Source organism: Glycomyces sp. NPDC049804, assembly GCF_040674615.1.
Taxonomy (GTDB): Bacteria; Actinomycetota; Actinomycetes; order Mycobacteriales; family Micromonosporaceae; genus Glycomyces; species Glycomyces niveus.
Window position 1 is genome coordinate 343982 of record NZ_JBFAMQ010000003.1, and the last position, 55283, is coordinate 399264.

54 protein-coding genes, 2 tRNA genes and 2 pseudogenes (1 of these 58 cut by a window edge) are annotated in these 55283 nt (G+C 68.6%); 31 read left to right on the forward strand and 27 right to left on the reverse strand.

The features are described 5' to 3' along the window. Positions 1-8: 8 nt before the first annotated feature. Entirely contained in the window at positions 9-1652 is a 1644-nt protein-coding gene (locus tag AB0K52_RS06310; protein WP_363526911.1) for a DUF885 domain-containing protein, read from the forward strand. A 54-nt stretch (positions 1653-1706) separates the two neighbouring features. Here the strand turns inward: AB0K52_RS06310 and AB0K52_RS06315 are convergent, their stop codons facing one another. Then, positions 1707-2588 (reverse strand): hypothetical protein, encoded by an 882-nt coding sequence (locus AB0K52_RS06315; protein ID WP_363526914.1) that lies wholly within the window; start codon positions 2586-2588, stop codon positions 1707-1709. Between the two features lie 142 nt (positions 2589-2730). Beyond that, positions 2731-3879: a lytic polysaccharide monooxygenase gene (locus AB0K52_RS06320; protein WP_363526917.1), complete on the reverse strand. Its 1149-nt coding sequence runs from the start codon at positions 3877-3879 to the stop codon at positions 2731-2733. Between the two features lie 189 nt (positions 3880-4068). On the opposite strand from AB0K52_RS06320, the gene AB0K52_RS06325 reads away from it, so the two are divergent. Continuing rightward, a complete protein-coding gene (locus AB0K52_RS06325) occupies positions 4069-4518 on the forward strand; it encodes a peroxiredoxin (RefSeq protein WP_363526919.1) in 450 nt (149 codons plus the stop codon). 192 nt (positions 4519-4710) lie between these two features. Here AB0K52_RS06325 and rdgB read toward each other — a convergent pair whose 3' ends face one another. Then, complete coding sequence (rdgB, locus tag AB0K52_RS06330; RefSeq protein ID WP_363526922.1) at positions 4711-5295, reverse strand: RdgB/HAM1 family non-canonical purine NTP pyrophosphatase; 585 nt, start codon at positions 5293-5295, stop codon at positions 4711-4713. After that, entirely contained in the window at positions 5292-6020 is a 729-nt protein-coding gene (gene rph / locus AB0K52_RS06335; protein ID WP_208496704.1) for a ribonuclease PH, read from the reverse strand. Before rph ends, rdgB begins: the two co-directional genes overlap by 4 nt. Before the next feature lie 89 nt (positions 6021-6109). Between rph and AB0K52_RS06340 the strand changes: the two genes are divergently transcribed. Next, a tRNA-Leu gene (locus tag AB0K52_RS06340) sits at positions 6110-6191 on the forward strand. Positions 6192-6235: 44 nt separating this feature from the next. On the opposite strand, the gene AB0K52_RS06345 is transcribed toward AB0K52_RS06340, so the two are convergent. Next, the gene (locus tag AB0K52_RS06345; protein WP_363526925.1) at positions 6236-6694 is read right to left on the reverse strand and encodes a hypothetical protein; all 459 of its coding nucleotides are present in this window, start codon (positions 6692-6694) and stop codon (positions 6236-6238) included. 258 nt (positions 6695-6952) lie between these two features. Here AB0K52_RS06345 and AB0K52_RS06350 point away from each other — a divergent pair, with 258 nt between their 5' ends. Then, positions 6953-8131, forward strand: coding sequence for a S8 family serine peptidase (locus tag AB0K52_RS06350; RefSeq protein WP_363526928.1), 1179 nt, complete (start codon positions 6953-6955; stop codon positions 8129-8131). 75 nt (positions 8132-8206) lie between these two features. Here the strand turns inward: AB0K52_RS06350 and AB0K52_RS06355 are convergent, their stop codons facing one another. Both AB0K52_RS06355 and AB0K52_RS06360 read right to left on the reverse strand, forming a co-directional pair. Further along, positions 8207-9778 carry a hypothetical protein gene (locus AB0K52_RS06355; RefSeq protein ID WP_363526930.1) on the reverse strand — a complete coding sequence of 524 codons (1572 nt, stop codon included), beginning with the start codon at positions 9776-9778 and terminating at the stop codon, positions 8207-8209. A gap of 82 nt (positions 9779-9860) precedes the next feature. Then, on the reverse strand, positions 9861-10475 hold the full coding sequence (locus AB0K52_RS06360; protein ID WP_363526933.1) for a hypothetical protein: 615 nt from the start codon (positions 10473-10475) through the stop codon (positions 9861-9863). A gap of 321 nt (positions 10476-10796) precedes the next feature. Here AB0K52_RS06360 and AB0K52_RS06365 point away from each other — a divergent pair, with 321 nt between their 5' ends. The 9 genes from AB0K52_RS06365 to AB0K52_RS06405 all read left to right on the forward strand — a co-directional run bounded on the left by AB0K52_RS06365 (position 10797) and on the right by AB0K52_RS06405 (position 16748). Then, a complete protein-coding gene (locus AB0K52_RS06365; RefSeq protein WP_363526936.1) occupies positions 10797-11150 on the forward strand; it encodes a hypothetical protein in 354 nt (117 codons plus the stop codon). Beyond that, positions 11143-11430: a hypothetical protein gene (locus AB0K52_RS06370; RefSeq protein ID WP_363526938.1), complete on the forward strand. Its 288-nt coding sequence runs from the start codon at positions 11143-11145 to the stop codon at positions 11428-11430. The genes AB0K52_RS06365 and AB0K52_RS06370 overlap by 8 nt, the downstream gene beginning before the upstream one ends. A 4-nt stretch (positions 11431-11434) precedes the next feature. Then, on the forward strand, positions 11435-11869 hold the full coding sequence (locus AB0K52_RS06375) for a hypothetical protein (RefSeq protein WP_363526941.1): 435 nt from the start codon (positions 11435-11437) through the stop codon (positions 11867-11869). After that, the gene (locus tag AB0K52_RS06380; RefSeq protein ID WP_363526944.1) at positions 11866-13635 is read left to right on the forward strand and encodes an alpha/beta hydrolase; all 1770 of its coding nucleotides are present in this window, start codon (positions 11866-11868) and stop codon (positions 13633-13635) included. Before AB0K52_RS06375 ends, AB0K52_RS06380 begins: the two co-directional genes overlap by 4 nt. Continuing rightward, positions 13632-14315, forward strand: coding sequence for a hypothetical protein (locus tag AB0K52_RS06385; protein ID WP_363526947.1), 684 nt, complete (start codon positions 13632-13634; stop codon positions 14313-14315). The genes AB0K52_RS06380 and AB0K52_RS06385 overlap by 4 nt, the downstream gene beginning before the upstream one ends. A 121-nt stretch (positions 14316-14436) precedes the next feature. Continuing rightward, positions 14437-14661: a hypothetical protein gene (locus AB0K52_RS06390; protein WP_363526950.1), complete on the forward strand. Its 225-nt coding sequence runs from the start codon at positions 14437-14439 to the stop codon at positions 14659-14661. A gap of 133 nt (positions 14662-14794) precedes the next feature. Further along, positions 14795-15187: a hypothetical protein gene (locus AB0K52_RS06395; RefSeq protein WP_363526953.1), complete on the forward strand. Its 393-nt coding sequence runs from the start codon at positions 14795-14797 to the stop codon at positions 15185-15187. Continuing rightward, positions 15180-16217, forward strand: a complete 1038-nt coding sequence (locus tag AB0K52_RS06400; RefSeq protein ID WP_363526956.1) for a hypothetical protein — start codon at positions 15180-15182, stop codon at positions 16215-16217. The genes AB0K52_RS06395 and AB0K52_RS06400 overlap by 8 nt, the downstream gene beginning before the upstream one ends. A gap of 153 nt (positions 16218-16370) precedes the next feature. Next, positions 16371-16748 carry an Lsr2 family protein gene (locus tag AB0K52_RS06405; RefSeq protein WP_363526959.1) on the forward strand — a complete coding sequence of 126 codons (378 nt, stop codon included), beginning with the start codon at positions 16371-16373 and terminating at the stop codon, positions 16746-16748. Positions 16749-16757: 9 nt separating this feature from the next. Here AB0K52_RS06405 and AB0K52_RS06410 read toward each other — a convergent pair whose 3' ends face one another. Together AB0K52_RS06410 and AB0K52_RS06415 are read right to left on the reverse strand one after the other, a co-directional pair. Further along, positions 16758-16937, reverse strand: coding sequence for a DUF397 domain-containing protein (locus tag AB0K52_RS06410; RefSeq protein ID WP_363526962.1), 180 nt, complete (start codon positions 16935-16937; stop codon positions 16758-16760). Beyond that, positions 16924-17766: a helix-turn-helix transcriptional regulator gene (locus AB0K52_RS06415; protein ID WP_363526964.1), complete on the reverse strand. Its 843-nt coding sequence runs from the start codon at positions 17764-17766 to the stop codon at positions 16924-16926. Before AB0K52_RS06415 ends, AB0K52_RS06410 begins: the two co-directional genes overlap by 14 nt. Positions 17767-18021: 255 nt before the next feature. Between AB0K52_RS06415 and AB0K52_RS06420 the strand changes: the two genes are divergently transcribed. Together AB0K52_RS06420 and AB0K52_RS06425 are read left to right on the forward strand one after the other, a co-directional pair. After that, positions 18022-18333 (forward strand): hypothetical protein, encoded by a 312-nt coding sequence (locus AB0K52_RS06420; protein ID WP_363526969.1) that lies wholly within the window; start codon positions 18022-18024, stop codon positions 18331-18333. Beyond that, entirely contained in the window at positions 18330-18749 is a 420-nt protein-coding gene (locus AB0K52_RS06425; RefSeq protein ID WP_363526972.1) for a hypothetical protein, read from the forward strand. The genes AB0K52_RS06420 and AB0K52_RS06425 overlap by 4 nt, the downstream gene beginning before the upstream one ends. Positions 18750-18889: 140 nt before the next feature. Here AB0K52_RS06425 and AB0K52_RS06430 read toward each other — a convergent pair whose 3' ends face one another. The 4 genes from AB0K52_RS06430 to AB0K52_RS06445 are packed head-to-tail and all read right to left on the reverse strand — an operon-like array spanning position 18890 to position 22725. Further along, positions 18890-20290, reverse strand: coding sequence for a hypothetical protein (locus AB0K52_RS06430; RefSeq protein WP_363526975.1), 1401 nt, complete (start codon positions 20288-20290; stop codon positions 18890-18892). A gap of 4 nt (positions 20291-20294) precedes the next feature. Then, positions 20295-20873 carry a hypothetical protein gene (locus AB0K52_RS06435; RefSeq protein WP_363526978.1) on the reverse strand — a complete coding sequence of 193 codons (579 nt, stop codon included), beginning with the start codon at positions 20871-20873 and terminating at the stop codon, positions 20295-20297. Next, positions 20870-22024, reverse strand: a complete 1155-nt coding sequence (locus AB0K52_RS06440; RefSeq protein WP_363526981.1) for a 5'-methylthioadenosine/S-adenosylhomocysteine nucleosidase — start codon at positions 22022-22024, stop codon at positions 20870-20872. Before AB0K52_RS06440 ends, AB0K52_RS06435 begins: the two co-directional genes overlap by 4 nt. Next, positions 22021-22725 (reverse strand): NUDIX domain-containing protein, encoded by a 705-nt coding sequence (locus AB0K52_RS06445; protein WP_363527238.1) that lies wholly within the window; start codon positions 22723-22725, stop codon positions 22021-22023. The genes AB0K52_RS06440 and AB0K52_RS06445 overlap by 4 nt, the downstream gene beginning before the upstream one ends. 342 nt (positions 22726-23067) lie before the next feature. Here AB0K52_RS06445 and AB0K52_RS06450 point away from each other — a divergent pair, with 342 nt between their 5' ends. Then, positions 23068-23922 carry a DUF4062 domain-containing protein gene (locus tag AB0K52_RS06450; RefSeq protein ID WP_363526984.1) on the forward strand — a complete coding sequence of 285 codons (855 nt, stop codon included), beginning with the start codon at positions 23068-23070 and terminating at the stop codon, positions 23920-23922. An 89-nt stretch (positions 23923-24011) separates the two neighbouring features. Here AB0K52_RS06450 and AB0K52_RS06455 read toward each other — a convergent pair whose 3' ends face one another. Next, positions 24012-24176 (reverse strand): helix-turn-helix domain-containing protein, encoded by a 165-nt coding sequence (locus AB0K52_RS06455; protein WP_363526987.1) that lies wholly within the window; start codon positions 24174-24176, stop codon positions 24012-24014. 275 nt (positions 24177-24451) lie between these two features. On the opposite strand from AB0K52_RS06455, the gene AB0K52_RS06460 reads away from it, so the two are divergent. Continuing rightward, positions 24452-24592 carry a hypothetical protein gene (locus tag AB0K52_RS06460; RefSeq protein WP_363526990.1) on the forward strand — a complete coding sequence of 47 codons (141 nt, stop codon included), beginning with the start codon at positions 24452-24454 and terminating at the stop codon, positions 24590-24592. Positions 24593-24979: 387 nt separating this feature from the next. Here the strand turns inward: AB0K52_RS06460 and AB0K52_RS06465 are convergent, their stop codons facing one another. The 6 genes from AB0K52_RS06465 to AB0K52_RS06490 form a co-directional block, all read right to left on the reverse strand. Continuing rightward, positions 24980-26086 carry a sulfite oxidase gene (locus AB0K52_RS06465; protein WP_363526993.1) on the reverse strand — a complete coding sequence of 369 codons (1107 nt, stop codon included), beginning with the start codon at positions 26084-26086 and terminating at the stop codon, positions 24980-24982. 89 nt (positions 26087-26175) lie between these two features. Further along, positions 26176-28695, reverse strand: a complete 2520-nt coding sequence (locus AB0K52_RS06470; protein ID WP_363526995.1) for a glycoside hydrolase family 2 protein — start codon at positions 28693-28695, stop codon at positions 26176-26178. 39 nt (positions 28696-28734) lie between these two features. Continuing rightward, positions 28735-29661 (reverse strand): BadF/BadG/BcrA/BcrD ATPase family protein, encoded by a 927-nt coding sequence (locus AB0K52_RS06475; protein WP_363526998.1) that lies wholly within the window; start codon positions 29659-29661, stop codon positions 28735-28737. 31 nt (positions 29662-29692) lie between these two features. After that, on the reverse strand, positions 29693-30553 hold the full coding sequence (locus tag AB0K52_RS06480; protein ID WP_363527001.1) for a carbohydrate ABC transporter permease: 861 nt from the start codon (positions 30551-30553) through the stop codon (positions 29693-29695). Continuing rightward, positions 30550-31524, reverse strand: a complete 975-nt coding sequence (locus tag AB0K52_RS06485) for a sugar ABC transporter permease (RefSeq protein WP_363527004.1) — start codon at positions 31522-31524, stop codon at positions 30550-30552. Before AB0K52_RS06485 ends, AB0K52_RS06480 begins: the two co-directional genes overlap by 4 nt. Positions 31525-31538: 14 nt before the next feature. Then, positions 31539-32858: an ABC transporter substrate-binding protein gene (locus tag AB0K52_RS06490; RefSeq protein WP_363527007.1), complete on the reverse strand. Its 1320-nt coding sequence runs from the start codon at positions 32856-32858 to the stop codon at positions 31539-31541. A gap of 273 nt (positions 32859-33131) precedes the next feature. On the opposite strand from AB0K52_RS06490, the gene AB0K52_RS06495 reads away from it, so the two are divergent. Continuing rightward, complete coding sequence (locus AB0K52_RS06495) at positions 33132-34148, forward strand: LacI family DNA-binding transcriptional regulator (protein ID WP_363527009.1); 1017 nt, start codon at positions 33132-33134, stop codon at positions 34146-34148. A 40-nt stretch (positions 34149-34188) separates the two neighbouring features. On the opposite strand, the gene katG is transcribed toward AB0K52_RS06495, so the two are convergent. Beyond that, positions 34189-36399: a catalase/peroxidase HPI gene (gene katG, locus AB0K52_RS06500; protein ID WP_363527012.1), complete on the reverse strand. Its 2211-nt coding sequence runs from the start codon at positions 36397-36399 to the stop codon at positions 34189-34191. Positions 36400-36639: 240 nt separating this feature from the next. Between katG and AB0K52_RS06505 the strand changes: the two genes are divergently transcribed. Continuing rightward, positions 36640-36858 carry a hypothetical protein gene (locus tag AB0K52_RS06505; protein WP_363527015.1) on the forward strand — a complete coding sequence of 73 codons (219 nt, stop codon included), beginning with the start codon at positions 36640-36642 and terminating at the stop codon, positions 36856-36858. 89 nt (positions 36859-36947) lie between these two features. Then, positions 36948-37406, forward strand: a pseudogene (locus tag AB0K52_RS06510) (response regulator); the annotation flags it as partial. Between the two features lie 222 nt (positions 37407-37628). Here AB0K52_RS06510 and bcp read toward each other — a convergent pair. After that, entirely contained in the window at positions 37629-38102 is a 474-nt protein-coding gene (bcp, locus tag AB0K52_RS06515; protein ID WP_363527018.1) for a thioredoxin-dependent thiol peroxidase, read from the reverse strand. Between the two features lie 254 nt (positions 38103-38356). Here bcp and AB0K52_RS06520 point away from each other — a divergent pair, with 254 nt between their 5' ends. From AB0K52_RS06520 to AB0K52_RS06535, 4 genes are read left to right on the forward strand one after another with little or no spacing between them, the layout of a single operon-like run. Further along, positions 38357-39052, forward strand: coding sequence for an energy-coupling factor ABC transporter permease (locus AB0K52_RS06520; protein WP_363527241.1), 696 nt, complete (start codon positions 38357-38359; stop codon positions 39050-39052). Further along, complete coding sequence (locus tag AB0K52_RS06525; RefSeq protein ID WP_363527021.1) at positions 39049-39387, forward strand: PDGLE domain-containing protein; 339 nt, start codon at positions 39049-39051, stop codon at positions 39385-39387. The genes AB0K52_RS06520 and AB0K52_RS06525 overlap by 4 nt, the downstream gene beginning before the upstream one ends. Beyond that, positions 39384-40145, forward strand: coding sequence for a cobalt ECF transporter T component CbiQ (cbiQ, locus tag AB0K52_RS06530; protein WP_363527024.1), 762 nt, complete (start codon positions 39384-39386; stop codon positions 40143-40145). The genes AB0K52_RS06525 and cbiQ overlap by 4 nt, the downstream gene beginning before the upstream one ends. Next, a complete protein-coding gene (locus tag AB0K52_RS06535; RefSeq protein ID WP_363527027.1) occupies positions 40142-40894 on the forward strand; it encodes an ABC transporter ATP-binding protein in 753 nt (250 codons plus the stop codon). The genes cbiQ and AB0K52_RS06535 overlap by 4 nt, the downstream gene beginning before the upstream one ends. A 148-nt stretch (positions 40895-41042) precedes the next feature. Here AB0K52_RS06535 and AB0K52_RS06540 read toward each other — a convergent pair whose 3' ends face one another. Next, complete coding sequence (locus AB0K52_RS06540; RefSeq protein WP_363527030.1) at positions 41043-41780, reverse strand: thioredoxin domain-containing protein; 738 nt, start codon at positions 41778-41780, stop codon at positions 41043-41045. Positions 41781-41849: 69 nt separating this feature from the next. Here AB0K52_RS06540 and AB0K52_RS06545 point away from each other — a divergent pair, with 69 nt between their 5' ends. Then, the gene (locus tag AB0K52_RS06545; protein WP_363527033.1) at positions 41850-43511 is read left to right on the forward strand and encodes a copper resistance protein CopC; all 1662 of its coding nucleotides are present in this window, start codon (positions 41850-41852) and stop codon (positions 43509-43511) included. Positions 43512-43608: 97 nt separating this feature from the next. On the opposite strand, the gene AB0K52_RS06550 is transcribed toward AB0K52_RS06545, so the two are convergent. Continuing rightward, positions 43609-44466: a TatD family hydrolase gene (locus AB0K52_RS06550; protein ID WP_363527036.1), complete on the reverse strand. Its 858-nt coding sequence runs from the start codon at positions 44464-44466 to the stop codon at positions 43609-43611. Between the two features lie 493 nt (positions 44467-44959). Here AB0K52_RS06550 and AB0K52_RS06555 point away from each other — a divergent pair, with 493 nt between their 5' ends. Beyond that, complete coding sequence (locus AB0K52_RS06555; RefSeq protein ID WP_363527039.1) at positions 44960-46084, forward strand: hypothetical protein; 1125 nt, start codon at positions 44960-44962, stop codon at positions 46082-46084. Between the two features lie 47 nt (positions 46085-46131). Here AB0K52_RS06555 and metG read toward each other — a convergent pair whose 3' ends face one another. Continuing rightward, positions 46132-47931, reverse strand: a complete 1800-nt coding sequence (gene metG / locus AB0K52_RS06560) for a methionine--tRNA ligase (protein WP_363527042.1) — start codon at positions 47929-47931, stop codon at positions 46132-46134. 129 nt (positions 47932-48060) lie between these two features. On the opposite strand from metG, the gene AB0K52_RS06565 reads away from it, so the two are divergent. The 4 genes from AB0K52_RS06565 (at position 48061) to AB0K52_RS06580 (ending at position 52970) form a co-directional block, all read left to right on the forward strand. Next, on the forward strand, positions 48061-48810 hold the full coding sequence (locus AB0K52_RS06565) for a hypothetical protein (RefSeq protein ID WP_363527045.1): 750 nt from the start codon (positions 48061-48063) through the stop codon (positions 48808-48810). 236 nt (positions 48811-49046) lie between these two features. Next, complete coding sequence (locus AB0K52_RS06570; RefSeq protein WP_363527048.1) at positions 49047-51188, forward strand: transglycosylase domain-containing protein; 2142 nt, start codon at positions 49047-49049, stop codon at positions 51186-51188. Between the two features lie 64 nt (positions 51189-51252). Beyond that, entirely contained in the window at positions 51253-52818 is a 1566-nt protein-coding gene (locus tag AB0K52_RS06575) for a phospholipid carrier-dependent glycosyltransferase (protein WP_363527051.1), read from the forward strand. 76 nt (positions 52819-52894) lie between these two features. After that, a tRNA-Ala gene (locus AB0K52_RS06580) sits at positions 52895-52970 on the forward strand. A 613-nt stretch (positions 52971-53583) separates the two neighbouring features. Here AB0K52_RS06580 and AB0K52_RS06585 read toward each other — a convergent pair. Beyond that, a pseudogene (locus AB0K52_RS06585) lies at positions 53584-54396 on the reverse strand (recombinase family protein); the annotation flags it as partial. Between the two features lie 130 nt (positions 54397-54526). Here AB0K52_RS06585 and AB0K52_RS06590 point away from each other — a divergent pair. Further along, positions 54527-55081, forward strand: coding sequence for an HD domain-containing protein (locus AB0K52_RS06590; protein ID WP_363527244.1), 555 nt, complete (start codon positions 54527-54529; stop codon positions 55079-55081). Here the strand turns inward: AB0K52_RS06590 and AB0K52_RS06595 are convergent. After that, on the reverse strand, positions 55069-55283 hold the end of the coding sequence (locus tag AB0K52_RS06595; RefSeq protein ID WP_363527054.1) for an NUDIX domain-containing protein. The gene runs 256 nt beyond the window's last position; the window shows 215 of its 471 coding nt (coding positions 257-471); its start codon lies off the right edge, out of view — the gene reads right to left on this strand; its stop codon occupies positions 55069-55071. The genes AB0K52_RS06590 and AB0K52_RS06595 overlap by 13 nt on opposite strands.

Below are 55283 nucleotides of genomic sequence, written 5' to 3' on the forward strand. Positions count from 1 at the left end.
TGACGGCCATGACCTCACCGATATTCGCTCTCGCCGACGAGTACACCACCGCGTACGCCCGGCTCCACCCGATGTTCGCCGGGTCCGCCGGCATCAAAGGCGACTTCGGCGTCGCCACCGACTTCGGCCCGGACGCCGTCGCCGAGCGCGCGAAGCTCGACGCCGACACCCTCGCGAAGCTGAACGCCCTGGCGTCGACCGGCCCGGCCGACGACCTCGCCCGCCTCCACATGGCCGAGCGGCTCGAGGTGAGCGCCGCGCAGCACGAGGCCGGCGAGTGGCGCCGCGCCCTGCGCGTCCCCTACGGGATGCTCCAGGGCCTGGTGAGCTACGTCGACCTTGCCCCGCGCAGCACCGAGAACGACTGGCGGCTCAACGTCTCGCGGATGCGCGCCATCCCCGAGATGCTCGCGACCTGGCGCCAGACCCTGAACGCGGGTATCGAGGCGGGCACCACGGTCGCTCACCTCCAGGTCGCCGAGGGCGTCAAGCAGGCCCGGCGCAACGCCGAGTCGCGCGTCTTCGACAAGCACGTCGCCGCGTACGGCGACGGACCGCAGGCCCGCGACCTGCGCGAGGCCGCCGAGGCCGCGTACGGGGCGTTCGCCGCCGCCGCCGACTACCTCGAGCGTTCGTACGCCCCGCACGCCGTCGAGCGCGACGGCGTCGGCGAGGAGCGGTACCTCCTGGCGGCCCGCGCCACCCTCGGCGCGGTCCTCGACCCGCGCGACGCCTACGACTGGGCCTGGGACGAGCTGCACCGCATCGAGGAGGAGATGGCCGCCGAGGCCGGCGACATCCTGCCGGGCGCGGGCCTGGACGAGGTCATCGCCCACCTGGACGAGACCCAGGCCGTCGGCACCCACGAGGAGTACCTGGCCTGGCTCGTCGAGAAGCACCAGAGCGCGCTCGAAGCGCTCAACGGCGTCCACTTCGACATCGACCCGCGCCTGATGAACCTCGACGTGCAGGTCGTGCACGGTTCCTCCGCCGGTTCGGCCTACTACACCGGCCCCAGCGAGGACCTGTCCCGCCCGGGCCGCACCTGGTGGCCCGTCGCCGAGCGCGAGACCTTCCGCACCTGGGGGGAGCTGACCACGGTCTTCCACGAGGGCGTGCCCGGCCACCACCTCCAGATCGGCCAGACCAAGGTCACCGGCGACGCCCTCTCCCGCTTCGCCAAGGTCTTCGGCTCGGTCTCCGGCCACGCCGAGGGCTGGGCGCTGTACGCCGAGCGGCTCTCGGACGAGCTCGGCTGGTTCACCGACAAGGGCAGCCGCCTCGGCATGCTCAAGGGCTCGGCCCTGCGCGCCGCCCGCGTCGTGATCGACATCGGCTGGCACCTCGACCTGCCGCTGCCCGCCGCCGAGGCGAAGCGCCACGGCGAGCGCTGGAACTTCGAGGTCGCCCTCGAAGTGCTCAAGACCCGCGGCCGCATCGCCGAGCACCGCGCCTACCCGGAGATCGTCCGCTACGCGGGCTGGCCGGGCCAGGCCATCTGCTACAAGCTCGGCGAACGCGCCTGGGTCGCCGCCCGCGCCGAAGCGCAGGCCGCCGCCGGCGCCGACTTCGACCTGAAGGCCTGGCACACCAGGGCCCTCAACCTCGGCCCGATCGGCCTCGACAACCTCGCGTCCGTGCTGCGCGGCTGACGCGATAGGCAACGGCCCCAAGGCGAAAGCCTTGGGGCCGTTGCTCGTCTCGTGTCACTTCCAGCGTTCGGCCAGATCGGAGGCCGCCCGGTCGATGTCCTCGCCCAGCTGGTGCAGGTGCTGCTTCTCCAGGTCGGCGAGGCTCGTCGTGAGCCGGTCGGCCCGGTCCGCGCCCGGCAGCCGGGTCAGCCAGTTGCGGGCGATCACCGCCTGCCGGTACCGGTCGAGCAGGTGCTCGAGGTCGGCGACCCGCGAGACGATCTCCGCCGCGGTGGCCCCGAGCGCGGGCGCGGCCGCCTCGGCGAGGTAGTGCGCCTCCCGGGCCGCGATGCGCGTCTCGTCCCGCGCGAGCGCGAGATCGGTGGCGTAGCTGAGCTTCCCGTACGTGTCGAGCAGGTGGTTCTTGGACTGCGAGAGGAACCCCATGAGCGAGGAGGCGGGCTTGTCGCCGTCCCGCGTGAACTGCGCGTGCTCGGTGAACAGCCGTACCTCGCTGAGCAGGACCGCGACCCAGGTCTGCGAGGCGACCCCCTCGGCCCGCGCGTACGAGTCGTGCATCTCGTCCTCAAGGGCCTCATACCATTTCGGGTATTCGGGGGCCACGAGGCCGAGCTGGTCGAACCGGTCCGAGAAGTGGACGCGGAGCTTCTCCAGGTCCTCGGTGCGCTTCAACGCCTCGAGCAGGTGGTCGAGCTCCTGGCTGTGCGGCGGCGTCTTGGTGAACAGGTGCGAGTACCCGCGGATGACGGTGCGGAGCCGGTGGATGGTGACGCGCACGGCCCCGGCGGAGCCGGGCGCCTGCCGCTCGAAGGCCGCGATGGCGCGGTTGAGCGCGTCGACATGATCGGAGATGTAGGTGATGACGACGGTGCCGGCGCGTGTGGACGCCGTCATCGGCTCAGGCCCGGCGTCGGCCGGCGCTGCGGATGGTGACATGGCTCCTCCCCCCGGAAGACCTGCTGGATCAAGTATTCCAGGCGGTCTCCGGAGGGAGGAGTGGAAGCGGCGATATTTCGATGTTCGTTCAGGTTCCGGCCCCGCGGCCGTCACCGCCGCGAATCACCGTGCTGTCGCCTCGTCATGCCGGCATGCAGTCCATCGCCGGCATCGTCGACAGGCTGCCCGTGACGTTGAAGCCGAAGGTCGCCGTCCCGCCCGCCGCGACGGTGGCGTTCCAGCCGACCGGGCCGGCCATCTGCATGTCGCCCATGGTGCTGATCGTGGTGTTCCACGAGTCCCGGATGGCGACGCCGGAGTTCGCCGGCCACAGCCAGTGGACCATCCAGTTCCCCATGGTCGAGGTGCCGGTGTTCTTGACCGTGATGTTCACCGTCGCGCCGCCGGACCACGAGGAGACCGAGGCGGTGGCGGTGCAGGCGCCCGTCGGGTTCCCGGTCGGGGTCGACGTCGGCGTGGAGGTCGGCGTCGAGGTCGGGGTCTCGGTGGGCGGGTTGACCACGCCGCCGTCGTTGCCCGGCAGGTCGGCGCCGGGGCGGATGCCGGTGATCTCGCCGTTGCCGCCGTCGAACTCGACGTCGGAGCAGGCGTAGAAGTTCTCGCCCGAGTCCGAGCGGACCCAGTGCGTGAACACGATGTGGTAGCCGCTGCGCTGGGGCAGCGTCATGTTCGCGTAGTAGTAGTGGTCGTTGGTCCCGACCCCGCCGTTCGAGGGCGGGTTCGAGATGGTCTGGAACTTCTCGAGGTCGTCCCAGCCGATCGGCTGCGACGGGTCCCAGCCGGCCTTGGTGATGTAGAGGTCGAAGCGGCCGGGGTGGTGGGCCCAGTTGTTGTATCGCCATTCGACCGTGGCGCCGGCGGTCACGTGTGTGCGCGGCCAGTTGCCCGGGTCGTTGAACGGCTCGAAGTCGTACGGGCCCTTGCCGTTGCCGTCGCACAGGCGGCCGTCGGGGATGTAGCCGACGGTCTGTCCCGCGCCGTTGGAGTCGAGGTTCCCGAACCAGTTGTAGAACGGGGTCGGGCCGACTTCGTCGAACGCGGCCTGGCAGGCCTCGTTGTAGGGGTCGAGCGAGCCGTTCTGCGTGAGCGCGTCGAAGTAGCAGAAGTACTGGCGCGAGCCCGGGAAGACCGTGGCGCCGTGGGCTTCCGCCTCCTCCTGACTGAAGAGGCTCGTGAGGGTCAGGGCCGCGACGGCGGCCAGGACCATCGACATGACGGCGGCGATGCGGCGGCGTCTGCCGCCCAGCACCCCCGTGGCGGTGGTGGACATGGAATTACTCCTCTGACGTACATGGAGCGCTCCCAACCTGACTCGTACGGAGTCAAAGCGATCTTGTGGACTGCTGCAGACGATATCGTGATATTCGAGTGTATCTATATCGATTGCCGGAACGCAACGGTACCGGGCGCCCCGGCCGGGAACGATCCGATCCCGCAGGCCGCGGATACACTCGGCCTCATGGACACCGGAGACATCGCACCCGCATTCACCCTGGACGACGAGACCGGGAGGCCCCGCAGCCTCGAGGAGCTGCTCGAGGCCGGCCCGGTCGTGCTCTTCTTCTACCCGCAGGCGATGACGGCGGGCTGCACCGCCGAGGCCTGCCACTTCCGCGACCTCGCCGCCGACTTCGAGGCCGTCGGCGCCACCCCCGTCGGCATCTCCCACGACTCGGTCGACCGCCAGGCGGCCTTCGCCGCCAAGCACTCCTTCGGCTACCCGCTCCTCTCCGACCCCGAAGGCAAGGTCGCCGAGGCCTTCGACGTGCGCCGCAAACTCGGCATCGTCACCACCAAGCGCAAGACCTTCGTCATCGGCCAGGACCGGACCATCCTGGGCGCGTTCAAGAGCGAGCTCAACATGAACGCCCACGCCGACAAGGCCCTGGCACTCCTCAAGGCCCGGTAAGCGAAAGAGGCGGCCCGCAGGCCGCCTCAGTGCTAGATCTGCTTCGCGATCTCGCGACTGTGCTTCAGATGCCGCTCGCAAGCTCGCGACCGTGCTTCAGATTCCACTCGCAAGCTCGCGACGGTGCTTCAGATGCCGCTCGCAAGCTCGCGACGGTGCTTCAGATGCCGCTCGCAAGCTCGCGACCGTGCTTCAGATTCCACTCGCAAGCTCGCGGAATGCCTTCCCCCGGTGGGAGATCGCGTTCTTCTCCTCGGCCGAGAGCTCGGCGCTGGTCCGGTCGAACCCTTCCGGGGTGAACAGCGGGTCGTACCCGAACCCGTTGTCGCCCTTCGGTTCACGGCCGACCGTGCCGCGCATCTCGCCGTGGACGACGAGCTCGCGCCCGTCGGGCCACACGATCGCGGCGGCGCACACGAACTTCGCGCCGCGCAGGCCGTCGGGCACGTCCGCGAGCTGGTCGAGCAGCAGCGCGTTGTTCGCCGCGTCGTCCTTGGCGCTCCCCGCCCAGCGGGCCGAGAGCACGCCGGGCATCCCGTTGAGGGCGTCCACGGCGAGGCCGGAGTCGTCCGCGATGGTCGCGAGCCCGGTGTGCTTGACACCGTCACGGGCCTTGAGCAGCGCGTTCCCGGCGAAGGTCAGCTCGGTCTCGGGGGTCTCGGGGTAGTCGGCGACGGCGCCGAGGCCGACGAGCTCGACCTCGGGGGCGGCCGCGGCCAGGATCTGCCGCAGCTCCTCGATCTTCCCGGCGTTGCGGGTGGCGAGGAGGACCCTCATGAGGTCAGCAGGGTCCGGGCCTGCAGGCCGGCGAGCTCCTTGCAGCCCTTGACGGCCAGGTCCAGGAGGGTGTCGAGCTCGGCGCGGTTGAACACCGCCTCCTCGCCCGTGCCCTGGACCTCGACGAAGTCGCCCTCGCCGGTGCAGACCACGTTCATGTCGACCGACGCGGCCACGTCCTCCTCGTAAGGCAGGTCGAGCACCGGGACGCCGTTGACGACGCCGACGCTGATCGCGGCCACCGAGGTCGTGAGGATCTTGTCGGGCTTGCGGGCGATCTTCTGCTCCTTGAGCCAGTCCACGGCGTCGTGCAGGGCCACGTAAGCGCCGGTGATCGCGGCCGTGCGCGTCCCCCCGTCCGCTTGCAGCACATCGCAGTCGAGCGTGATCGTGTTCTCGCCGAGGGCCTTGAAGTCGATGCAGGCGCGCAGTGAGCGCCCGATGAGACGAGAGATCTCGTGCGTGCGGCCGCCGATCTTGCCGCGGATCGACTCGCGGTCGGAGCGAGAGTGCGTGGAGCGCGGCAGCATCGAGTACTCGGCGGTCACCCACCCCTCGCCGGACCCGCGCCGCCACCGCGGCACGCCGGGCGTCACCGTCGCGGTGCACAGCACCCGGGTGCGGCCGAATTCAACGAGCACCGATCCCTCGGGGTGGTCGGTCCAGGATCGGGTGAACTTCACGGGGCGCAGCTCATCGGCGGCGCGCTTGTCAGGTCGAGTCATCCCCACCAGACTACGGGACCCCCGGAGGGTGTGAAACACTAGTTGCTGCCCGCGGGCCGGACCCACCCGGCACGCGCTCCAGGCGCTCCGCGCGAGTGGCGAAATTGGCAGACGCGCAGGATTTAGGTTCCTGTGTCCTCGGACGTGGGGGTTCAAGTCCCCCCTCGCGCACGTTGGGTTCGGTCTCCGAACTCAGAGGTTTGTGAAAACCGTTTTCAGAAGCGGCAATTTTCTCCTGAAGATCGCCGCCATTGGCGTATGCGGGCCTGGGCCGGTTGATCAGCGGTGCTGCGGTCGCGGCGTATTCGGTGCCGGTCGTCGTGCCGGCTCGATAGTCGATCTCGAGGATTTCCCCGGCCGTTCGAGGCATAGGCGAATGGCAGACCTAGCTTGCCTGCGTACCGACGGGCTTGCTCGACACCGTCATTAGCGTCGACCTCGTACGCCTTGGCCTCCAGGATGCCGACAGGAAGGTCGGGAGTCGGCTCTAGCACATAGTCGGCCACAAGCGGTTTGTCCTGAATGTGGCGTTTTGGGGATGAAATCAAGCGGCCGTTGTTGATCCGGTATTGCGGGCGGATCTGGGCGTCGGTCCAGCCCGCGGCGCGAAGAGCAGGGAGGATATACAGCTCACAGGTCTCTGCTTCGCTCAGACCGCTTTGATGAGGTGCCATCTCATATGTTTACCGCATCAGGCCGACACGTGCCGCCCTCAAGAGAGCCTGAGGCATCCAGGAGGCTCGCAGTCTGCAGGATTGATGCCAGTTCGATATCGTTAGCCGCGAAACGTATCCGTGTGACCACTCCCCGAGCGAAAGGGTCTCCAGATGCCGCACCACCCCTCGCTGACACGTAGCTCCGTAGATAGTGCATGCCGTAATTCGACCGCCATAGGTCTGTGCGCCCTCGCCGCAGCAGGAGTGACACTGGCGTTGCCACAGGCAGCCGCGGCGCAGGAGGAGTGGGACCTGTATGCCGAAAACGCCTGGGCGATCGACCAGATCAAGGCCGAGGACGCCTGGGCGACTACGAAAGGTGAGGGAGTCACGGTCGCCGTGATCGACACAGGGATCGCCGAAGAGCACCCGTTCCTTGAGGACAAAGACATCCTCGATGGCAAGTCGTTCATGGGCAGCGAGGAGGTCAACGCCCGCGTGGACACAGATGGTCACGGTACTGGCGTCGCGGCCGCGATCCTTTACGCCGCTCCAGAGGCAACGATCCTGCCGGTCCGAGTGAACACGACGTCAGCGGATATCGGATTCAGCACCGGCGCTACGCAGAACGACTTCGACGGGATTCGCTGGGCGGCCGACAACGGGGCAGACGTCATCGTTATCCCGTGGATTGAGGTCTCTCCCGAGGGATATGAGGCGAGTCAGGGACTTGTCGAGATCGTGCAGTACGCGATCGACAAGGACATCGTGGTTATCGCTGGCGGCGGCAACGATCCCGAGCTCGCCAGTGTTCCAGCGCCAGCGGAGTTTCCCGGTGTTGTAGGGGTGAGTGGCACCGACAAGGACGGCAACGCCTGGTCGATGAGCACTACTGGTCCGGAAATCGCGCTGGCCGGACCTGCCGACACGATGATCTTCCCTGACCCTCAGACGTTCGATTTCGGCGAAGAGAATCTGTATTTTGAGGCGGCCGGGACCTCAGTGGCTTCCGGCTTGGTAGGTGGCACGGCGGCGTTGGTGCGGGCGGCTCATCCAGATCTGGACGCGAGCAATGTGGTCCAGCGGCTCATCACAACTGCTGACGACGGCGGTAAGGGTCGTACCGAACAGCTCGGGTTCGGTCTGGTCGATGCTGCAGCGGCTGTGACCGCAACCGACGTGGAGGAAGTTTCGGAGAACCCGCTGGGTTATCCGATGGGTCAGGCGGGCGCCTCTGGTGCGAGCCCCGACGAGGAGCCTGGTTCGACTGAGGGACCCGAGGAATCCGACCCGTCGAGCGCCCCGGCAGCAGAGGAGGCCGCAGAATCAGACGCGGGGTTGATGCCCATCGTGGCCGTCGCGGTCGCACTGTTGCTCATGGCAGCGGCGGTGGTGGTCTTGTTGGTGTTGAAGTCACGTTCGCGCGCGAAGGCTCGAGTACAGCCCTGGCAGTAGCCGTATTGCCTTGTAAGGCATGAGAATGCCGGGCGGAAGGGTGCACGGTCCCCGCCGCCCGGCATTCGGTCTCTGTTACGCCTTCCGGTCGGGACGGTCGCTGTCGTCGTCCTCTTCTTGGCGGCGCTTCCATGCGTCGTATTCCTTGTTCCAGGCCCGTTGGTGCTTCGCACCCTCGTGGGCCGGGCCAACGGACGGGTCGAAGGGCGCGGTGAAGATGTCCTCGGCTTGGACGTACTTCGTTCCGCGCGCCAGGGTCTCTTCCTCGACTTCGTCGTGGCGGCGTTTGGAGTTCGCGCCTGGGCTGCCGTTTTTCCCGACACCGGAGCCGGAGCCTGTCCGGGCACCGGTACCGCGGCCGGAGGTGCTGTTGCTGCTTCCCGAGCCGCCGCGACTGGGGGTCCCAGGCTGGCCATTCCGGCCAGTTGAGCGCCCTGGGGATCCCGGCTGGCTTCCGCGACCGGTCGTCGTGCCGGTACGTCCGGCAGAGCCGCGTCCCGGATTACCAGGCTGCCCGCCGCGACTGCTCGTGGTGCCGCTGCGTCCGGGAGTTCCCGGCTGGCCATTACGCCCGGCGGTGCCGCGACCAGGGGTTCCAGGTTGGCTGCCCCTGCCAGGCGTTGTAGGTTGGGCCCCGCGGGCGGGGCCGGCAGTAGCCGGTCCGCGTCCGGGAACGTTGCTGGTGCCTCGGCCGGGTACACCGCCGGTACTCGGGGTGCTGCGTCCGGGGCCGAACAGGCCGCCGCCTGCTGGGAGTGTCCCACCACCTCCGGTGACGGGCGTGCCGCCGACTGGGCCTGCCCCTCCGACTGGGGCACCAGGCGCGGCGCCGCCGCTGGCGAGGCCACCATTCGGCTCGTCGATGTCGGTGTAGGAGGGTGGCTTCCAAGGATCGGCGACGTCGTCTTCGTCGTCGACTACCGGCGTCTCCGGCTGCGTCGTGGTTGCGCTCCCGCTTGTACCAGCCGTGGGGCCGTTCGAGTCGACGGTGGTCGGCGCGAAGACTCCGGTGGTCGGCTCCTGATAGGTGTCGTTGCCCGGCATCCCCTCCGGTGCGGGTTCAGCCGGTTCGGCAAAGACGGTGGTGGTGTAGCGGTTGTACTCGGCGCCGAGATCTGCGACCGTTCTCGCGAGTTCGTCCTTGCGGGCCTGGCGCCACGCTGCATGCTGATTGTTGTAGGTGGTGCGAGTCTGGGGGTCGAGAGCCGCGATATCGTCTCGTGTGAGGCCCTTGACCTCCTCCATCCACACCTCGGCATCGGTGATGTCGGTCGCTGGGTCGAGGCTTTCGCCGAGAGCATTCTCGCCCTTAGCCCGAGCCTGCGCCGCAGAGAGTTTCCCAGCCAAATCCGGCAAGTAGTCAGTTGCCGCAAGCGCCATGCGGGCTTCGGCTGCTTCGGAGTACTGGCCGACGAGCATCATTCTGCGTTGGAATTCGTCGGATGCCGGACCCTTCCAGTACTCGCCGAGTTCGGCGAGGTGCGTGTTGAGAGCCTCACGTGCGCCGGCGGTACTGCCGCGCGCGGTCGACCAGATCGTGGTGGAGAGGTTGACGCTCTGGGGATTTCCTTGGGACACAAGCATGTCCCAGAGTTGTTCATGGCTGTAGCTGTCGCGGTAGTGCGCGAAACCGAGCGGTTCGGCCATCGCAGGGGTTTCCTTCCGGGGTTCGGAGCCGCAGCGCGGCAAGTTCGAGCAGGAGCGCGGTAGGTAGGAACTCCGGTCAGCGCTACATGATGCGAACGCCTTCGTCGTCGCCTTCGGCACCGTCATCGGTCGGGGTCTCGGCGTCCGTCCCGTTGCTTTCGGCGGCTTCGTAGGTGCCCATCTCTGCCAGGTCCGCCTCGGTCAAGCCTCCGCCAGCCGTGGTGAACTCACTTGAGAGGGAGGACATGTCGGCTGAGACGTTCCCATCCGAGTCGAGGTAGGCCGCCACGGTTTCGCCTGCGACAGTCTGGCCGGTCCCGATCCCGTGGTAGATCCGCTCCACCTGGTCGGCGCTCGACATGTAGAAGTTTTGGAAGTAGGCCTCGGCGAGCGCCTGTGCTTCCGGGAAAGTTCCGAGCTTGAGGTTCTTCGCGTCGATCTGCGCGAAGACGGAGTCGCCGATGAACGGCAGGCCGTCAACAAGGTTCATGTCGCCATTTGTGAGCACGGCGCGTGCCGTTCCGAGGTCGGTCAGGGTCGCACCCGCACTGGTGGTGAACTGAGAAATGGCGTCTTCGTCGACCAGAATCACCTGTTCGCCGTCCTGGGTCAGCCTGACGCCGTCGGCCGAGTCGTCGGCGCTGACTTGGATGATCTCGCCGTTGCTGTCGACAATGTCGCTGTAGTCACCAGCCACAAGGGTCCTCCGGGGTCGTGAGTCGCTCTGGTGGGCAAGCGCCTCGAACGCCGTCAGTACGGGTCAAGGCACACGTTTGGGTTGATTCCGCAAACCAGGATATCGACATCGCGTATCGCCGTGGGTTCACCAATCCCGAACTGGCACGATCCGACGACCCTGTGTGGCGGGTAGTCGCTACCATAACTCAGCGTGGCAACGGACCAAAACCTGGTTCCTGCCCAAACCCGATGAACCCCATCAAGATCGACTTCCTGCTACGGTGATCCCGAGCCCAGTCTCCCCGCCCCGTCCCACCTGCAAGGAAATCCGACTCCCGCTATGACGGTGAACCTTCCCAGTCTCGATCAGATCCTCACCGAAGCCGCTGAACGCCTCGAAGACCTCACTCCCGACTTGACTCCGGCGGAAGTCGACGAGGTCGTCCAAGACGCTTTGGCCTCCACGATGGTCACCGCCACGTTGCCGACCGTTGCTGTCAGCGCGACTATGAGTCTTGCTCTGCAACTCGACTCCATCCACCTCCCGGCTGACACCGCACGCGACTGGTCCTACTGCGAACAGATCGGCCAAGCGGCCAGCGCGCTCTTGACGGGGCTCCGCGCGGCTTGCGCGGAAGCCCGCACCCAAGTGCTTGCGGCGATCGGCCAGTTCCGAGGAGAAGCCAGTGCCTGACGGTCAAGAGCTCCATTCAGGCCCCGGCATGCGCCGGTTGCTCGACGTTCTCGCACAAGGGGCCCCAGCCCCGGCCGCGCCCAAGCGCTACGACGAGACCAGTTCTGACGGGCTCGTCCGCCTCGTCCTTGAACCCGACGGCACTTGCATGATCGACATCGACCACTTCGGTGCCGAGGCCGAAGACGGCATCGCGCACGTCGAGGCGACGGTCAAGTACCTGTACAACCAGGCCACGAACAAGTTCTCCAGCCCCGCGCCCGCGACCCCGCAGGAGTGATCCCTTGAGCGACAATATGCGTATCGACCATGCCGTGGTCACCGAAGCCGCAGAACAAGTTGAGGCCGTCGCCGACGACCTCGATGCCGCTGCGCTCGCCGTGTCCTCGGACTCAAGTGAGGCCGTGAGTTCGATCTCGTTGGGCGAGTTCAGCTTCCGTATGGCGCTCAACTCCGCCGAGTCCTGGTGGTACACGCGCGTGGTCGATCACCGCAATCACCTCGTTGACCTGGCCCAGTTCATGGCGACCAATGCCGCTACCGCCGCGCAATACGACGAGGACACGGCATCGGAAATGGTCGAGCTCGACGCGGAGCTTGAAGTCGACGTCACCGAGTACTCGACGAACGACTACTACGAGACAACCGGTACCGAGCGGCCCACGTACGACCCTGACGCGATCCCCACCGCGGGAGGAGAGGACGTAGCAGTCGCATGAGCGGTTTGACGTGGGGCACGTTCTACAACACCGACTACGGGTGCCTCGATGATGCCGCCGAGGTCTGGGCGCACTACATGGACTCGGCTGCCGAGATCGAGGCCAAGCTCATCGAAGACATCCCCGTGCTCAAACCTGGGGCTGCTGACCAGGAACGCGACGACTTCGACGGCGAGACCGCCGACCAGGTGCGCGCTCAAGCCCGGCGGATTTGCGACCTATTCCTCGACGATGTCGATGCCTACGCCGGCCGGATCAAGGCCTTGCTGCAGGCGGCACGGGAGGACTTCGAAGCCAAGCGCGGTGAGCTTGCCGACCTGTTCGCCGAGAAGAACGTCTACCTCACCGCCAAGGGCGGACCTGGCGAAGAGCACTTCGAGGTCGACGAGTCGAGCCTGTACAACTACCTGTCAGGCACCGGCAGTTTCCAGCCGATGAATGAGTACGAGGCCAACGACTACGAGCAGCGCGTCCGCGAGCAAGCCGTCGACATGTCTGACCGGTTCAAGGAACTCATGGACACCGTCCGCGAACTCGACGACAAGTACGCCTCCGACTTCAAGGCTCTCAACGACGACCCGCCAGCCCTACCGCCTTACGTCGGGAGCGCCGACTTCATAGCGAAGACCACCGCGTTCGACATCGCAGTTCTGGAGCAGATGACCACCAGCGAGCCACCCGCTGACCCAAACGACGTGAACTCCTGGTGGAACAGCCTTACGGAAGACAGCCAGCAACTTCTCATCGAGGAGCGCCCGGATCTTGTCGGTCCGACTGAAGGTATTCCTGTCGTGGATAGAGACCCTGCAAACCGACTACTTCTCGACGACCAGATCGCCAATCTGGAAGCCCAGATCGCTGAACTCGACGCCAATCCGGATCCGAACAGCAGCCGTTACAACACCGACGCTCTCCTGCGCGAGGAGTTGACGAGCCAGCTCAACAACCTTCAGGACCTTCGCGAACAAATCGACGGCAGCGTCAAGATTGAGGACGGACCCGAACTCCAGTACTATCTGCTGGACTTCGAGTCGACGCCAGACGGTCAAGCGGTGGTCTCCGTCGGCAACCCCGACACTGCGCACAACGTCAACGTCTATGTCCCCGGAACGGGCGCAGGTTTGGACAACCTCAATGGCGACCTGAGCCGAGCTGAAACCATGACGAGGGACGCATACGAATACGCCCCCGCCGGCACTGAGAACGCATCGATCTTGTGGCTCGATTACGACGCGCCTGACGATCTTGCCCAGGCAACCGACACGATGTGGGCCGACAACGCCGCCTCAGATCTGAGCTCTTTCACTGACGGGCTTCGCGCCTCCGCTGAAGGTGAACCGTCGAACCTCACCATGACCGGGCACTCGTACGGCTCGACCACCATCGGGATCGCTGCCCGCGACGAAGGGCTGAACGTTGACAACATGATCTTCGTCGGCTCCCCCGGGGTCGGCGTCGATTCCGCGGCGGACCTCAACATCGACCCGGATCATGTCTACGCCAGCCGCAACGAAGAAGACATCATCGGCATCGCGCGCGATGTTGACATCGCGTCAGCAGGGGAAGGGATCCTGTATCCAACGGTTGACGACGAGATGGTCCACGGCATCGACCCGACTTCCGAAGCCTTTGGCGGCCAGGAGTTCAGCAGCGAAGCGACCCGGGACGGTGCAACGGAAAACCACAGCGCCTATTGGGATGACGCCAACGACATCGGTCGAAAGAACATGGCACTCATCATGACTGGACAAGAGGGCATCACATGAGCGAGGCGTCATCTCGAGTTCCCAACGGGAACCGCTCCCGATACTTCCTGATCGGGGCCGCCGTAGCAGTACTCGCCGTTGTCCTCATCGTGTTCTACTGGAGAAACATGTCTGACACCCCGCCTGAGGCCACGTATACACAGGCTGAGGCTTATGCTCCGATGGAGCAAGCCGTGGCAGAGACCGTCGAGGTGCTGCCCGACTTTCCAGGATTCAGTGCCCGAGGCTGGTACGAGCTCCCCTGCAGCCACAGCGGAGTCGACGACCCGGACTACACGAACATCGAAATCAGCTACAGCTTCAGCGATGAAGTCTCTGCCGATGCTCTAGCACGCCAGCAGTATGTCGGCGTGCTTCGTGACCAGTGGACTCAGCTGGGGTACAGCGTCGAGGTGGATGAGGGAGCAGGGGAGTTCTACGATCTCTCCGTCGTCCGTGAAGACGGGATCAAGCTCTGGTACCGGGTAGCTCGCGTCGTCAGCCTCAAGGTCCAGTCTGGCTGTGTCCCTGCCAGTGAATCTTCCGAGATCCCGTACATCCCACCTTCGGGGGGCGTGGTTCCGGGCAGTGCGAACGATGGAGTGGCCGACTACTTTCCTGACGGAATCCCCACGGAGAACCTCACCGCCGATGCCGTGGACCCGTTTGCGACCCCCACAGGAGTTCCAAGCGATGAATGATCGTCGTTCGAGCGCTTCTCCAGGACTGCTGAAACCATCGTCCCCCGCTTCCGGAGATAAGGATGATCGGTGATAGCTCGCCGCCTGGTTCACCTGGCAGTTGGCGCCCACGACCGGGGACGTGCTCGAGCTGGGCGACGAGGTGTACATCGCTATCGCTGACTTCGATCCGTTCATGGAATCCTCGATGACGCTCGAAGAACCGGCCAGCGACTACACGAACCGCTTCGGCAACGTGGTCCTTCAAGGCTGCTACAACGACGACACTGCGGACTCGCGTCCCGGGGCTACCGCTGCGGCCGAGACGAGCGCCGCCGAGACCCAGACGCTGCTGGCGGAGGGATGACCATGCGCAGCGAAAGCTCCGTCTCCATCGGCGTCGTTGTCCTCGCTGGGGGACGAGCATGACTGCGCCCGGCCGGCGGGCGCTTCCGGCGGTTGCTCCCCGGCCGACGCCTTGGATTCCCATAACTGGTGGGATGTCCTGCGCCCAATGGCTGTTGTACCTGGTGCTCGGCCAACGCTGGCTCGCAGCCAGCCGCAGCGACTGCGGGCCTGACAGCGCACCGGAATGCGGGATGTTCGACGGCATGTACGAGTTGATCTTCGGCACCGGAAGCGTCCTTGCCGTCATCGGTCTTTTGATCGGACTCGGCGTGTTGATGCGCCGGAGTGGCGCGCTCGCAGCCGGGGCAGTGCTGCACCTGGTAGCGCTGTGCCAGTTAAGCTTCTCGATCGATGCGGCACCGATCAGCGATGCGGAGCAGACGCTCTGGGGCTGGGTGTTCGCGCTGTCGAACTTGGCGCTCGCCTTCGTGCTCTTCGGCATCCTGGTCACCCCGGAACTTCCCGAGCAGGCACCTCGTGACTGAAACTGACGCAGACGTCCCCGCAGCGGACGACCACACCGATGCCGAACCGCCCCAGCCCGCGCGAATTCACGAGCGAGCGACTTCCGCGCCTGAGCAAGGTTCAGTCGGGGGCATCCAGGCGGCCTTGTACGTCGAATCGATCCTCACCGTCGTCGTCGGGGCGCTGATCTATCCGCTGGCAATGGCGTTTTCGGCGCTGGGCGGGTCCACCACCGCTGACATTCACGGCCTGACCGTGGGGTTCATTTGCCTTACCGCCATACCCACGAGCCTGCATCTGCTGGCCGCGATCCAGATCGGACGCGCCAGGTGGGGCGGGCGGCTCGTGGTCGGGTCGATCGCGGTGGCGATCCTACAGCTTCTGGCGTTCGTGCCGTTCTTGTTCGCGCTGCCGTTCCTGTTCTTCGCCGCCGCTCCGTTCATCATCGCCTTGATTGCAGTGGTCGCCGGATTTCTCAGTTTGGCGAACCAGGGCCTGATCGCGTCCGGGTCGGACCCGAAACGTCCGGCACTGCCGGAGATGGTCATGGTCCCGACCGTACTCGTTGTCCTGGTGGCGCTTCTGGTCGGCAACAACATCGTCAACAGCGTCGAGAACCGGCACCCCGCGAGAGAGTTCGACAGCAGCGAAGTGGGCGAGCGCCTCGACAGTGCCCTCGACCCGCTGCTCCCCGTGCTCGCCGAGGTCGAGGGCATGCCCGACCCGGTTCGACAGCGTGGCAGCGACACGCCCTGCAACGACGGCGCGGGGTGGGACGAGGAGTGGTCGGAATACGACTACAGCTACTACTTCGAGGACCGCGAGGCGCAAGTCAACATCTCGCCGAACGCTGGCGCGGGCCAGCGGGCGCTGGAAGCGGTCCGCGTCTACTTGAGTACGAGTGCCTGGGAGATCACGGTCGACGAGCACCAGTACCCGGGGTTCTATCGCCTCGGCGCGGTCCGGGATGACGGCGTGCGTATCCGATTCGAAGTCGGTTCGGGCATGACCCGCCTGACGGCCGCTACCGGATGCGTACAGCACTCATGAGGTCAGTCGGCCGCCACGTGGTGGCCGCCGCTGTTCGACCCGATTCACGTCCGAGGGGTCCCGCTCGCGTCAGGCCGGTTCGCGACGAGCGGGAGCGGCAGGACGGGCGGATATCATGGCCACACTGAGGATGAATAGTTCGGGAGTGGCTGGATGGCGAAACTCAAGCAGGTCACGCGAATCGATGACCTCGACGGCTCGGAACCGGCCCGTGCGGTGGAGTTCGGGATCGCGGGTCAGCTTTTCGTAGTCGACTTGAGCGAGTCCCACCAGCAGGAGCTGTTCGGGGCGTTGTCGAAGTTCATCGCGGCGGCCACGCCCTTGGGCCGGTACCGGATTCGCGGCGTCGGCCGAGGAGAAGGTCAAGGCTCGTATCGAAGGGCCAAGGGGCGCTTGGCGACTAGTGTCGAGACTGCAGGGCGGAGCCGTGAGGTTCGGGACTGGGCCGCTCAGGCGGGCATCTACGTGCACCCGCGTGGCCGCGTGCCCCAGCAGGTTATCGAGATGTTCGAGCAGGCCCGCGCCGCTTGACTCAGTGCTCTACCGCTGCTTAAGGTCGGCGAGCAGCACGGCGTAGGCGGCACGGTCGAGGTCGAGGATCGGGGAGGCGTCGCCGAGCTTGGAGTCGCGTACCTGCACGGCGTCCTCGCCGAGGCGGAGTTCGACGCAGTCGCCTTGGGAGCCACTGCGAGTGGACTTCTTCCAGTTACGGCTCAACATTCTTCAGATGCTCCTTGATCCGCACGACTTGCGTCAGCGTGATCGAGGATAGCTCGCGGAACCGGGCGACGACGCGACGCCCGTCGAGGTACCGCGGACCGTACTCCGATTCCAGGTAGACCATCTCCGGCGAGTACGGCCCGTCGAACGACAGGATCTTGAACGCGCCCTTCATCGCCGCGTGGATGCCCTGGCCCATCGGATGGATCAGGACCTCCACCGACGGCAGGGCGTCGATGTCCAGCAGCCGCTGGAGCTGCTCTTCATACCAGGGCTCGTGGCGGATGCGGAGCAGGCAGGCCTCGTCCAAGACGAACCGCATCTTCGCGATCTTGCCGGGCGGGCGATTGAACAGCCGGTCCTGACGCATCAGCCGCAGCAGGATGGTCTCCTCGACTTCGTCGAGAGTGCGGAACGGGTCGGCGGCGAGGACCGCTTCCATGTAGGCGCGGATCTGGAGCAGGCCGGGAATGTAGGCGTTGTCGTAGGAGTACATCGCAGCCGCTTCAGCCTCAAGCGCAAGGAAGGTCTTGAACCACTTCGGGGTGGTGGTGAAGACGTCCTCCCACCCGTCGGTGTCGGACTCGTGGGTTTGCGTGGCCAGGGTGTCGAGTTCGTCGATGACGGCTGTGTCGGCGCCGTACTTGAAAGCCCACCCGGTGACGGTGCCTGGATCGCAGCGCTGATTGGCGGCCGATTCGATCCGGTCGAGGCGGTCTTTGTTGGTGCAGAGGATCTTGGCGGCTTGGCGGAGGGTGTAGCCGCGGTCTTCGCGCAGGCCCTTGATGATGATGCCGACGCGCCATGCCGCCAGTGACGGTGTGCTCATGAATCCATCATTACCTGTTATCGGCCTGTTTGGGTAGTCCCCTTTCGCGGCGTGTTCTGTTGTCTCATTTTCGTTGGCGCGAAATGAGACACGCAAACTGGCCGATGTATCCGCATCGGCGTGAAATTTCTCCTGTACGGCCTTGTTGACCTGGCCTTATGTTGGTTGCAGCTTTACCGATAGGGCGCGGGAATCGAGCAAGGTGGGGCTCTTCCCGCGCCCGCTCTTTCGAGTTCGAACTGCAAGGGGGACAAGATGAGTCGACCGATCAAGTACTCGCCGGTGATCACCGAGGACCGCGACTGGGGCAAGGCTGAGGTGGCGGGGAAGCGGGTCCGGTTGTGGGCCAACCTGACCACTGGGCGCGTCGTCGTTCAGACCGACGAGCTGGAGCCGAGGGACGTCGGCATCGCCGTCGACCTCGACTCCCCGATCCAACCGAGCCAGATGCTCATCAACACCCAGCAAGCCGAATGGGCAAACGACCTTCGCGAGGAGCTGCTCAACGCAGCAACACTGCGGTTCAACGAAGTCGCCGCCGCCGGATGGGACACCCCGGCAGCATGAGCGACCGCATCATCATCGGGCGAGTACAGCTCGAACATCGCACCGTCACCGTCACCGCCGAACCCCACGGCACCACCGCTACCGCTTGGATCGAACGCACGACGCCAGCGCCGCAGCTCGCGCTCGGATACGTGACCGAACTTGACTCGCCCGCACCGAGGCTCTGCCTCTACCGGGCCGAGTGGTCACCGGGCCTGCGCCATAGGTGCAAGGAAGCCCTCAGCCAGGTGTGGGCCGACGCCCTCACAACCGGACTGATCCAGCCCCGGGAGGCGAACTCGGTGCTCATCCCCATCGGGGAAGCCAAGATCGACGGGGCAGTGGTCGACTTCGTGTGGACCTCGGTCTCCGACCACATCCAGATACGCTTCCGCCACCTGGAGCCGAACGTTATCGGCCATGTCGTCTTCGAGTAGACGGTCCCCGGCGCTGGTCGCGAACGCGCACCACGCCGCCTGGGCGGGCGAGACCGACCATGAGCGGGCGCTGGTCGAAACAGCGTCTGTCTTGTGGCGCAGGCGAAGCGAGATCACCGGCCGCCTCAGCCAGTAGGAGATCAGTCCGATGTTTTCGCCGAGCTCTTGTCCCGGTCGATCCATTCCTTGCCTTCCGCTGCGATCCCTTCGAGGATGCGCAGGGCTTGGACGAAGCCTGCGGCGGAGAGGTTGATGTCCAGGAGATGGTCGGCCCAGCCAGTTCCGTATTGTTCGGCGTCTTCCGCTTCGGTGACGTAGAGCTCTCTGGTGGGGCCGTTCGTTAGCGTCAGCCGCAGGGTGCGACTCCCGCCAGGGCCTTCGCTCACTTCGACGGAGGAGACGGCATCGAACCGGAAGTTATTGCGTTCCTGCCCCTGGAACACAGCATGCTCGAAGTCCAGTGTGGAGGATACTTCTCGGACGCCGTCGTCGGTGATGAGGAACAGCATCAGGTCGTAGGAGGAGTATCTCCAGGGGCCCGCGGGGTCCCGGTGGCGCTTCCTATAGGGGTTGGGCCCCTGGAACACCGCGCGGGCGATCACGTCGCGCCATGCGAGCCGGTAGTGGAGCAGGGCGGCATCGATGAGCATGGTCGTGTCGCAGTACAGCCAGGTCTCCATTTCGGTTTCGCTCGGCCGGGTTTCCTCCAGTCGCTGCTTCCACCTCCGGTAGGCCTTCATCCGGTCCTCGTACTGTTCCTCGGCCTCTGCCTGATCGGCACCGGCCCTGCGCAGCTCGCTCCAGATGTGCCACCACCTCCGCACGGCAAATGGGCTGACTACTGCGGCGACGATGAGGGCGGCCCATGCCCGCAACATGTCGGTATGCACCGCTGCGGCGATGAACGGGGCGGTAGCAGCCGGCACGAGCGCCAGCGACAGCAGACACCGAGCCTTGGTGAGAGGATCGACGCGGTATTTGGTCTGGTAGTCGTAGAGACTGCCGTCCCTCAATCGCCGTCTGACCTCTCGCGCGAGATAGCCGATAAGCCAGTTCAACCCGCCGATGCCGACGGTGCTCTCACGGTAGATTTCGCAGATCTCGTCGCGCAGGAACCCGCGGATGCTGCGGGTCCTGATCATCCATTCCCTGGCGTCGACCTCTTCGGGTCGGTACTTGTGGAAGTACTTCTTGAATGAATTGGTTACCTGGGTCGCGAACCCCTCTCCGGTGTTCCTTCCGTTCGAGGAGTACGTGTAGAGGCGGTAGTTTTCCGCCTTGATGCGATTGCTCCGGTATCGCCACTCGAACGCGTCGCGGAGGCCGAAGAAGCCGGCGACAGCCGCGAGCAGGTAGCCCAGTATCGGAGCCCATGCCGCGCTGCTCAGAGCGAGCCATGCCAGGTAGGTTACGGCGATTGTGAACGCTGCGCCGGTCCCGATCGCACGAATCAGATCGATGAGGAAGATCTGCGGGGGCAGCGTAGGGCGGACGCGGGGTCTGATCGGTTCCGGATGGAAGTACGCCCAGACCCGGTTCATCCGGTCATGGTCGAATCGGGCCAGTCGCTGCCAGTTCCTTCCGCTGCGCCCACAGCTGATCCTTGGTCGCACCCGAAAGCAACTCGCTGAGGTGGCGGTCGATCTCAGCTCGCAGCGACGCGGGCAGCGCCAGGATGTTCTTCTCGGCGATTTTCGCGTCGCCTCCAGTGCCCTTGTGATGGCACAGCAGCTGCCAGATCGCTTCCAGAGCGCTCTTGTGGTCGCTCTCGGCGTAGCGGTTCAAGTCAGAGGCGATGACGTCGAGGCTCTCGCGCTCTGGGCGAGAAAGATCCCGATACGAGCGCTTGCTGAGCATCGCCAGCGTCCAGTGGTACCGGACCTCGGCATTATTCAGGCGCTCGGCAATGGCGGCGCCGATCCATTCCACTGCTTTGAGCGGGACGCCGTCTTGGAGGTATTGGAGGCCGACGCGATACTTCTTTCCGGGCGGATCGCTCGCGAGGACTTGGTAGACGGTGGAGTTGGTGATCGTGCTGGCCTGCATGCCGACCGTGGTTCCGGCGGCCGCGGAGTTGTGGGTCGTGGCGTGTTTCGGGGGCAGTTGAGGGGTGCGACTGTTCATGACAACCCGTTCACCGCCGCGATCACGACCGCGATTTTCGCGGCCAGGTCGGCGGTATCGGCCACCAGGCCCCGGAGTCGCTTGAGCGCCAGGACCGATTTCTTCGTGCTCTGCTCGCCGGGTTCACGCAAGGCGGTCTCGGCGGTGTCGAGTTCGCCCTGCGCCGCCTCGTACGTGTCGTCGTCGATGGTGCCGTCGGCGTGATGCCGAGTGATGCTCCTTCGCAGCGCGGCCACCGCCGAAGCGAGGTCGCCGCCCGTGCCTGCCGTCGGTGCTGTGCTCATCCAGACGGTGCAGCCGGCGACACTGCCCCCTTGGATGCCCACTTGCCCGGAGGCCACGTTGATCACGGTGTCGCCTGTGGAGCGGGGCTTGGGGTTGTCGGATGCCATGGACGTCTCCTTTGCTTCGATGTTGATCTCTTCCGCCAGGCGCAGGGCGAAGGCTGCGGCGTTGGCAGCGGCTCGCGGCTGCCAGGCGCCGTCCCTGCTGGCGTTCTTGCTGCCGTTGGCCATGTCGCTGATGCCGCGCACGATCGCGACCGGGGCGTTGTTGAGATGCCCGGCCTGGGCGACTCCGGCGGCCTCCATCTCGATGGCGGTTGCGTCGTTGTAGTGCTCGCGAATCCACTTCGCTTCCACGGAGATCCGCGAGTTCTGCACCACTTCGCCGGCCGCGATCGGGCCGAAGAGGACCTTCGGCGGCTCGGTCTCCGGTGGCAGCCGTTTCGCCCAGTCGCCGTTGCGCGCCAGATGGTGGGCGAGCTGGCTGATGCCATGCGGGGCTTCCCAAGCCCGGGGCCGCGCCTTGAGGCCGTCGTTGTTGCTGGTGCCGCCGTGGTAGGCGTACACCCGCGAGGCCACGACAACATCGCCGAGACTTATCGAGTCCCAGAGGGCGCCGGCCACCCCGACGAACAGCACCGCCTTGGGCGTGAACGCCTGGACCGCCCGCTCGGCCAGTACCGCGGCGGCGTGATTGCCTACGCCGGTGAGCCCGAGCGCGATGCGGCACTTCGAGTCGCGGACGGTGCCGACTTCGAACCGGGTGCCCGCGCCATGGCGGCGAACCTCAGTGTCGACCAGGTGCTGTCGGACGGCTTCGTACTCGAGATCCAGCGCCGTCAGCACGACGATATCGGGATCGGTCATTGGTCAACTCCAGGTGAAGTCGCGGGTTGAGGACGGGTAAGCGGGGGATGCAGCGCTTGAGCGGGTCCGGCGCGATACATCCTCGCGGGGCGGCCCTTGCGTACTCGGGGATCTGAACCCGCAGACTCGATGAAGCCTGGTACCCGCTGGACCTTGCGGTAGAAGTTACGCAAATCGAGGTCGACCCCCCATACCGCCTCGTACACCTGCTGCAACTCCGCGATCGTGAACGTCGCACCGCAGAACGCCGTCGCCAGCGGCGTGCGCTCCAACTTCTCTCGGGCGCGCTCGACGGCGTCGGTGAGGATCTGCAAGTGGTCGAACGCCAAGCGCACCTGCCCGGAAAGGACCTGCTCCACCGAGATCCAAGCTGCACCTGAGGCGTCGGTCCCGGCGACCGGCTCTGGAATCCCAGGCGCGATCGCCAGGTACGCCACCGACACCACTCGCCCGCGGGGATCGCGTCCTGGTGCGCCGTAGATGCCGAGCTGTTCGATGTGTAGCTGCGCGCCATCGAGGTCCGCCTCTTCTTGGAGCTCCCGTAGCGCGGCGTCGTAGAGGTCTTCGCCTGCGTTATTGAGGAACCCCCCGGGCAGTGCCTGGCTTCCCTTGAACGGGTCGATCCCGCGCTCGATCAGCAGGACATCGAACGTCGAACCGTGCAAGGTCAAGATCACGAGGTCGACCGTCATCAGGACCATCGGCGGCGACCAGTGCTCATCGGCGTGCGGCACAGGTGAACTCCTTTTTTTATTGTCCAAGTGACAGTAATTCTAGAGCATCAAGCGCCGTAAGACAATCCCTAATCTTGCCCGCGCCGAGGCCATCTCTACCCAACCGCCAGACGACATTCCGGCCGTCACCACGACCACGAGCCTGACTTTGGCGGCTTGGGTCGATGAACACGGTGGAGACGTGCTTGGTTGGTGGTCGGCTGTTCGTTTATCGTTCCTCTCGCACGGCCGAGCCGAAACGCCGCCCGGCCTCGGATACCCGCCCCTTACGTCGACGTTATGTCCGTGCCTGGCCGTATCGTGGTTGCCATGACCTACGTTGCGAATGTTCTGCGCGTGATGATCGCGTCCCCGTCCGACATCACTGATGCTCGGGACGCGGTCGAGGCCGCGATCTACGGATGGAACGACGCGAACGCCAAGAACAAGCAGGTCATTCTTCAGCCGTGGCGGTGGGAGACATCGTCTGTGCCTCAGCTCGGTGACCATCCCCAGGCGCTCATCAATGCTCAGGGGGTGGATGACTCCGATGTAGTCTTCGGACTGTTCGGCAGTCGGCTCGGCTCTCCCACACCAAGCGCGGTGTCTGGGACGGTTGAGGAGATCGAACGTGCTGTCACGCAAGGAAAGCCCGTTCACCTCTACTTCTCAACAGCGCCGCTGCCAAACGACGTCGACACGGATCAGTTGGAAGGTCTCCGAGCGTTCAAGAAGCAGATTCAGGACCGAGGTCTTCTCGGTGAGTTCAGCAATGTATCCCAACTCCAACATGAGGTCTGGAAGGCCATCGAGTTCGACATCGCGAACCTTGACCTCGGTGCGCCGGTGCTGAACCGTTCGACTCCCGGAGTGCGGTTCCAGGTGCAGCCTCAACAGGAACGCGAGATCAGGGATTACGACAAGAAGGGCAAGCCGCGGTACAGAACCCGGCATTGGATCGACGTTACGAACATCGGCGACGAGGACGCGCAGGAGGTCACCTTCGACTCCAGTGAGAATTCGCGCATGTTCGTCTTCAACGACTCCACACCTACCGTTGTCCACGCAGGTCAGACCCGTCGCGTCAATGTCGAGTACACGTTCAACGGCGGCGAGAGCGGCATTCTGCGAATCCGCTGGCTGGAAGACGGCGAGGCGAAGCAAGACGAGTTCCACGTCAGTTGACGCTGTTTTGAACCGCCGCAGGCCAGCGCCAACCTCGGTGATCGTGACCGGTGTCGAGCCGGGTGGCTTTACTCTGCGCCTTTGCAACCTCAGCCATGATCGCGGAGGACTCGTTGGATGCTGCTGACGCTGATGTTGAACTTGGCGGCCAGGTCCTTCTGGATGGTTCCGGCGGCGTAGAGGCGGATGATCGTGTCGATGTCTTCCGAGGTCAGGCGGTCGTAGAGTCGCCATGGGCGTGTGGGGCCTGCCACGACTGCTGTACTAGAGTCATCCAAGCGAGTCACCGCCGGGCCCGGTGCGGCCGGTTTTGCCGCCGGGGCCGCCAATAGGGCCGCTAGGCGCGAAACCAGGGCCGTGACCTGCGGTGTCGGGTTCAGGTAGGCCGTGGAGACGTGCACCGACCAACCCTCTTAAGCGAACCCGGTAGGCCTACCGGGTTCGCGCGCTTCCGGATTCGAGAAGAGGCCCTGAGTACCGGGTTGGCAAACTGACGCGGAACATCGCCCGACGGCTGCTCCCGAAACTCGTGCAGAAATCCGCTGCGCTTGGTGTGGAGGCCGATACGCTGCAGTTCGCGATCTGCGCTCGGGAGACGGTGACAGGAGCAGCCGAAGGGACCTTCACGGTGACGGCGGCCGACATCTTCACCCAGGACGCCGAGCGGTAGCGGGTTTCGTCGGTCATTCCTCCGGGCCGTCGGCTCGGAGCCTGCGGTCGATCTCGGCCGTGTCAGGCGCTTCGGGCAGATAGTGGGCGCGGTCGTGTTCGCTGACGTGTTCGAGTGCTTCCGGCGTGATCGGGGTGGGCGGTGTCGGCGAGGGCGTCGCGCAGCCACTGGTAGCGGCCAGATCCCGCCGCAGTCCTCGGGGGGAGCGGCGAGCACGGCCTTGAACCAGGCGAGTCACCGCCGGGCCCGGTGCGGCCGGTTTGGCGGGCGGGGCCGCCAATAGGGCTGCTTGGCGCGAAACCAGGGCCGTGACCTGAGGTGACGGGTCTGGATACGCCGTGGAGACGTGCCTCGAGAGGCCCCGATCGATCGGGGCCTTTTCTGGTTTCAGGGGCCGGTGCAGTGGACCGGGACGCGTTGGACGAGGTTGTTGGCGAAGCCGCCGCGGTTCCATGGCTGCGTGAGGGGTTGGGTGCGGCCCTCGGCGTCGGTGGCGCGGGCGCACAGGACGTGGGTGCCGAGGGCGGCGGTCCAGGTGAAGTGCCAGCGGCGCCAGGCCCAGCGGTGGTCGTCGGATGCATCGAGGGCGGCCGGATGCCAGGTGCGGCCGTCGTCGGTGCTGACGTCGACGGCGGTGACGGGCGCGTGGCCGGACCAGGCGCGCCCCTCGAGCGTGTGGTCGCCGGGGCGGACGACGCGGGCGCGGGACATGAAGTCGGGGAAGCCGGGCGGGACCATGAGAGCGCGCGGGGCGATGCGGGTGACGGGCTCGCCCGGTTCGTCGGGCTCCTGCCGGAGGCGGTAGGCGGTGGCCTGCTGGAAGCCCGTGAAGGGCGCGGCGGCGATGGTGATGTCGCGCAGCCATTTGACGTGGGCCATGCCGTACCAGCCGGGGACGACGAGGCGGAGCGGGCGGCCGTGCTGGGGCGGGAGCGGGGCGCCGTTCATGGCGTAGGCGACCAGGATCTCCTCGGCGGTGGCCGTCTCGATGGGGAGGGCGCGCTGGTAGTCCTGTTCGACGCCGCGCTCGATGCCGTGGTCGGCGCCGGTGAAGACCGCGTCGACGGCGCCGTCCCGCACGCCGGCCTCGGCGAGCAGCGCCCACAGCGGCACGCCGGTCCAGTCGGCGGTGCCGACCGCTTCGACGAGCCAGGGCTGGCTCACCGGGCGGGGCGAGAGGAGGGCGCGGCCGTTCCCGGCGCATTCCATGGTGACCCGGGTGGTGACGGCCGGGTAGGAGCGCAGCTCGTCCATATCCAGTCGGAGCGGGCGCTCGACGTGGCCGCCGATGGTGAGCGCCCAGTCGGCGTCCTCTGCGTACGGGATGTCGTAATGGGTGAGGACGTAGTGCAGGCCGGGCGGGGTGAGGTCGTAGCGGAGGGCTTCGAGCGGGAGGCCGTGGTTGCGGGCGGCGAGCGAGAGCTCGTCCCGGCCGATGCCCTCGCCGGGCTCGGCCAGGCGGGCGGGAGTGCTGATGTCCTCGAAGCGGACCACGTGCTGATCGTAACGCCCGGCGGCGGTCGGCAGGCGTGCTCAGCGCAAAGGCCCCGGGGCAGGGGCGATCGCGCTGAGCACGGCCGCGGTCAGAGCAGGTCGTTGGCGCAGCGCACGGCGGCGGCGAACGCGGCCGGGTCGGCGCCCGCGGTCGCGCGGATGCGGATCTCGGCGGTCTCGCCCGCGCGGAGCGTGACCATGCCGCGGTCGGGCCCCGCGCCGGGGTGGACGGTGTCGGCGAGGCAGTGCGCGTCGCGGACGAGCGAGGTCGCGGTGAGGCGCAGCAGGACCGTGTCGCCCTCGCGGACCGCCTCGATGCGCAGCGGCTTCGGGTCGAGGCGCTGGTCGACCACTTCGGCGGCGTACCGGAACGCGGGGGCGAACCCGGAACCGGGCTCGGCGACGGCGACGAGCGCTTCGGTCGCGGCCTCGGTGAAAGCGGCCACGTTCGCGGGCACGGCGACCTGGGCGCTGCCGCGCGCCGGGACGCGCACGTCGAGCACGGCTGCGGCGAGCGCGGTGCCGTCGAAGGTCTCGCGGGTGACGGCGAACGCCCCCGAGTAGTCCTCGGCGGTGTCGTTGACCAGCACGAGCGCGAGGTGGTCCGGCGCGGGTTCGACGCCTTCCCAAGCGCGCTCGCGGGCTTCCTGGGAAGCGCGCGGCTGGATCGTGGCCAGGCGCGGCGCGTACGCGTCGCGCAGGGCGTGCCACATGGGCTTGCGGTGCTCGTTGAAGTCGACCGCGGCCCAGGAGACCACGGGCCAGTTGTCGTTGAGCTGCCACAGGATCGTGCCGGTGTTGTGCGGGGTCAGGGAGCGGCAGTGCTCGACGCCGAAGCGGATCGCGTGGGCCTGGTTGAGCTGGGTGGTCCAGTGCCAGTCCTCGATGGTCCCGGGGTCGGGCAGGTGGCCCTGCCAGCCCCGTTCAAGCTTCGCGTTGCCGAGGTTCGCCTTCTGGTGCACCAGCATCTGCTCGCCGAAGGGGCCGAGTGGTTCGTCGTGCACCACCGAGACGAGGGTCGACCACGCGGGCGGAGCCTGGAAGCCGAACTCGGAGAGGAAGCGCGGCCGGTACTCGGCGTACTTCGTGTAGTCCTCGCGGTTCCACACGTCCCAGATGTGCATGGTGCCGTAGCGCTCGTCGTTGGGGTGGCGGTAGTCGCCGAAGGAGTAGGGGCTCGCGGGCGAGTACGGCCTGGTCGGGTCGAGCTCGGCCAGGATGCGGGGGAGCAGGTCGCGGTAGTAGGCGTCGCCCCAACCGCGCCCGTCGACGCGGTGCGCCCACTCCCAGTCGACCGATCCCCACGTGTTCTCGTTGTTGCCGTTCCAGATCACGAGCGAGGGGTGGGCGCTGAGCCGGGTGACGTTCTCGCGCACCTCGGCCTCCACTTCGGACCTAGTCCGCTCGTCCTCGCTGTAGGCGGCGCAGGCGAACGGGAAGTCCTGCCAGACGAGGAGGCCGAGTTCGTCGGCGAGGTCGTAGAAGTCCTCGTTCTCGTAGATCCCGCCGCCCCACACGCGCAGCAGGTTCATGTTGGCCTCCAAGGCGTCCGCGAAGCGGCGCGCGTACCGGTCGCGGTCGATCTCGGTGAGGAAGGCGTGGTCGGGGATCCAGTTCGCGCCGCGCACGAGGATGCGCTCCCCGTTGACCTTGAGGAGGAACGGCGCTCCGGCCTCGTCGGGCTCGGTGTCGAGCTCGACGGTGCGGAAGCCCACCCGGCCCGTCCAGACCGCTTCGCCCGCGGCCACTTCGACGCCGTAGAGCGGCTGGTCGCCGTGGCCGACCGGCCACCAGCGCTCGATGTCGGGCACCGTCGCGCGGACCGCGGCCGAGGCCGATCCGGGGGCGGCGGTCCCGTGCGCGGTCACGGTCGCACCGTCCGGGCCCGTCACGGTGAGGGCCAGCGGAACAGGGCCGTCGCCTTGGGCGCGTTCGATGTCGACGCGGGCCTCGAGCACGCCGGCGTCGCCTTCGACGCCGACCAGGGGCCGGACCGAGGCGATGCGCGCGCCCGACCAGGATTCGAGGCCGATGGGCTTCCAGATGCCGGCGCCGGCGACGTCGATGCCCCAGTCCCATCCGAAGGAGCAGGCCATCTTCCGCAGCTGGTTGTACTCGTGGTGGTTGACGCGCGGCAGCGGTCCGTCGCGTTCGGCGCGGGCCTCGGTCTCGGGGACGGGCGCGGCGAACGCCACGGTGAGCGTGTTCGCGCCTTCGCGGAGGGCTTCGCGCACGTCCCAGCGGTACCCGCGGTGCATGTTCTCGGTGCGGCCGATCGCGATCCCGTTGAGCGACACCGTGGCCACGGTGTCGAGGCCGTGGGCGACCAGGTCGTGGCGGGCCGATCCGTCGTCGGCCCAGTCGAAGACGGTCGTGAAGGTCCAGGCGGTGTCGCCGATCCACTGCTGCGCGGCCTCGTTGCCGCCGTCGAACGGGTCGGCGATGAGTCCTGCGCGACGCAGGTCCAGGTGGGCCTCGCCGGGGACGGCGGCGGGGATGCCCGCCGCGAGCGGCGCGGCCACCGTCTCGGGTGCGTCGGCGGCGAGGTCGGCGGCGGTGAGCGTCCATCCCTCGTGGAGTGCGCGGAAGGTCGAAGGCAGGTGGGTCATCGCTGGTCCTCTTGGTGGTCGGGTGTCGGTGGTGGCGGTTCAGGTTCCGGCGGTGGCGATCCGCGCGGCGAGCGCGCTCGTCGCGGCGACCTCGGGGAGCAGTCCCGCGCCGTCGAGCGGGTTCGATTCCCCTACGGCGACATCGGCTCCGGGGTGGTCGGCGCGCACCGCGCGGATGAAGGCCGCGGCCAGCGCCGGGGCGGCGAAGACGCCGCCGATGCCGCGGACGCGGGGCCGCTCGGCGTCGGCCTCGCCGGTGCGGCGCAGGCCGGCGAGGGCCGAGAGCGCGAGTTCGCGGCCCGCGCCGTCGAGGATGGCGGCGGCGACCCGGTCGCCTGCGGCCGCCGCGGCGGTGACGGCGGGGGCGTATCCGGCGGTGCGGCGCACGCGGTCGGGGTCGGCCTGGAGTTCGAGGTAGGCCCGTTCGAGGTCGGGGAAGTCGGCTGCGACGTGGCCGGTGAGCGCGGTCGGGTGGCCGCGGCCGTCGTGGGCGCGCATGACGGCGTCGAGGCCGGCCCGGCCGATCCAGTAGCCGCTGCCGGCGTCGCCGATGAGGTGGCCCCAGCCGTCGACGCGGGCGACTTCGGTGCGGCCCACGGCGAGTGCCACGACGCCGGTGCCGGCGGCGACGACGGCGCCGCGTTCGTCGCCGAGCGCGCCGAGGAACGCCGAGACGGAGTCGTGTGCGATGTGGACGGACCGGACGCCGCCGGGCCGGTACCGCTCGAGGAGTTCGGCGGCTTCGGCGTGCGAGGACTCGAGTCCGGAGACGCCGAGCGCGAGCCGCTCGAAGGTGCGGCCGTCGGCGACGGCCCGGTCGACCACGGCGGCGAGCTGCGGCAGGAGCGGCCCGTCGGTGCGGATGCCGGGCGCCGACCACTCGGCGGCGCGGTCGCCGCTGCGAAGGCGGAGTTTGACACTGGTCTGGCCCGCGTCGATCGCCAGCGTCGCGGCCGCACCGTTCACGGGGCGGTCCTCTCGGTGCGGGGGTCCGCGGTCATTTCACCGCTCCCGACGTGAGGCCCCGGTAGATCCACCGCTGGAGGAACACGAACGCGACGAGGGTGGGGACGATGACGATGAGCGTCCCGGCGGAGATGACCTCCCACTGCGCCCCGAAGGGGCCTTTGAAGCGGAACAGCGACGTGGAGATCATGTCCTGCGAGGGCAGGTACAGGAACGGCGTGTAGAACTCGTTGTAGATCGCGATGCCCTTGATGATCACGACCGTGGCGATGGCCGGGCGCAGCAGCGGCAGCACGATCTTCCAGTAGATCGTCCACCGGTTCGCGCCGTCGATCATCGCGGCCTCGTCGAGGGACGCGGGGATGGCCTGCATGAACTGGATGAACAGGTAGATCGCGATGATGTCGGTGCCCATGAAAAGCAGGACGAGCGCGGCCTTGGTGTCGTAGAGCCCCATGCCGTTGATGACCTGGAAGGTCGCGACCTGGCTGGTCACGCCCGGGATGAGGGTGGCGATGAGGAAGAGCGCGAACACGAGCCGCTTGCCGCGGAACTCGAAGCGGTCGAGGCCGTAGGCCGCCATCGTGCCGATGAGGATCGTGCCGGCGAGTGACACGGCGAGGACGATCCCGGTGTTGACGATGCCTTCGAGCATCTCGCCGCTGTCGAAGGCGGTGGCGAAGTTCGCCAGGTTGAGCCAGTTCGACGGCGGGGTGAGCGCGCCCGTCGAGCCGTACTCCTCGGCCGACTTCAGGCTCGCGAAGAGCACGGTGACGAGCGGCAGGAGCGTGCACGCCGCGGCGATGACGAGGCTGAGGTACTTCGCGGTGCCGGCGGCGGCCCGCCGGGCGGCCCTGGCCTCGGACCGGGGGGCGGTGCGGAGGGCGGTCATGTCAGGTCCACCTTCTCGTCGGGGAAGAGCTTGCGCTGCGCGAAGGTCACGACGAGGACGATCGCGAGGAGGATGACGGCCATCGCGGAGGCGGTGCCGACCTGCCGGTGCGTGAACGCGGTCTGGATGGTCGAGATGACGAACGTGGACGTGCCGTTCGCGCCGCCGGTCATGATGAACGGGATCTCGAAGACGCTGAGCGAGCCCGCGATCGACAGGACGAAGCACAGGCCGATGATGCGGCGGATGCCCGGCAGGATGATCGCCCAGAACTGCTGCCACTTGTTGGCGCCGTCGAGTTCGGCGGCCTCGTAGACGTCGCTGGGGATGGACTGGATCGCGCCGAGGAACAGCACGAAGTTCATGCCCATGTACCGCCAGATGCTGGTGCCCGCGAGGGACCAGTTCGCGATGTCGGGGTCGCCGATCCACTGGGGAGGGTCGGCGAGGCCGAACCACGACAGGACCGTGTCGAGGGTCCCGTCCGGCTGGAACAGGTACAGGAACACGAACCCGATGGCGACGCCGTTGATGAGGTAGGGGAAGAACAGCACGCCGCGGAAGAAGTCGCGGAACCGGGTGTTGAAGCTCAGGATCGTGGCGAAGTACAGCGCGAGCCCGATCTGGAGGAACGAGGCGGCGAAGTAGTAGAGGCTGACGTAGAAGACCTCGAAGATGCGCGGGTCGGTGAAGACCTGCACGTAGTTGTCGACGCCCACGTAGTCGAGGTCCTGGTCGAGCCCGTCCCAGTCGGTGACGCTGAAGTACAGCAGGTTCGCCGCGGGCCAGTAGGTGAACAGGAGGAGCAGCGCGACCGCGGCCGCGATGAACAGGTACGGCGTGAGCCCGCGCCGCGTCTGCCTCCAGGACCGCCGCCGGGCGGCCCCGGAGGGCCGCGCGGGGCGGCCCTCCGGGTGGAGGCGGTCGGCGCTGGTGTCCGCGGTGGCGGCACCGGTTGCGTTGATCGCCATGGTGTGTCCCTCGCCTAGCCCGCGACCCGCTCGACCGATTCGCCCCAGCGCTCGTTGAGGTCGGCGAAGACGCTGGCCTTGTCGCCGTCGGCGGCGCCGCGGGCGACGTCGACGAGCTCCTGGCGGTAGATGTTGCCGAACAGGTCGACCTGGGAGTCGCTCGAGACCTCGTTGAGCAGGCCCTCTTCACCGGCGGGGGCGGCGTTCATCTCCATGAGCTGGACGCCGTTCTCCTCGAGGCCGGCCAGGTTCTCGGGCAGCGGGTCGGCCTTCACGGTGGAGATCATGGCCTCGTTCTCGGCGAAGCCGGACTCCTCGATGAACCACTGGATCCAGGCCCAGGCCGCGGCCTTGGACTCGGAGTGGCGGCTGACGGCGAGGTTGTAATCGCCACCGACGACCGCGTACTGCGTGCCGTCGACGTTCGCGGGGAACGCCATGTAGCCGATGTCGTCGGCGGAGGCGCCGTTGGCCTCGGCGGCGGCCTGCATCTGCGAGATCGCCCAGGAGCCGAGGGTCATCGTGGCGATCTTGCCGGTCGCGATGTCGATCTTGGACTGCTCCCAGTTCGTGGTCAGCGGGTCCTCTTCGGTGAGGCCGGCCGCGACCGCGTCGTAGAGCAGGGAGTCGATGGCGTACATGTCCTTGCCCTCGGTCCAGGGCGCGGGGTCCTTCGCCATCTCGCTGGCGGCGTCGGGGTCGGCGGTGACGCCGCCGAGGTTCCCGAAGGACTGGCCGAGGGGCCAGCCGTCCTTGTAGTTGGTGTACATCGGGATCGCGTCGGTCCCGTCCTTGATCTGCTGCAGCGCGGCGAGGAACGCCTCGGGGGTGGTCGGCGGCTCGGTGATCCCGGCCTGCTCGAAGACGCGCTTGTTGTAGAGGACGCCGTTCGCGTTGCCGCCGATGGCGAGCCCGTACTGGGTGCCGTCGTAGGCGGCGCCGTTGAGGAACCGGTAGGTCTGCTCGAACTCGGCCTTCTCGCCGAGCGGTTCGAGGAACTGCTCGAACTGGTCGGGCTGGATCGCGGCCGGGATGCCGATGACGTCGCCGTAGTCGTCGCTGCTGAGGCGGGTGGTCATCTCGCCGGCGTAGTCGGTGATGCCTTCGACTTCGACCGAGACGTCCGGGTACTGCTCTTCGAACGCCGCGATGTACTCGTCGAACTCGCCGTTCTCGACGAGGTCGGTGCGCCAGGTGATGATCTTGAGATCACCCTTCACCTCGCCGTCGATCGTGTTGGAGGGGTCGTCGTCGGCGGTGCCGCCGGTGCAACCGCTCAGGGCGGTCGCGGCGGCGGCGAAGGCCGCGACACCGGCCATTGCCTTCTTGCTCATGTGAGGGACTCCTTCGGGTTCTTCTTTGAACTGCTCCGCGCGGCCGTTCAAGCGGGGCTGGCGAAAGCTTAAGTTCTGAACCGGTTAAGGTCAAGCCCATGGCAACGTTGTCTGGTTATCGAGCCGTGACCTTCTCGCCTGAGACAACGGTGCTGAGCTGGGATTGAGTTGCCTCTCGAGGCAATTCATCCCGGTGGAATTCGTGCGCGTGTCCGACGATGGACACCGCTGAACTTGACCGGGTAAGGTCAGATGCCCGGGAAGGGGGCCGGTATGGCGCTGCAGCAGCGCGCGACGGTCGAGGACGTCGCGAGGCTCGCGGGGGTGAGCTCGAAGACCGTCTCGCGGGTGTTCGGCAACCGGGAGGCCGTCGCGCCCGCGACGGCGGAGCGGGTCCTCGACGCGGCGAAGCGCCTGCGGTTCCGCCCCAACTCGCTCGCCCGGACCCTGCGCCGGGGCGGCGGCTCCGACACGATCGGCTTCGTCATGGGCGAGCTCGGCAACCCCTTCTACTACGGGATCGCCGCCGGCATCGAGCAGGAGGCCTCGCGCCACGGGAACGCGCTCCTCGTCGCCACCACCGCCGACACCCCGGACGGCGAGGAGCGGGTGGTCGACGCCCTCCTCGCGCAGCGCGTCGGCGCGCTCCTGCTGGTGCCCGTGTCCGGCGACCAGTCCTACCTCGAAGGCGAACGGCACCTGGGGACGCCGGTGATCGCCATCGACCGGCCCGCGCACAACCTCGTGGCCGACGCGATCGTCCTCGCCAACCGCAGCGGCGTCTTCGACGCGGCCTCGCGGCTGCTCGCCCTGGGCCACCGCCGCATCGCCTACGTGTGCAACCCCGCCGCGGTCAGCGCCCAGGGCGAGCGGGTCCAGGGGTACCGGGAGGCCATGGCCGCCTACGGCATCGCGGACACCGGCCGCTGGGAGCGGCTCGTCGACGATCCCGCCGCCGCGCCGGAGCGGATCGTCGCGGACCTGCTCGGCGGCGCCGACCCGCCGACCGCGGTCGTCACGGGGAACAACCGGATGACGATCGGCGCGCTGCGCGCCATGCGCGGCATCGAAGGGGACCCGCCCGCGCTCGTCGGTTTCGACGACTTCGACACCGCCGACGTGCTCGGCGTCAGCGTCATCGCCCACGACCCGGTCGAACTCGGCCGGCGCGCGGCCCGCCTCGCGATCGAACGCATCGGCGACCCGCTCGGCTTCACCCGCCGCGTCGAACTGCCGACCCGCTACATCGGGCGCGGCTCCGGGGAGCGCCCGCCCCGCGACCACATGTGAAAGCCCCCGGCGGGCGTCCGCCGGGGGCCTTCCACATGCGCTAGACGTCGAAGCGGTCGAGGTTCATGACCTTGGTCCAGGCCCGGTTGAAGTCCCGGATGAAGTGGGACTCGGCGTCGTCGGCGGCGTACACCTCGGCGACGGCGCGGAGCTCGGCGTTGGAGCCGAAGACGAGGTCCACGCGGGACGCGGTCCAGAGGACCTCGCCGGTGGCCCGGTCGCGGCCCTCGTACATCTGGGCGTCCTGCTCGGTCGGCCGCCATTCGGTGTCGAGCGAGAGCAGGTTCCGGTAGTAGTCGTTGGTGAGCAGCCCCGGCCGGTCCGTGAGGACGCCGACGGGGGAGTCGTTGAAGTTCGCGCCGAGGACGCGCAGGCCGCCGATGAGGACGGTCATCTCCGGGACGCTGAGGCCCAGCAGGTTCGCGCGGTCGACGAGCAGGTACTCGGCGGGAAGCGGGTGCTCCTTGCCGAGGTAGTTGCGGAAGCCGTCCGCGGTCGGTTCGAGCGGCGCGAACGACTCGACGTCGGTCTGCTCCTGCGCGGCGTCGACCCGGCCGGGCGTGAACGCGACCTCGATGTGGTGGCCGGCGGCCTCGGCGGCGCGTTCGATCGCGGCCGTGCCGGCGAGCACGATGAGGTCGGCGAGCGAGACCTGCTTGCCGCGGCCCCGCGCGTTGAACTCCGACTGGATGTACTCGAGCGCGAACAGGACGGCCGCGAGGGACTCGGGCTCGTTGACCTCCCAGTCCTTCTGCGGCTCAAGGCGGATGCGGGCGCCGTTGGCGCCGCCGCGCTTGTCGCTGCCGCGGAACGAGGACGCGGAGGCCCAGGCGGTCGCGATGAGCTGCCGGCTCGAGAGCCCCGACTCGAGGATGCGGTCCTTGAGCGCGGCGATGTCGGCGTCGTCGATCGGCTCGTAGTCCGCGGCCGGGAGCGGGTCCTGCCAGATCAGCTGCTCGGCGGGCACCTCGGGGCCGCGGTAGCGGACGACGGGCCCCAGGTCGCGGTGGGTGAGCTTGAACCAGGCGCGCGCGAACGCGTCCGCGAGCTCGTCCGGGTGCTCGAGGAACCGGCGCGAGATCGCCTCGTAGACCGGGTCGAACCGCAGCGACAGGTCGGTGGTGAGCATCGTCGGCGCGTGCCGCTTCGTCGGATCGTGCGCGTCGGGGACGGTGCCCTCGCCCGCGCCGCCCTTGGGCTGCCACTGGTGCGCGCCGGCAGGGCTCTCCTTGAGCTCCCACTCGTAGCCGAACAGGATCTCCAGGAAGCTGTTGTCCCACTGGGTCGGCGTGTTCGTCCAGATGCCCTCGAGGCCGCTGGTGATGGTGTCGTTGCCCTTGCCGGTGCCGTACGCGTTGGCCCAGCCCAGGCCCTGCGCCTCGAGCGGGGCGGCCTCGGGCTCGGGGCCGAGGTTCGATTCGGGCGCGGCGCCGTGGGTCTTGCCGAAGGTGTGGCCGCCGACGATGAGGGCGACGGTCTCCTCGTCGTTCATCGCCATGCGCCGGAACGTCTCCCGGATGTCGTGGGCCGACTCGACCGGGTCCGGGTTGCCGCCCGTGCCCTGCGGGTTCACGTAGATCAGCCCCATCTGGGAGGCCGCGAACGCGTCCTCGATCCGGCGGTCCTCGCCGCGGCGCTGGTCGTCCAGCCAGTCCGACTCGGGGCCCCAGTAGATGTCCTCGTCGGCCTCCCACACGTCGGCGCGGCCGCCGCCGAACCCGAACGTCTTGAAGCCCATCGACTCCAGCGCCACGTTCCCGGTGAGGATGAGCAGGTCGGCCCAGGAGAGGCTGCGGCCGTACTTCTGCTTGACCGGCCACAGCAGCCGCCGGGCCTTGTCGAGGCTGATGTTGTCGGGCCAGCTGTTGAGCGGCGCGAACCGCTGCTGGCTGGTGCCCGCGCCGCCGCGGCCGTCGCTGATGCGGTACGTGCCCGAGCTGTGCCAGGCCATGCGGATGAACAGCGGCCCGTAGTGCCCGAAGTCGGCGGGCCACCAGTCCTTCGAGTCGGTCATGACCGCTTCGATGTCGCGCTTGACGGCGGGCAGGTCGAGCTTCTCGAACGCCGCGCCGTAGTCGAAGTCCGCGCCGAGGGGGTTGCCGACCGGCGGGTTCTTCGCGAGGAGTTTGAGGTTGAGCCGGTCGGGCCACCAGCCGCGGTTGCCGCCGCCCTGGACGGGCAGCAGCGCGCGGCTGTGCCGCACAGGGCAGCCGCCGGCTTCTTGGTCGGTGCCTTCTTGCTTGGCAGACATGGGAATCCTTCCGCGAGGTCGCTTCGGGGAGCCCGGTGCTCGAGTGAGGGAGCCCCCTCTGAGGTCATACCATGACAATGTCAACCTATGCCGCGAATCGCCGCCGCGTGACGAGAGGCTCCAGGCGATCGCAGGGATGACCCGTTCAGGGGCAAACCGGACATCGATCGTTGTCGCCGCGTCCGGTCCGGTTCACCTCCGGTTCGCCTCCAGTACGCCTTCAGAGTGGACGGTCAATCCATGAACACTGCTGACACCGGTGCCGCCACCGACCTCGAACGGGTCGCCGCGCTCGCCCTCGCCGTCCAGCGGTCGGGGCTGCTCCCGCAGGAGGAGCAGGCGGCCCTCCTCGACCGGTACCGGCGCCTGCGCGAGCACGTGCTCCGCACCGGCGGCGCCGATACCGCCCGCCGCCTCCGCGAGATCGACGGCGCCGAACCCGCCCTCTCCCGCCCGTGACGCCCGTTCTTACCGATCTTTGAGCTGACGCCCAGCACCGCTGCGGCCCGCGCCGATAGGAATGGCCCGGCACAGCCGAAGGAGTCCTGGTGACCGAAGCGCCCGAACCCAAAGCCCGCGTCCTCGTCGGCGAGGAGAACATCGGCGCGCTCCTGTCCGCCACCCTCCGCCCCACCGGCTTCGAAGTCGAGGTCGCCCGCGACGCCGCCGGAGCGCTCCGCGCCGCCGCCCGCTTCGAACCCGACCTCGTCATCCTCGACGTCATGCTCCCCGACATGGGCGGCTTCCGAGTCGCCAAGCGCCTGCGCGCCGACCGCGACCGGCCCGTCCTCTTCCTCACCGCCCGCGACGCCGTGCGCGACCGCGTCACCGGCCTCACCGTCGGCGGCGACGACTACGCCACCAGGCCCTTCGACCTCGAAGCGGTCGTCCTGCGCGTCGAGGCCGTCCTGCGCCGCGCCAAAGCCCCTGCCTCGCCCGAGGACCGCGTGCTCCGCTGCGTCGACCTCGAACTCGACGAGACCGTGCACGAGGTCCGCCGGGCCGACACCGGGCCCGGGGTCGCCCCCGAGCACGCCGAAGGCGTCTTCGAGCGGTGGTACCGGGTCGATCAGGGCCGGGCCCGCGGCGCCGAAGGCGGCTCGGGGGCCGGGTCTGTCGATCGTCGCCGCCATCGTGGTGGGTCACGGCGGCTGCGTGCGCCTCAGCGAGACGCCCGGCGGGGCGGCGTTCCGGGTGGTCCTGCCGAGAGCCTGACCCGGAGCGGGCCGCTACTCCTCGAGGCCGAGCTGCTTCTTCAGGCGCGCGACGTGGCCGGTGGCCTTGACGTTGTACTGCGCGAGCTCGACGTCGCCCTGCTCGTCGATGACGAACGTGGAGCGGACGACGCCGACGATCGTGCGGCCGTAGTTCTTCTTCTCGCCCCAGGCGCCGTACTCCTCGAGCACCTTGTGCTCGGGGTCGGACAGGAGCGGGAAGGTCAGGCCGTCGCGCTCGACGAACTTGGCCAGCGCGTCCGGTTCGTCGGGGGAGATCCCGAGCACCGCGTAGCCGGCGGCCTGGAGGCCGGTGAGGCTGTCGCGGAAGTCGCAGGCCTCCTTGGTGCATCCGGGCGTCATGGCCTTCGGATAGGCGAACAGGATGACCTTGCGGCCCTGGAGGCTCGACAGGGTCACCGGGTCGCCGGTGTCGGTGGTCAGCGTGAAATCAGGCGCCGTCTCACCTGGCTGAAGTCGTACGTTCACAGGTGGCAACCCTACCGGCCGTCCCTGACAATCGCCTGGGAGCGCGCTTGACGGTCCCTGTTCGGCGGTGCGCCGGTTCCCGACACTCCCCGGTCCGGGTTGACGGCGACAGACCGGCTATTGCAAAATAATTGCAATAGCCTGACAGCGGGCTGTTGATTCCACGCGTGGGCGCCTTGCATCCGGCAGGGCGACCGCCACACCTCCCGGCCCCGCCCCCAGGCCCACAACCAGTCGAAAGGCGGCACTTGCCCGTGTCAGACCTGGCGCTGCACATCCCAGTGGACGTCGTCAACGGACCGACCTCCCTAGCGTTCGCGCTCCTCGCCGCCATCGCCGTCGGCGCCTGCGTCGTCGTGTCCCGCAGGCACCTCGACGAGCGGCTCGTGCCGCTCGCGGGCCTCGCCACGGCGTTCATCTTCGCCGCGCAGATGCTCAACTTCCCCGTCGCCGCCGGCGTCTCGGGGCACCTCCTCGGCGGCGCGCTCGCCGCCGCGCTCCTCGGCCCCTGGCTCGGGGCGCTGTGCGTCACCGTCGTCATCGTCATCCAGGCGCTCCTGTTCGCGGACGGGGCCGTCACGGCCCTGGGCCTGAACGTGGTGAACATGGCCGTGATCGCCGCGTTCACCGGGTACGGCGTGATCGTCCTGGCGCTCAAGGTCCTCCCGCGCACGCGCTTCGGCCTGGGGGTCGCGGTCTTCGCGGCCGCCGTGGTCAGCGTCGTGGCCGCCTCGGCCGGATTCCTCCTCCAGTTCTGGCTCGGCGGCGAAGAGGTCGGCCAGTCCTTCGGGGCCATGGCCGCCGCCATCCTCGGCACCCACGCGCTCATCGGCATCGGCGAAGGCGTCATCACCGCCGGCGCCGTCACCGCGGTGGCGGTCGCCCGCCCCGATCTCGTGCACGCCCTGCGCGGCACCCCGCTCGCCCGGACCGCGAAGGAGTCGGTGTGAAGACCAAACGTTTCTGGATCGCCGGCGTCGTCGTCACGCTGGTCCTCGCCGGGTTCGTGTCCCTGTTCGCCTCGGCCTCGCCCGACGGGCTCGAATCGGTGCTCCTCACCGGCTGCGAGACCGCCGACGGGGAGATCACCGGCGGCGCCTGCGTCCTCCAGGCCGCGGGCGACCACGAGATCGGCGGCGCCTTCGCCGACTACGGGATGTCGTTCCTCGACAACGAGATCCTCGGCGCGTCCCTCTCGGGCGTCCTCGGCGTCATCCTGACGCTCGCGATCGCGACGGGCCTGTTCCGGCTCCTGGCGCGCGGCAAGAAGCGCGAGCACGCGTGAACCCGGTCGACGGCCTCTACCGGCCGGGGAACTCACCGGTCCACCGGCTGCGGCCGCAGGTGAAGATCGTCGCGCTCGTCGCCTTCACCTGCGCCATCGCCGCCACCCCGCGAGAAGCCGTGTGGGCCTTCGGGGCCTACGCCCTGCTCATCGCCGGGCTGTTCGCGCTCGCGCGCGTCCCGCTCCGCTGGGTGCTCTCGCGCAGCCTGGTCGAATCGCCGTTCCTGGTGCTGGCCCTGGCGTTCCCGTTCATGGTCGAAGGCCCGGCGGTGCACCTCGGCTTCCTCACCGTCTCGGAACCGGGCCTGTGGGCCGGATGGAACCTGCTCGCGAAAGCCACGCTCGGCGTGTGGGCGGCCCTGGTCCTCGCCGCGACCACCCCGATCGCCGGGGTCCTGGCCGGGCTCTCGCGGCTGCGCTGCCCCGAGATCCTGCTCCAGATCACCGCCTTCGCGATCCGCTACGCGCACCTCACGGTGGCCGAGGTGACCCAGATGCGCCTGGCCCGCCTCGCCCGCTGCGACGACCCGCGCTTCCTGTGGCAGGCGGGTGCCCTCGCCCGCAGCCTCGGCGTCGTCTTCATCCGCTCCTTCGAACGCGGCGAACGCGTCTGGCAGGCCATGGCCGCCCGCGGCTACACCGGGCGGCTCCCACTTGACGTCGGCCCCGCGCCCGCCAGCGCCCTGCAATGGTCCGCCGCGCTCGCCGCCCCCGCCCTCGCGGCGGGCATCGCGGCCTGGACGGCGGTGATGGCATGAGCGCCTTGACGATCAGCGGCCTCGAGCACGTCTACCCGGACGGGCACCGCGCCCTCGACGGCGTCGACCTCCAAGTGGCCGAAGGCGAACGCGTCGCGATCCTCGGCCCCAACGGCGCCGGGAAGACCACGCTCATGCTCCACCTCGCCGGGCTCCTCACCGCCACCGCCGGAACCGTGTCGGTCGGGGAGGTCACGGTCGAGAGGAAGACCCTCGCCGAGATCCGCCGCCGCGTCGGCATCGTCTTCCAGAGCCCCGACGACCAGCTGTTCATGCCCACCGTCGCCGACGATGTGGGCTTCGGCCCCGCGAACCTCGGCCTGCGCGGGCCCGAACTCGCCGCGCGCGTCGCGGCCGCGCTCGCCGACGTGGGCCTGAGCGACCTCGCCGACCGGCCCCCGCACCACCTCTCGGTCGGCCAGCAGCGCCGCGCCGCCCTCGCCGGCGTCCTCGCCATGCGCCCCGACATCGTCGTCTGCGACGAGCCGAGCGCCAACCTCGACCCGGCCGCCCGCCGCGACCTCGCTGCGATCCTGCAGGCCACCGCGCCCACGCTGCTGCTCGTCACCCACGACCTGCCGTACGCGCTGCAGCTGTGCGAACGGGCCGTCATCCTCGACGCCGGGCGCGTCGCCGCCGACGGCCCCACCGCCGCGATCCTCGCCGACACCGAACTGCTGCAGCGGCACCGGCTCGAACTCCCCTTCGGCTTCTCCCTGGAGACCGCGCTGGCGGCGATGCGGGCGTAGCGAGGGACCGCAACCGCCCTCGAGACCCCGTCCCGCGGACCTCGCCCCCCGTCGAGGTTCGCGGGACGGCCTGCCCGGGCACACGTCGCCGCCGACGCCGGAGGGGCGCAGCCGCCAACGCGGCTGCGCCCCTGAACTTCTGCTTCGGTCAGCCCGCGTCGATCGCGGCCTGCACCTCGTCGGCGAACGCGGAGTTCTGGACCACTTCGCCGTTGACCTTCGCGGTCGGCGTCGCGGAGACGCCCTGGTCGCCGGTAGCGCTCGCGTTGCCCTCCTGGACCCAGCCGCGGTACCGCTCGTCCTCCACACAGGACTGCCAGGAGGCGTCGAGGCCGACGTCCTCGGTGCCGATCCGGATCAGCTCGTCGTCGCTCAGGCCTTCGCTGTTCTCGGCGGGCTGGTTCGCGTACAGCGCCAGCGTGTAGTCGAGGAACTGCTGCTCTCCGGCGTCGGCGGCGCACACGGCTGCGGCGGCCGAGCGGCTGGAGTACTCGGTGCCGTTGCTGAGGCGGTCGAGGATCGTGAGCGGGTGGTAGTTCACCGTCACCGTGCCGGCGTCGACCCACGACTGGATCTGCTCGGCGTAAGCGGACTCGAACTGGTTGCACGCGGGGCACATGTAGTCGATGTAGAGGTCGACCTCGACCGGGCCGTCCCCGATCTGCACGGCGTAGGTGTCCGTGGTCCGCGCGGCCGGGGTGTGCACCTCGTACTCGGGTTTGCTGTTCATCCAGATGCCCCAGACGAGGAGCCCCCCGATGAGCACCACGGCGGCGCCGATCGCCACTCCGAACACGATCTTCCGGCGCCGCGCCTCCGCCGCCTGCTGCTTGCGCAGCGCCTCGGCGGCCTGCCGCCGGTCGGTGTTCCGGTTCGACTTCCCCATGTGCCTCGCTCAGCCTTTCTCCGGTCCAACTCTCGATTCACGAAGCGGATTCGAGTACGCTCAGCGGCGATGCGATCCCGATCCAACGACCGCCGCCCCGCCGCGACAGCGACCCGCTTCGCCTGGTCGTCGCTCGCGGCGGCGCTCGTCGGCGCGCTCTTCGGCGCGCTGTGGGCCTCGGGGGCCTGGGCGCACGCCACGGCCACCAAGACCACGCCGGCCTCCGGGGCGCTCCTGGACGCGCCTGTGAGCGAAGTCGTCGTCGAGTTCAACGAACCAGTCACCCCCGTAGACGCGGCCACCGGCGTGGTGGCTCCCGATGGTGACCGAGCAGACACCGGGGTCTCGCAGAACGCCGAAGCGACCACGTTGACCATCGCGGTCGACGCCGACCAGGAGGGCACCTACCTCGTCGGATACCGGGTCGTCTCCCACGACGGCCACCCCGTCTCCGGCACCTTCACGTACTCCGTGGGCGTCGAGTCCGAGGCGCCGAGCGCCGAAGCGCTCACCGCCGGAACCGATCCGTTCGTGCAGGCGCTCCTCTACGGCAACCGCTGGTTCGGGTACGCGGGGCTCGCGCTCGCCCTCGGTGCCGGGATCTTCCTCGCGCTCGGCGCGCGTCCGCGCGAGGCCACCGCGAAGATGGCCGCGACCGGGCTCGCGGTCGTCGCCATGACCGCCGTGCTCGGGCTGCCGCTCCAGGCCGCCTACGAGACCGGGACCAGCGTCTCCGGCCTCGACGCGGTCGGGCTCCAGTCGGTCATGGAGTCCAACGTGGGCCTCGCCGGGCTCCTGCGGCTCCTGCTCGTGCTGCTCGCCCTGCCGCTCATGCGCACCGTCGTCACCGGCGACGAGGACCCGAAGCCGCCGCTCATCGCCGCGCTCGCCGGAGTCGGCATCGCGCTCGCCGCGACCTGGCCGCTCGCCGGGCACCCGATGGCGACCGAGCCGGTGCTCGTCGCGTTCGTCGCCGACCTCGTGCACCTCGCCGCCTCGATGGCGTGGGCGGGCGGGGTCCTCGCGATCCTGATCCTCGCCCTGCGCAAGGACACCGACATCCCCGACAAGGCCGCCGAGACCTGGATCGCCCTGGTGCCGTGGCTCGTCGCCAACGTGCTCGTCGCCGGCGTCGCCTCCGCGCTGCTCCACATCGACTCGATCGCGGCGCTCACGGACACCGCCTACGGGCGGCTCGTGATCCTCAAAGCCGCGCTGTTCCTCGCGATCCTCGGCGCGGGCCTGTTCACGCGGCGCGCGCTGCTGCGCCGCACGGAGGCCAAGCGGCGCTTGCGGGTCGCCGCCGGGGTCGAGCTCGTGTTCCTCGCGGCCGTGATGGCCGCCGTGACGGTGCTCGTGCAGGCGGTGCCCGCGAAGACCGCGCTGCTGGAGACCGAGACGAGCGAAGCGCAGTCCACCGAGACCGCCACGCTCGTCACCACCGACGTGTACTCGGCGCAGCTCGTGCTCGAACCGGGGCGGCCCGGCCCCAACAGCGTGCGCATCCTCGCCACCGACCTCGAAGGCGCGCCGTTCCCCGCCGTCGAGTGGACCGCTTCGTACGGGCCCGAAGGCGGCGAGGCCGAGGAGATGCCCCTCATCGAGCTGCGCACCGGCATCCTCGCGGGCGAGGTGAGTCTGCCCGACGAGGGCCGCTGGATCTTCACGTTCACGCTCACCGACGCCGAAGGGAACTCGGCGACCGCCGAAGCGGCCGTCGACGTCAGCTGATCACCGCTCGAGGGTGCCGCTGTCCGGCTGCGCTACCGCTCGAGGGTGCCGCTGTCCGGCTGCGCTACCACTCGCCGAATGCCGCTGTCCGGCTGCGCTACCACTCGCCGAATGCCGCCTCGGTGTTGGCCCACAGCCGCTCGCACCAGGCCTCGAGGTCGCGGCCGAGGTGCTCGGCGAGGAAGCGGGCCGTGTAGTTCACGAGCGCCGGGTGGTTCCGGTGGCCGCGCACCGGTATCGGGGCCATGAACGGCGCGTCGGTCTCGACGAGGACCAGCTCCGGCGGGGCCACCGTGGCGGCGTCGCGCAGGTGCTGGGCGTTCTTGAAGGTCACGTTCCCGGCGAAGCTCATGAAGAACCCGCGGCGCGCGCACTCCTTCGCGAACGCGAAGTCGCCCGAGAAGCAGTGCAGGACGACGCGGTCGGGCGCGCCGTCGGCGTCGAGGATCGACAGCACGTCCTCGTGGGCGTCGCGGTCGTGGATGACGAGGGTCTTGCCGCGCTGCTTCGCGATCTCGATGTGCGCGCGGAACGAGCGCTGCTGGGCGGCGCGCCCGGACTCGTCGGTGCGGAAGTAGTCGAGGCCGGTCTCGCCGAGGGCCGCGACGCGGGGGAGCGCGGCGACCGCGTCGATCGCGGCCAGCGCCTCGTCGAGGTCGGCCTGGCGGGGCGCGTCGTTCGGGTGCAGCGCCGCGGCCGCGAGCACCCGCGGGTCGACCGCGGCGAGCGCGGCGGCCCAGCGGGACGACTCGACGTCGGTGCCGACCTGCACCACCCGCGCGACCCCCACGGACTCGGCCTCGTCGAGGCGGGCCCGCACCTCGGGCGCGTCGGGCGCGGGCACCGGGAGGTCCTCCTCGGCGCCGAAGACGTCGACGAGGTCGAAATGGGTGTGGCTGTCGGCGACGGGATGCGGCAGCGGCTCGGGCAGCGGCGCGGGTTCGGATCGGTACACGCCTCAACGATGCCACGCCGCGGCACGGGCGCCGTCACCAGCGCGGCCCGCCTCGATGCCGACTCGATCGGGTGAACCCGCGCCGCGCTCGCCGGTTCCGCGGCCGTTCTTGTCGGTGGGGCGCGGGAGGATCGCCGATACCTTCTTTCCCCTCCAGTGGTGGGTGGGGGTTCGGGACGGCAGGGGTTCGGGACGGCAACCGCGCGGCCGCTTCACGAGCGCACTTCGCGCCAACCGCTACCCGACGCGTTGCGCACGTAATGCCGCCGACGTAACATCTTCTTCATTTTCCGGACATCCACGCCTGACACGGCGCGCTTACGTTGGCGGACAGTCGAACCACCGCCTGTGGACAAGCCACTACCGTCCGACCACAGCGCATCCGCAAGGATGGCGCCTCCACCACGACAGTGCCTCCACACCGACACTGCATCCACAACGACAACGCCGTCGCACCCGCCGTCGCATCCGCGCAAGACGAATCGAGACGCACATGACCCGCGACCTCGCGTCCCGCCGCAACCGCGCCGCAGCGCTCCAGCAACGCCGCCCCGCCGTCCCGGCCGAACCGACGCAACAGCCCGAAACCCTCGTCACCGTCGAATGGCGCGGCGAGAAGTACCCCGGCCTCCCCTGCGCCGACGGCGCCGCCTGGGAGCTGTTCTCCGCGCTCCCGCGCCCCGACTTCCTCCCCAACCCCCGCCCCGGCAGCGACTACCCCTACCGCCACTTCGCGCACGCCGGCGAGGTCCTGCGCGACGGCGTCCCCGTTGCCGTCGCCGACGACCGCTCCCTCACCGTGCCCCTCGCGCCCGGCCTCGACCTCGAGTACGTCCGCAGGCTCACCCAGACCCCGCACCTCGACCCGGCGGCGCGGGTCCTCCTCGACCGCGTCCGCCGCTCCGCCGCGGTCGCCCCGGGCGAGCTCATGGAGCGTCCCGTCACCGCCCCGCAGATCGCCCGCCTCATGGAGACCGCCGCCGTCCCCGGCGGCTTCTGCTACCGCCGCTGGGACATCGCGCACCTGCGCACCCCCGCGGCGCGCTCGGTCCTCGGCGGCGAGACCGAGCCGGGCGACCCGTGGGTGTTCGCACTGCGCTGGCCCGCAGCGGATCCCTGGGACTACCAGGCGCCCGTCGCGCCCGAGTACGAAGGCCTGACGGCGATGCCGTCCTCCGACCGGCGCGGCATGCCCGTCCTCGGCACCGGGTTCGCGATCTCGACCGCGCACCTCCTTCCCGAGCACGTCACCGCCGACCTCACCGACCTGCCGCTCCCCGAGGGCGCGCGCCTGCTCGCCTACACCGAGCAGGGCGCCGAGCTCGAGCTGTTCGCCTACGGCGGGCAGCAGTGGTCGCCGCTCACCCTCGAACGGCGCGTCGACATCCCGGGCGTCGAGCAGGGCCGCGTCCACCAGGTGCGGCGCGTGCTGCGCGAGGCGAATCACGTCGTCTGGAAGGGCGTGCCAGGGTCTCTTGTGGACGCCGACGACGACTGGGCCCGGTTCCGCCTCTCCCGCCCCAGCCCGGATGTCCTGTCCCGCACCGGGGCCGAGGCCGTGCGCCGCGGCGTCTACGAGAAGTGGGTCGAGCGCGGCGACGTCGCCCCCGCGATCTGAGGCAACGGAAAAGGGCCTGGCGGATGCCAGGCCCTTCCGTTCGCGTCCTAAGCGTTCAGGCGCTCGATCTCCTCGTCCACGATGGACGGCTCGAGCTTCGTGAACACCGGGGTCGGCTTCTCCAGCACCGTGCCCGGCACCAGCGGCACGGACTCCCACTTCGGGGTGGCCGAGTAGTCGCCGGTGAGGATCGGGTACGGCCCGGCGGTCGCGCCGCCCTCGTCCAGGTCCGCGACCTCCTCGATGTGCGGCATCGGCGCGAACACGCCCTCGCCGCCGAGCAGCTCGTGCACCCGCTGCGAGGAGTGCGGCAGGAACGGGCTCATGACGGTCTTCAGGTCCGACACCGCCTGCAGCACCGTGTAGAGGACCGTGCCCTGGCGCTTCGGGTCCTCCTTCATCTTCCACGGCGCGGTGTCCGCGAGGTACTTGTTCGCCGCCGCGACCGCCTTCATGGCCTCGCCGATGCCGGCGCGGACCTTGTTGGCGCCGATGAGGTCGCCCACGGTGTCGAACGCGGCCCGCGTCGTCGCCAGCAGCTCCCGGTCGACGTCCTCGAGCTCGCCCGGCTCCGGCACGGCCCCGAAGTTCTTCGCGGCCATGGCGATCGAGCGGTTCACCAGGTTGCCCCAGCCCGCCACCAGCTCGTCGTTGTTGCGGCGCAGGAACTCCGCCCACGTGAAGTCCGAGTCCTGGTTCTCCGGGCCCGCCGCGCAGATGTAGTAGCGCAGCGCGTCGGGGGAGTACCGCTCCAGGAAGTCGCGCACGTAGATCACGACGCGGCGCGAGGACGAGAACTGCTTGCCCTCCATCGTCAGGAACTCCGACGAGACGACCTCGGTCGGCAGGTTCAGCTTCCCGAGCGGGCCCGGCTCGCCGCCGCCCGCGCCCTCGCCGTTGGCGCCCAGCAGCATCGCCGGCCAGATCTCGGAGTGGAAGACGATGTTGTCCTTGCCCATGAAGTAGTAGGACACCGCCTCCGGGTCCTGCCACCACAGCTTCCACGCGTCCGGGTCGCCCGAGCGCCGCGCCCACTCGATCGTCGCGCTCAGATAGCCGATCACCGCGTCGAACCACACGTACAGGCGCTTGTCCGGCCTATCGATCCAGCCCTCGAGCGGGATCGGCACGCCCCAGTCCAGGTCGCGCGAGATCGGGCGCGGGTGCATCTCGTCGAGCAGGTTCTTGGTGAACCGCAGGACGTTCGTGCGCCAGCCGGTGCGGGTGTCGAGCCACGCGTGCAGCGCGTCCGCGAACGCCGGCAGGTCCAGGAAGAAGTGGTCCTCCTCCACGAACTTCGGCGTCTCGCCGTTGATCCGCGACTTCGGGTCGATGAGGTCGGTCGGGTCGAGCTGGCGGCCGCAGTTGTCGCACTGGTCGCCGCGCGCCGAGTCGAACCCGCAGTGCGGGCAGGTGCCCTCGATGTACCGGTCCGGCAGCGTCCGGCCCGTCGACGGACTGATCGCCCCGAGCGTCTTCTGCTGCAGGATGTACCCGTTCGCGTGCAGGGTGGTGAACAGCTCCTGCACGGTCTTGTAGTGGTTCCCGGTCGTGGTGCGGGTGAACAGGTCGTACGAGAGGCCCAGCGCGTCCAGGTCCTCGACGATGACCCGGTTGTACTTCGCGGCGGCCTCGGCGGCCTTGAGCCCCTCCGAGTCGGCCTGCACCAGGATCGGCGTGCCGTGCTCGTCGGTCCCGGAGACCATGAGCACGTCGTGACCGCGCATGCGCATGTAGCGGGCGAAGACGTCGGCGGGGACCCCGAATCCTGCTACATGGCCGATGTGGCGCGGACCGTTGGCGTAAGGCCAGGCCAGCGCGGTCAATACATGAGTCATGCGCCCCATGTTAACGGTCCGAATATCAGGACCGGCACTGTCCGGGGCCTCCTGCAGCGCCGGTCTCGCCCCCACCCGACACGGCGATCCGTCCCCGATTGCGCCCCCGTCGGAGGATTCGGTGATGCAATAACCGTTATGTCTGGAACAAACCGCGCGGTCGATCCCCAGCAGCCCGCCTCCTCCGAGACGCCGGACGCGAACGCGCCCGTTCCCGAGCTGCCCGCCGCGTACGGCACCGTCGGGGACTACGGGTGGGACCCGGCCCCCGAGCCCGCCCCCCGCCCCGTATCGCAGCGCGGCCCGCTCGGCTCCCAGGCCGACGGCATGGCCGCGATCCGGGCCGTCTGGGAGCGGGCCGCCGAGACCGAGCGCCGCCGCCCCGCCAAGCCCGGCCGGCCCCAGCGCCGCCGCGAGCCCAAGGCGTTCGCGCCCGCGCTCCTGGGCATCCTCGTCTGCGCGTGCCTGCTCATGTTCTTCGCCTGGACCGCCGCCCCCGCCCTGTGGATCTCGGTGGGCCACTACGAGTACGGCACCGTCACCGTCACCTCCTGCCAGGACGGGTTCGCGCCCGCCTGCACCGGCCGCTTCGAAGCCGACGGCTGGGCCAAGGACCTCCACCTCACCGGCGAAGTCGACGCCGCCGACGTCGGCGCCACCCTGTTCGCCCGGTCCACCGGCCCCGACGCGCACAGCGCCTACGTCGGCGAGACCGCCGGGCTGCTGCTGCGCTGGGCGCCCTCGCTCGTGCTGTTCATGGCCGTCGCGTTCGCCCTCGTGGGCGTCTCGGGCGCCACGAGGCTCTACGAAGGACGCTCGGGCGCGATCGGCCTGTGCTGGGCCTTCGCCGGGGCGGTGCTCGCGGCGGCCCTCGCGTTCGCCTGGTGAGCAGACCGGTTGTCCGTCGCGCGCGATAGCAGCCCTGACACCCTGTGTGCGGGCGGCGCGCGAGCCCGGGACGGGTTGTAATGACGCCCACCCGGATCGCCAGCCGCCTCCGCCCGCGAGGCGCGGCGTCGTAGAGTGAACCCGCCCCCGGAACTCCGCCTGAAATGGCGCTACGGCGCGCCCATTTGAGAATTGACCGTATCCTTCCCCGGCTTCGGGGCTCTTCGGGAGACAGCGTGAGTGCATCTTCGAAACCGGTGGCGCAGACCTGGTTCGGACCCATCACCGCAGTGCAGCGACGCGCGATGTTCGCGCTGGTGCCGGTGGCGGTCGCCTTCGGTCTCGTCGTCGGCCTCGCCTTCCTGCCGGTGACGAGCGCCTTCGGCGGCCTCGCCAAGGTCGGCTCCGAGACCGTGCTCGAACTCCCCGACGAGCTCGTCCTCCCGCCCGCGCCCGAGTCCTCGACCCTGTACGCCTCCGACGGCACGACCGTGATCGCCACCTTCGGCGACCAGTACCGCGTGCAGCTCGAGTTCGACCAGATCCCCGAGTCCGTCGTGAACGCGCTCGTCGCCACCGAGGACTCGAACTTCTTCGAGCACAACGGCGTCGACCCCGAAGGCGTCATGCGCGCGCTCGTCACCAACCTCGCCGACGGCGGCACCTCCGAGGGCGCCTCGACGATCACCATGCAGTACGTGCGGCAGGTCCTCTCCTACACCGCGACCACGCCCGACGAGGTCGCCGCCGCCAGCGAGGTCACCATCGACCGCAAGGTCAAGGAGATGGGGTACGCGCTGGCGCTCGAAGAGGAGATGACCAAGCAGGAGATCCTCACCAACTACCTCAACACCGTGTACTTCGGCAACGGCGCGTACGGGATCGGCGCGGCCGCGCAGGTCTACTACGGGAAGGTCCCGGCGGACCTGACCACCGCCGAGTCGGCGATGCTGGTGGGCCTGATCCAGTCGCCGTCGAACTACGACCCGATCAACGGCTCGTCGGAGGCCGCGCAGGTCCGCCGCGACCACGTGATCAACCGGATGGTCGACGTCGGGTTCCTCACGGGCGCCGAGGGCGACGAGGCGAGGGCCGAGGGCCTGAACCTCAACCCGCAGGACGCGAACAACACCATGGGCGGGGCGATCGACTCCGACTACGGGTTCTTCGTCGACTACTTCGAGCAGTGGTGGAACCAGCAGGAGGACTTCGGCGACTCCGAGGCGGTCCGCAAGGCCCGCCTCTACCGGGGCGGCTACCAGATCGTCTCGACCCTCGACGTGGACCTGCAGGACGCGGCGCAGGAGGCGGTCGAGCGGCAGAAGGAGATGGGCTCCGAGTACGCGCTCGGTTCCGTGGTGGTCGAGCCGGGGACCGGCGGCATCCAGGTGATGGCCGTGAACCGCATCTACTCGAACGACACCTCCGGCAACGGCCCGAACACCTCGAACCCCGAGTACAAGGGCTCGTACCCGAGCACCACGAACCCGCTGCTGAGCGGCAACTCGGCGGTGCCGGGATACCAGGCGGGCTCGTCGTTCAAGATGTTCACGATGCTCGCGGCGCTCGAAGAGGGCCTGCCGCTGGATACGACGATCTACTCGCCGTACCAGTACACGTCGCAGTACGTGGTGGGCGACGGCGCGGCCTCGTGCGGGAACTACTGGTGCCCGAAGAACGCCTCGAAGTCGGAGCAGGGGGACTACAACATGTGGACCGGCTTCGGGGAGTCGGTGAACACGTACTTCGTGCAGCTGGCCGAGCGGATCGGCGTCGAGAAGGCCATCAACGTGGCCGAGCGGCTGGGCATCAAGTTCCGGTCCCAGGAGGACCTGAACCTGGTGACGAACAGCCCGGAGACGTACGGGCCGTTCGTCCTCGGCGTCACGCAGACCACGCCGCTCGACATGGCCGCGGCGTACGCGGCGCTCCCGGCGGACGGCGTGTACTGCCCGCCGATCCCGGCGTCGAGCGCGACCACGCTGACCGGTGAGACGATCCCGTTCGAGTCGGCGTGCGACCAGGCCGTGAGCGTGGAGGTCGCCCGCGCCGCGGTGGACGCGGCCCGCTGCCCGACCGAGTACGGCGCGGCGGCCGGGAACTGCACGTGGGGCACGGCCCCGCAGGTCGGCGCGGAGGTCGACGGCCCGGTCGCGGGCAAGACCGGCACCACCGACTCCAACTCCACCAACTGGTTCGTGGGCTTCACCCCGAACGCGGCCGCCGCGGCGTTCATCGCCGACCCGGACAGCCCGCAGAACCTCGTCGGCAAGGGCAACCTCGGCAAGCCCGCGAACGCGGTCGCCGAGATCCTGGCCGCGCAATGGGACATGAACGGCGAAGGCGACTTCACGCCTCCCACGGAACTCGTGCACTGACGACCGGACACTAGGGCCTGACGCGACTCGCCACGAGGGGCGCTCAGGCCCTAGACTCATCCCGGTGAGCGCCACCGCAGTCCGGCCCGAGCAGCCGCCCGCCGCCTGGCGGCCGACGCCGCTCCCCGGCCCCCTCCCCGCCGTCCGGGCCCGCCTCGCGAGCACCCTGCCGGGCGACCGCCGCCGCGCCCTCTGGGTGACCCTCGGGGTCACCGGGATCGCCGCGGTGCTGCGCCTGATCGGCCTGGACCACCCCAAGGGCCTGATCTTCGACGAGGTCTACTACGCGCAGGACGCGCACTCGATGCTCTCCCACGGCGTCGAGTGGGACCCGGGCGCGGACGGCTCCTCGTACGTCGCGCACCCGCCGTTCGGCAAGTGGCTCATCGGCCTCGGCGAATGGGCGTTCGGCTACGACGAGGTCGGCTGGCGCATCGCCGCCGCGGCCGCCGGGATCATCGGCGTCGCGATCCTCGTGCGGCTCATGCGCCGCCTCACCGGCTCGACCCTCCTCGGCGGCACCGCGGGCCTCCTACTCGCCGTCGAAGGCAGCCACCTCGTGCTCTCCCGCACGTCCCTGCTCGACATCTTCATCGCCACGCTCCTCCTCGCCGCCATGTACTGCCTGGTGCGCGACCGCGACTGGCGCCGCGCCGGCTGGCTCGCCGCGATCGAGGACGGCCTCGACGCCTCGCGCCGCCGCCCCCGCCTCGGCCCCGCGTGGTGGCGCATCGCGTGCGCGGTACTCCTCGGCCTCGCCATGGCCACCAAGTGGAGCGCCCTCTGGTACATCGTCATCGTGATCGTGCTGTTCGTCGTGTGGGACTGGCGGCTGCGCGCCGACGCGGGCGCCCGCAAGCCCTTCCGGGACACGATCATCTACGAGTTCTTCCAGAACCTGTGGTTCGGGCTCCTCGCGATCGGCGTCTACACGCTCTCGTGGACCGGCTGGTTCCTCAACGACACCGGCTCCTACCGCCACTGGCTCGCCGACCAGGGCCGGGCCGAGCCGCCCGTCATCGGCGCGCTCACCAACTGGATGCAGTACCACTTCAGCGTCCTCGAGTTCCACGAAGGCCTCTCCTCCGAGCACGCCTACCAGTCGGCGCCGTGGCAGTGGCTGTTCGACCTGCGGCCCGTGGTCTTCTACTGGAGCTCCGACGTCGACTGCGGCACGAGCGACTGCGCCGCCGAAGTGCTCCTCCTCGGCACCCCGCTGCTGTGGTGGGCGTTCGTGCCCGCGGCGCTCGCCCTCCTCGTGTGGGCGCTGCACAGGCGCGACTGGCGCGCCTGGTTCCTCCTCGCCGGGCTCGGCGCGGGCATCCTCCCGTGGTTCATGTACCCCGACCGGACGATGTTCTTCTTCTACACCGCCCCCGCCGTCCCGTTCTTCATCGGCGCGGTCACGTGGTGCCTCGGCCTCATCATCGGCCGCACCGACCTGCGCCGCCGCGACGCCGGCCTGCCGTCCCTCGGCTCACCGGAGCGCCGCCTCACCGGCGCGCTCATCGCCGGGGCCTTCGTGGCCGTCGTCGTCCTGTGCTTCGCCTACTTCTGGCCGATCTACACCGGCGAGGCCGTCCCCCGCGACGAATGGCACGCCCGCATGTGGCTCGACTCCTGGATCTGACCGCCGCGAACGAGACCCGGCCCACACGGCACCCTCGCGGCGCCCGCGCGCCGCTGTGCTAATCTTGTCGCCGCAAGGGGCTTTGGCGCAGTTGGTAGCGCGTTTCGTTCGCAATGAAAAGGTCAGGGGTTCGAATCCCCTAAGCTCCACCAAAGGGTTCTTACTTGAACCCTGACCCATAGGAAGAACGGCATCAGCCTCCGGGCAGGTGCCGTTTCGCCGTTCCCGGTCCCGGAACGCGATGAGCGGCGCGATGCTGGCAGTGGCCGCGCCTTGGCTGATCTGGGGATGCTGGTCGGCGTCGGTATCGACATGCAGCCGGGTGAAGCAGATCGAGTTGAGCGTCTGCCGGTCCTCGTCTGCCAGGGACTCATACAGCCGCCTCGGATCCGACAGGAGCTCCAGGAACGGGGCGATGAGGGCTGCGGCCTGGTCGAGTCGCGGCAGGTCGGTGTCGGCCAGCTGGGCGTCGATCGCTTCGCGTAGCGCGGCGATGTCGCGGATCTTGGCGGTGAGCTTCTCGGTGGGCCAGTCGGGGTCGCCGAGCAAGTCCAGGATCTGGTCCTCCAGGGCGTCGAGTCGGGTGCGTTCGCGTTTGAGGTTGCGACGCAGAGTCTGCGCTGTCCGCTCATCGGTTCGGGCGACCTGCTCGAGCCCGTTCCTGGTCCGGCTCGCTTCGTCGGGGGTGAGCGCGATGGTGGCGTAGTGGGCGCTCACTGCGGTCTCGATGTCGGTGACGGCGAACCGGGGCAGGTCGCAGGTGCCGTTCTCGTTGCGGCCCATGCACAGGTAGTAGAAGTACAGCCGCCCGGTCTTGGACTTGGCGCGCTCGACGATCAAGCGGCGCCCGCAGCGCCCGCACCAGACGAGGCCTTTGAGGTAGTGGTCCCACTTGCGTTCACGCACGCCCGCGCCGCGCTGCTCGGTGAGCACGGTCTGGACCTTGTCGAACAGGGCTCGGTCGATGAGGGCTTCGTGCCGGCCGGGGTAGGCGACGCCGTTGAAGGTGACCGTGCCGAGGTAGTACGGGTCAATGAGGATCTGCCCGATCTTGTGGATCGAGACGGCGGTCCCGGCCGGGTGCTTACGAGTGGGCCGGGTCTTGAGCCCGGCGGCGGTGGCGATGGCGCGGAGTTCCTTGAACGAGCGCTGACCGGTCGCATACCGCTCGAACAGCGTCTTGACGAGCGGGGCGCGTTCGGGATCGAGGGCGACCGTGCGAACCTCGCGGCCCTCAATCATCTCCCGGACGTTCAGGTACCCGAGGGGCGCCCGCCCTGGCGTGCCTCCGCGTGCGGCTTTGGCTTCCATCTTGTAGGCGATGTCCTGCCCGGAGACGCGGGACTGGTATTCGTTGAACCCGTCGACCATGTGCGCCATGAGATCGCCGGTGGGCGAGTCATCGGTCGGGTCCTTCACCGACAGGATCGCGACGCCGAGGCCGCGGAGTTCGCGTTTGGCCCGAGTACATAAGTTGCCCCACCATTCGGCTCTGCGCGAGCGCCTCTCCCATCTAGCCCGGCACCCTAAATGACCTGGACCTCTAGCTGTCACGAACGTTTGGTGACAGGGCGGCATCTCTCCCGGCACCTGGATGGCCGGTGAGATGCCGGGTCAGGCGCTGGGGCAAACCTCCGGGTGGAACGGCCACTGTCACAGACCTTGGCTCGACCATCCGGATCGATAGGATTGTCGAGTGCAGTCGAGCATGGTCAGCAGTGCGCGCGCTCTCGCGGAGCGGAAGCTCAGCGAGGCGTTGCCTCGACGATGGCGACATGTTCAAGCGGTGACCGCCAAGGCCGAACGGCTTTCCCTAGCGCTCCGTATCCAGCAGGATCGCGAGGTGCTTGTCGCGTCCGCAGCGCTTCATGACATCGGTTATGCCCCCTCGATCGATGCGACTGGATTCCATCCATTGGATGGGGCGCGTTGGCTTCGCGAGATCGGGTTCAACGACCGGGTGGCCGCGTTGGTCGCCCACCACACCAATGCGCTTGCTGAAGCCGAACAGCGCGGTCTCGACAAGGAGTTGTCCGGGGAGTTTGACCGTGAGGCCTCGCCCGTGGCGGACCTGCTTTGGTACTGCGACCTCACGACCGGCCCTGACGGACAGGCCTTCACTGTCGAGGAGCGGATCGCTGAGGTCAAGGAACGATATGAGCCTGGGTCGGTCGTCTACGAGTTCATCGCTGGCAGTGCCAGCGTGTTCGCAGAGGTAGCGAAACGAGTCGAATCAGTGTTGCCACCAGCTCAGCCGATGTAGGGCTCAGCATCGCCGGCGAATCCGTGCTCGATCCGGAGCCGCATCGACGGGTTAATCGGAAGAGTGTCAAGCTCATCTACGCCAAGCCAGGCAACCTGGATCGACTCGTCGCTCGTAGCGAGCGTTCCACCGACTGGTTTGGCACGGAAGGAGATCGAGAACTGCTGCCGGACCTCGCCGTCGCTGTATTCGATCAAGTGAC

Excerpts from the sequence above, each read along its gene's own strand:
- AB0K52_RS06310 (WP_363526911.1), top strand. The coding sequence starts at position 9 with ATGACCTCACCGATATTCGCTCTCGCCGACGAGTACACCACCGCGTAC.
- AB0K52_RS06315 (WP_363526914.1), bottom strand. The coding sequence starts at position 2,588 with ATGTCACCATCCGCAGCGCCGGCCGACGCCGGGCCTGAGCCGATGACG.
- AB0K52_RS06320 (WP_363526917.1), bottom strand. The coding sequence starts at position 3,879 with ATGTCCACCACCGCCACGGGGGTGCTGGGCGGCAGACGCCGCCGCATC.
- AB0K52_RS06325 (WP_363526919.1), top strand. The coding sequence starts at position 4,069 with ATGGACACCGGAGACATCGCACCCGCATTCACCCTGGACGACGAGACC.
- rdgB (WP_363526922.1), bottom strand. The coding sequence starts at position 5,295 with ATGAGGGTCCTCCTCGCCACCCGCAACGCCGGGAAGATCGAGGAGCTG.
- rph (WP_208496704.1), bottom strand. The coding sequence starts at position 6,020 with ATGACTCGACCTGACAAGCGCGCCGCCGATGAGCTGCGCCCCGTGAAG.
- AB0K52_RS06345 (WP_363526925.1), bottom strand. The coding sequence starts at position 6,694 with ATGGCACCTCATCAAAGCGGTCTGAGCGAAGCAGAGACCTGTGAGCTG.
- AB0K52_RS06355 (WP_363526930.1), bottom strand. The coding sequence starts at position 9,778 with ATGGCCGAACCGCTCGGTTTCGCGCACTACCGCGACAGCTACAGCCAT.
- AB0K52_RS06365 (WP_363526936.1), top strand. The coding sequence starts at position 10,797 with ATGACGGTGAACCTTCCCAGTCTCGATCAGATCCTCACCGAAGCCGCT.
- AB0K52_RS06380 (WP_363526944.1), top strand. The coding sequence starts at position 11,866 with ATGAGCGGTTTGACGTGGGGCACGTTCTACAACACCGACTACGGGTGC.
- AB0K52_RS06385 (WP_363526947.1), top strand. The coding sequence starts at position 13,632 with ATGAGCGAGGCGTCATCTCGAGTTCCCAACGGGAACCGCTCCCGATAC.
- AB0K52_RS06395 (WP_363526953.1), top strand. The coding sequence starts at position 14,795 with ATGTCCTGCGCCCAATGGCTGTTGTACCTGGTGCTCGGCCAACGCTGG.
- AB0K52_RS06405 (WP_363526959.1), top strand. The coding sequence starts at position 16,371 with ATGGCGAAACTCAAGCAGGTCACGCGAATCGATGACCTCGACGGCTCG.
- AB0K52_RS06410 (WP_363526962.1), bottom strand. The coding sequence starts at position 16,937 with ATGTTGAGCCGTAACTGGAAGAAGTCCACTCGCAGTGGCTCCCAAGGC.
- AB0K52_RS06415 (WP_363526964.1), bottom strand. The coding sequence starts at position 17,766 with ATGAGCACACCGTCACTGGCGGCATGGCGCGTCGGCATCATCATCAAG.
- AB0K52_RS06420 (WP_363526969.1), top strand. The coding sequence starts at position 18,022 with ATGAGTCGACCGATCAAGTACTCGCCGGTGATCACCGAGGACCGCGAC.
- AB0K52_RS06425 (WP_363526972.1), top strand. The coding sequence starts at position 18,330 with ATGAGCGACCGCATCATCATCGGGCGAGTACAGCTCGAACATCGCACC.
- AB0K52_RS06430 (WP_363526975.1), bottom strand. The coding sequence starts at position 20,290 with ATGAACCGGGTCTGGGCGTACTTCCATCCGGAACCGATCAGACCCCGC.
- AB0K52_RS06435 (WP_363526978.1), bottom strand. The coding sequence starts at position 20,873 with ATGAACAGTCGCACCCCTCAACTGCCCCCGAAACACGCCACGACCCAC.
- AB0K52_RS06440 (WP_363526981.1), bottom strand. The coding sequence starts at position 22,024 with ATGACCGATCCCGATATCGTCGTGCTGACGGCGCTGGATCTCGAGTAC.
- AB0K52_RS06445 (WP_363527238.1), bottom strand. The coding sequence starts at position 22,725 with ATGGTCCTGATGACGGTCGACCTCGTGATCTTGACCTTGCACGGTTCG.
- AB0K52_RS06450 (WP_363526984.1), top strand. The coding sequence starts at position 23,068 with ATGACCTACGTTGCGAATGTTCTGCGCGTGATGATCGCGTCCCCGTCC.
- AB0K52_RS06470 (WP_363526995.1), bottom strand. The coding sequence starts at position 28,695 with ATGACCCACCTGCCTTCGACCTTCCGCGCACTCCACGAGGGATGGACG.
- AB0K52_RS06480 (WP_363527001.1), bottom strand. The coding sequence starts at position 30,553 with ATGACCGCCCTCCGCACCGCCCCCCGGTCCGAGGCCAGGGCCGCCCGG.
- AB0K52_RS06485 (WP_363527004.1), bottom strand. The coding sequence starts at position 31,524 with ATGGCGATCAACGCAACCGGTGCCGCCACCGCGGACACCAGCGCCGAC.
- AB0K52_RS06490 (WP_363527007.1), bottom strand. The coding sequence starts at position 32,858 with ATGAGCAAGAAGGCAATGGCCGGTGTCGCGGCCTTCGCCGCCGCCGCG.
- AB0K52_RS06495 (WP_363527009.1), top strand. The coding sequence starts at position 33,132 with ATGGCGCTGCAGCAGCGCGCGACGGTCGAGGACGTCGCGAGGCTCGCG.
- katG (WP_363527012.1), bottom strand. The coding sequence starts at position 36,399 with ATGTCTGCCAAGCAAGAAGGCACCGACCAAGAAGCCGGCGGCTGCCCT.
- AB0K52_RS06505 (WP_363527015.1), top strand. The coding sequence starts at position 36,640 with ATGAACACTGCTGACACCGGTGCCGCCACCGACCTCGAACGGGTCGCC.
- AB0K52_RS06535 (WP_363527027.1), top strand. The coding sequence starts at position 40,142 with ATGAGCGCCTTGACGATCAGCGGCCTCGAGCACGTCTACCCGGACGGG.
- AB0K52_RS06540 (WP_363527030.1), bottom strand. The coding sequence starts at position 41,780 with ATGGGGAAGTCGAACCGGAACACCGACCGGCGGCAGGCCGCCGAGGCG.
- AB0K52_RS06545 (WP_363527033.1), top strand. The coding sequence starts at position 41,850 with ATGCGATCCCGATCCAACGACCGCCGCCCCGCCGCGACAGCGACCCGC.
- AB0K52_RS06555 (WP_363527039.1), top strand. The coding sequence starts at position 44,960 with ATGACCCGCGACCTCGCGTCCCGCCGCAACCGCGCCGCAGCGCTCCAG.
- metG (WP_363527042.1), bottom strand. The coding sequence starts at position 47,931 with ATGGGGCGCATGACTCATGTATTGACCGCGCTGGCCTGGCCTTACGCC.
- AB0K52_RS06565 (WP_363527045.1), top strand. The coding sequence starts at position 48,061 with ATGTCTGGAACAAACCGCGCGGTCGATCCCCAGCAGCCCGCCTCCTCC.
- AB0K52_RS06590 (WP_363527244.1), top strand. The coding sequence starts at position 54,527 with ATGGTCAGCAGTGCGCGCGCTCTCGCGGAGCGGAAGCTCAGCGAGGCG.